The sequence below is a fragment of the Nocardiopsis synnemataformans genome, assembly GCF_965343085.1.
GTDB lineage: Bacteria > Actinomycetota > Actinomycetes > Streptosporangiales > Streptosporangiaceae > Nocardiopsis > Nocardiopsis alborubida.
On record NZ_CBDRFA010000058.1, the window covers coordinates 1 to 55,320 of the forward strand.

Here is a 55,320-nt window from a genome sequence, read left to right on the forward strand (position 1 = left end):
ACCTTTTTGTTGGATTTCGTGCCCTGTTCCGTTATTAGTGCGCTCTGAAGTGATGTGTGGCTTTTATGCGCCTTTGCGGGAATGTCGTGCCGTATTCCCCGTGCCTGTCGGGTTTTTGGTCAGGCGCTTCCCGGTCGTCTTCCCGGCTCCTCCCTCGACACGCCCGGCACGCCCGGGCCGTTCCCGGTCGTGACCGACTCGGAATGATTTTTCTCCCGGCTCCGGATGCCGTTTCGTGTGGTTACCTGGGGTAGTCGTGCCTGGTGGCTTCGGTTGGCGGAGGCTAGGGTAACCGCCCATGCGGTGGATCTTCGTGCGTCCACGGGTCAGGGGGTGTGGTTACGTAGGGTGATCGGAGTGCATCACTAATTGAATTCGTAATTCCATATTCCGGAACTTGGTGCCAGCGAGAAGGGGTGTGGTGGCGGTAGTTCGGGTTGGGGGTAATCAGGGCGCTGTCGTTGCCCGTTAAACTGGACGCCATATCCAACGAATGGGGTAATTTACGCGGCGTGCCCGGGAAAAACGGCGGTGCGCGCGTCGGGGGAGAGGGGACAACGATGTTCGTCGGCATGCTCCACGCGGTGATGGGCGTTCTTTGGGTGGTAACCGCCTTCAGTGGATGGTCCTGGTGGTAGAACAGAACCGGTGAAACCATGACAGTCCGGTCGTCGTCGGCGGGGGGTGAACGGGGGTGCGGGCTCTTCCTGGGGGCGCGCGTGTCTACGTCGGAATCATCGTTGTCAGTGCTGTCACCATCATGCTCATCGGTCCCTACGCGGGCCTGGATCTGCACACACTGATCCTGATCGCGATTCTCTTCGTGGTCGCGGAGTCGATCAGTACGGCGGTCCTGACGGGCGTCAAGGCGGGGATCTCGCCGAGTTCGGCGGTCTCACTGGCCGCCGTCGTCCTGGTCGGACCGGTCGGGGCGGCGGTGGTCGGTTTCGCCTCCTGCTTCGCCATCCGCAGGCAGAACCTCGTCAAGAGGGCGTTCAACGGAGCACAGTTCGCACTGGCGGCCTACGCGGCCGGACACGTCTACCTTCTGCTCGGCGGAACGGTGGGAGAACCTGGCCGGGAGGACTTCCCGGCCATCGTCCTCCCCTACGTCGCCGCCGTCCTGACCCACTCCCTGGTCAACTCGGCGCTCGTGGCCGTCCTGATGTGGACCCTGGGCGTCGTGCGCCCCGGCGGTTCGCGGGGCCGGTTCGACTGGCGACCGCTGGTGGGGGTGGAGCTGTCCTCCATGGGCTACCAGATGCTCGGCCTGGCCGTCGCCGCGGTCTGGGGCGGTGTCGGCCTCATCGCACCGCTGCTGGTGCTGCTCCCGCTGTTCATCGCGCGCTGGACCTTCGCCCAGCAGCTGGACGAGGCCCGCGCGCACGAGGCCACCCTGGCCACCCTGTGCCAGGCGGTGGAGACCAAGGACTACTACACCCGGGGCCACTGCATGCGCGTGGCGGAGGGCGCCGCCATGATCGCCCGGGAGCTGGGTATGCCCGCTGACCGGGTGCAGAAGATCCGCTACGCCGGGATGCTGCACGACATCGGCAAGCTCGGAGTGCCCACCAAGGTGTTGCAGAAGACCGGCAAGCTCACCGACGACGAGTACGCGGCCATCAAGCTGCATCCCACGCGCGGCTACGAGATCGTGCGGGAGATCAGCTTCCTGGACGAGGCGCTGGCCGGGATCCGGCACCACCACGAGCGCCTGGACGGGCGCGGGTACCCCATGGGTCTGGTCGGGATGGAGATCCCCGAGTCCGCGCGCGTCATCAGCGTCGCCGACGTCTTCGACTGCCTGACCTCCACGCGCTCCTACCGCAGGGCGTGGTCGGTGGAGGACGCCATCGCCGAGCTGCGCGCCTGCGCCGGAACCCAGTTCGACCCCAGGATGGTCGAGGCGCTCGTGCGCGCCGTCGAACGCGAGGGCTGGGAGACACCCGACATCGCCGAGCCGCCGGGCGGCTGTTACGGGTCGGAGGCGGCCGAGCGCTCCGTGGAGGAGTCCGGCCGCGCCGGTGGACCGGAGGAGGTGTCCGCCGAGGAGTGCGCCGCCGAGGAGCCGTCCTCCGCGGGGGCGGCGGCCGACGAGGCCGCCTCGGCGGACGCCGCGGCCTCCGCCGAGGCAGTGACGGGCGGGCGTGAACGATGATGACGCAGAGACAGTCGGACGGGGCCCGGTCGTCCGGACCCGTACTGAGCGGCCCCGAGGGCGGGGCCCTCAACCACCAGCGCCCGCGCGGGTCGATCTGGCGGACCTCCCGTCCGGTGCGCGCGGTGCTGGTCGGCTCGGTGGGCTCAGGCGCCCTGGCCGCGCTGGTGTGGACGGCCTCGACCGGGGTCGTGGAACCGCACGTGGCGCTGGCGTTCTGCCTGGTCGTCGCGGCCGGTGAGCTGGCACGGATTACCCTGCCGGGCCACCGGGAGGTGGCTCCCATCGCCTCGGCCGGCGCGATCAGCTACGCGTTCCTGCTGTCGCTGGGTTCCGGGCCGCTGCACCACTCCGCCTGGCAGGTGGTGGCGGTGGTCGCCCTGGGCGTGGCGCTGGGCGAGCTGCCGCACATCGCCGTGGGCCGCAGCCCCCGGGTGGAGGACGTGGCCCGCAGGGTGCTCTTCGCGGCGGCGCTCGCGATCGCCTTCCGGCCGCTGGCCGACCAGCTCCACCTGTCGGGCCCGTCGGTGACGGCCACACTGCTGATGGCGGCGCTGGTCATGCTCGTCTGGGCGGTGGACTCCCTGCTGGCGGCGGTGCTGCGGGCCGAGCGTCTGCGCACCAGCCCCTCCGTCGCGGTCCGCGACGAGCTGCGCGCCCAGTTCGCCACCGGTGCCGCGATCGGCTCCAGCGGCGTGTTGATCGCGCTGGCCTGCACGGTGACCGGCCTGGGCGGGCTGCTGGTGTTCATCGCCCCGCTGCTGGTGTCGCAGGTGGCCTTCCGCCGCCACGCGGAGGTGCGTCGGACCTACCTGGAGACGGTCCGGGCGCTGTCACGGGTCACCGAGGTGGGCGGCTACGTGGAGAACGGGCACTCGCGCCGGGTCAGCCACCTGGCGCACGGGATCGCCTGCGAGCTGGGCCTGTCCGAGGCCGAGCTGCTGGAGCTGGAGTACGCCGCCCTGATGCACGACATCGGCCAGCTGTCCCTGCGCGAGCCCATCGCGGGCGGCGCCACCGTGCTCGCCTCGCCGAGGGAGCAGCGGCGCATCGCCGAGCTGGGTTCGGCGATCATCCGGGAGACCGGCGTCCTGGACAACGTGGCCGAGACGGTCCGCCGCCAGTGCGAGCCCCTCGCCGGGGACGGCGACGAGGGGGTCCCGCCGCTGGGCAGCCGGATCATCAAGGTGGCCAACGCCTTCGACGACCTCGTCGGCGACAACGGCGACGCCGAGCGCCGCACGGCGGTCCTGGAGCGCCTGCGCATGGACACCGACAGCGAGTACGACCCCCGCGTGGTGGACGCGCTGGCCACGGTGCTCTCCCGGCTCTGACCCCCGGGTCGTCCGGCGGGGCGTCACCGGCCCGGCTTCGGCCGAAGCCGAGCCGGGCACGGGGGCGTGTCCCGGCCGCCTGGCGGCCGGTCAGTCCCGGGGCGGGCGCAGGCGTGTGACGAACTTGTACCTGTCGCCCCGGTAGAGCGAGCGCACCCACTCCACCGGATGCCCGTCGCCGTCGAAGCTGTGCTGGCAGTGCAGCACCAGCGGCAGGCCCACGTCCACGCCCAGCAGCCGCGCCTCGTTGGGCGTGGCCAGGACGGTCTCGATCGAGGCCTCCGCCTCGGCCAGGGAGACGTCGTAGGCGCTCGCCAGAGCCTCGTAGAGCGACGCGTAGCGGTCCAGCTGCCGACGCAGGCCCGGGAAGCGCCGCGCGGCCAGGTGGGCCGTCTCCACGGCCATCGGCTCGCCGTTGGCCAGCCGCAGTCGCTCGATGCGCAGCACGCGCCCGCCGGAGCGGATGGCCAGCAGCTCGGCGAGCTGGTCGTCGGCGTTGATGTAGCTCACGTCCAGGATCCGCGTGGCGGGGTGCAGGCCGTGCGCGCGCATCTCCTGGGTGTAGCTGGTCAGTTGCAGGACCTGTGCCACCTTCGGCTTGGCCACGAAGGTGCCCTTGCCCTGGATGCGCAGCAGGCGGCCCTCGACCACCATCTCGGTGAGCGCCTGGCGCACGGTGGTCCGCGAGGTGCCGAACTGGGTCGCCAGGGCGCGCTCCGGGGGGACCGGGTTGCCCGCGGGCATCGCCTCGATCAGTTCCAGGAGCTGCTTCTTCACCTGGTAGTACTTCGGCACCCGGGGGTTGCCGTCCAGTGTGCGCTGACCAGTCATCAGTCTCCTTCGCCGAGTCCCGCGCTTGCCGCACAACCCTCCCGGTGTGGTCGGCACGGCGGGGATCGCGGCCGCCGATTGGTGTGGACCACTGGTCGAGTGCGTACCTCTTGAGTATGCACGCCTTCATGGGATGATTTGTGAGTGCCTCACCTCAGTGATCTCATCTGGCGACACACGTCACTCAAGCAGGCCGATCTGGAGTGGTTCCACTCCCTGGTCTCGGACTGGCAGCTCCTGGCGGACCTGTCCTTCGCGGATCTCGTGCTGTGGGTGCGTCTGCGCGAGGACGACGGCTGGGTGGCCATCGCCCAGATGCGTCCCACCACCGGACCCACCGCCTTCCAGGACGACCTGGTCGAGACCGTCCTGCGCGACGACATGACCGATGTCACGTCCCGCTCGGCGCCGCGCGTGATCGGGCGCAGGGCCCTCATCGACCGCGCCTGGGAGGAGGGGCGCATCTGCCGCGACGGCGACCCGGACTGGTCGGGCGGCGTCCCGGTGCGCGAGGAGACCATTCCGGTGCGCCGCCAGGGCAACCTCATCGGGGTCATCCAGCGCAGCACCAACCTCAGCTCGGCGCGCACGCCCAGCCGCCTGGAGCTGACCTACCTCCAGAGCGCGGGCGACCTGGCCCAGATGATCGCCGAGGGCGCGTTCCCGTTCAGCGACCAGGGCCCCCTGATGGTGCGCTCGCCCAGGGTCGGCGACGGGCTGCTGCGCCTGGACCAGAACGGAGAGGTGGTCTACGCCAGCCCCAACGCGCTGTCGGCCTACCGCAGGCTCGGCCTGACCGCCGACCTGGTGGGTGCGCGCCTGGACCGCACCACGCTGGAGCTGGCGGCCCCGGGGGAGGCGCGCGACGAGGCACTGACCTACACGGCGAGCGGTCGGGCGCCGCAGGAGGCCGAGGTGGACGCGCGCGGGGTCACCGTGCAGCTGCGCGCCATCCCGCTGGTCATCGACGGGGTGCGCATCGGCGCCCTGGTGATGGTGCGCGACGTCACCGAGCTGCGCCGCCGCGAGCGCGAGCTGATGACCAAGGACGCCACCATCCGGGAGATCCACCACCGGGTGAAGAACAACCTCCAGACGGTGGCGGCCCTACTGCGCCTCCAGGCGCGGCGCCTGGACGTGCCCGAGGCGCGGGCGGCGCTGGACGAGGCGGTGGGCCGGGTCGGATCCATCGCGATCGTGCACGAGATGCTCTCGCACACCCCCGACGAGGTGGTGGACTTCGACGACATCGCCGACCGGGTGATCCAGATGGCGGCGGAGGTCTCCTCCACGGGCACCGCGGTGGTGCCGCGCCGGATCGGCGGGTTCGGCCTGTTGAACGCGCTGGTGGCGACGCCGCTGTCGATGGTCCTGGCGGAACTGGTGCAAAACGCCGTGGAGCACGGCCTGGGGCAGGGGCCGGGGCGGATCGAGGTGCGGGTGCGCCGGTTCGACGCGGAGCCGGGCTACCCGGGGCCGAGCAGTCTGGAGCTGGCCGTCTCCGACGACGGCGGAGGGCTGCCCGAGGACTTCGACCTGGAGGGCACCACGAGCCTGGGCCTCCAGATCGTGCGGACCCTCATCGTGGGCGAGCTGGGGGGGACCCTGGCGATCAAGCCCAAGGAGAGCGGCGGAACCGAGGTGGCGATCACCCTGTCGCTGGAGCACGAGGAGGGGGAGCTGCCCTGAGGCGGGGGCTCGCGCGGATCACGCGCGGGGGCCGCCCCGGGGGTCCTGGAGGGATGCCGGCCGCGACGGCCCCGGGCGCCCGTCCCCGCCGCGCCGAGCGGGGACTCCCCGATGTCTTCCGGGAACCCTCAGGGCCTCCCGGGAATCCTTGGGACCTTCCGTGCGGGGGACCTCAGCTGCGGACCATGGTGCGGTACGCGCTGCCGCGGCGCTTCTTGAGCGCGCGGCGCTCGTCCTCACTGGTACCGCCCCAGACGCCGCCGTCCTGGCCGCTCTCCAGGGCCCAGCGCAGACAGGCCGAGCTGACCGGACAGCGGTTGCAGACCGCCTTGGCCTCCTCGATCTGGATCAGTGCGGGGCCGAAGTTCCCGATGGGGAAGAAGAGTTCGGGGTCTTCGTCACGGCAGGCTGCGTCATGGCGCCAGTCCATGCGGTCCACTCCTCACGGTGAGGCGATCGGGGGCTTGTGAAGCTTTTCACGATCTTGTGCGCGTCCGTAACGGGCGAAGGGCGCCCGATGGATGGGTTCCATCGGAAGGGTGTTCGGGCCGAGGGCCGTCAAGGTTTCATCCCACGGCCATGTGGGAAGCGCCCCAATTAACTCGCCTGTAACTCGCGGCGATATCTTGAGCGTGACAGGATCGATCGGCCCATGCAAGAGCTGCCGAGGCCAAAGGTCCTGCTCGGCGTGTCGGGTGCGTCACAGTGGCTCGGAATGGCGTCTTTCGGCGTAATTAACAGACGATTCGTAATGCCTTCGGTACAGAGTGGAAGTTGACCTGTTCGCGGTCTCCCAGGTATTCACCATCGATTTGGAAGGCCCTGGGGTGGGATGACGTGATCTGGAGAGAGTCCTGGTCGTGCCACGTCACGTAGCCGTCCCCACGTGCGGGAAGGCCTTTGGGGAAGAACATTTGGGAAAGGATCCACCCCGTGAGCGCGTGCGAGGAGTGCGTCAGCGCGAAAGCGTCCAGGCCCAGATCGAAACGCGAGGACGGGGTCGGCTGAAGCGGCAGCGCCCCCGCGTAGGTCCAGGGCGTGGTGTTGGTGACGAGCGCGAAATACGCCCCCACAAGGGACCTTCCGTGGCTGACCACGCTTAGTGACGGATCGCGGATATCCCCCTGGAAGAACAGCTTTACCGCCACTTCCGCGTACAGCGCCGGAGTGGCCCTGCGGCCGTTGGCGCGCTCGTTCTCCACCTGCTGGACCACGTCGGCGTCCCAGCCGAAACCAGCACAGAAAGTGAAGTAGCGGTCGTCCTGATCGCTGGTGATCCGGCCGAGGTTGATCTCGCGCTCGCGGCCCTCGCGGACCGCCTCCAGCACCAGACCGGTGGCCTCCACCGGGTCGCCGGGCACGCCCAGGGCGCGGATGAAGACGTTGGCGCTGCCGCCGGGGATCACCGCGTAGCGGGGGCGTCTGAGCTCCTCGGGGGTGGCCAGGAGGCCGTTGACCACCTCGTTGACGGTGCCGTCGCCGCCCAGGCTCAGCACCAGCTCGTACCCGTTCTCGGCCGCCTCGCGGGCCAGCTCGCCCGCGTGGTCGCGGTACTCGGTCTCGGACACGGTGACGTCCAGCTCCGACGTCAGGGCGCCCATGATCACCTCACGCGTGCGTGACGTGGTCGTGGTGGCCTGGGGGTTCATGATGAGAAGGGCGCGCACCACACCAGTCTAGGGTGTGGCGCCGGGGCCTCCGCTTCGCCGCGAGTGCGAAGCCGGGGCCGAGGGGAGGGAGTCCCGGAGCGCGTATAGGCTCGTCAGGTGTCTTCGCGTCCCGTCACCATCGTCATCGCCGCCGCCCTGGAGGCCCTGATCGGGCTGGCCGCCGCGGTCAGCGGGGTCTACAGCCTCTTCACCGCGGTCACCGGCCGGGCCAGCGACCTGACCAGCGCGATTCCCCTGACCGCCCTGGGACTGGGCACGGGCGCGCTGCTGGTCTTCGTCGCGCGCGGACTCTGGCAGCTGCGGGACTGGGCGCGCACGCCGGTGTTCGTCACCCAGCTCTTCCTGGCCGTGGTGGCCTACTACATGTTCACCAGCGATCAGTACGCGTTGGGCGCGGTGCTCGCGGTCGTGGCGGTGTGCGCCTCCGCGGCGGTGCTCTCGCCGCCGACGACCGCGGCGCTCTTCCCCGACGAGCGGGGGAAGTAGCGCCGCGGCCGCCCGCGGCGAGAGCTCGCGTGTCAGTCGTCGGTGGTCAGCGCCTGACGCAGCTGCGCCAGGGTGCGGGCCAGCAGACGGGACACGTGCATCTGCGAGATCCCCAGCTCCTGGGCGATCTGCGACTGCGTCATGTTGCCGAAGAAGCGCAACAGCAGGATGCGCTTCTCCCGCGGCGGAAGCTGTTCCAGGAGCGGCTTGAGCGACTCCCGGTACTCCACGCCCTCCAGGGACTCGTCCACGATGCCCAGTGAGTCGGCCACCGCGGGCGCGTCCTCGTCCCCGCTGTCGGGCGCGTCCAGCGACACCGTCGAGTAGGCGTTGGCGGACTCCAGGCCCTCCAGCACCTCCTCCTCGGTCATCTGGAGGTGCGCCGCGAGCTCGGCGACGGTCGGGGAGCGCCCCTCCCGCTGCGACAGGTCGCTGACCGCCTTGGTGAGCGAGAGCTTCAGCTCCTGGAGGCGACGGGGGACCCGCACCGCCCAGCCCTTGTCGCGGAAGTGCCGCTTGATCTCACCGACGATGGTGGGGGTGGCGTAGGTGGAGAACTCCACCCCACGCTCCAGGTCGAACCGGTCGATGGACTTGATCAGCCCGATCGTGGCCACCTGGGTGAGGTCGTCCAGCCACTCGCCGCGGTTGCGGAAGCGGCGGGCCAGGTACTCCACCAAGGGAAGGTGGAGCTCCACCAGCTCGTCGCGGATCCGCCGACGCTCCTCGGAGTCCGCCTCGAGTTCGCCGAGGCGCTCGAACAACTCTCTCGCGCGAGCCCTGTCGGGCACCGCGTGCTCGGTCTTCGCTGTCAGAGCGGGCCCCCTCTCGCTCACGCCGACTCCAGTGTTCCGCGGCGTTTGTACAGGACGATGTGGACACGGTCGTCCGGTCCGACCCCCGCGTCGACCTCTCCCGCGAGGGCGGACAGGACGGTCCAGGCGAAGGTGTCGCGGGCGGGAAGGCGCCCGTCCGCGGTGAGCACCGAGACGGAGATGCGCATCCCGTCGGGGGTGAGTTCGAATTCCGTGGTCAGTTCCGTGCCCGGCAGCGCCTGAGAGAGGAGCATGGCGCAGGCCTCGTCGACACCGATCCTCAGGTCCTCGATCTCGTCGAGGGTGAAGTCCAGTCGCGCGGCCAGACCCGCCGTCGCCGTCCGCAGAACGGACAAGTAGGCGCTGTCCGCGGGCATGTTGACGGTGACAGCGTCCCGGACGCCGATGGCGTCGGCCGTGGGCACAGCGGTTTCTTCGGTCACGTCCCTCCTTCGGGGGGCGGGGTTGCCGCTTGAGAGCAATGTATCTGGTTTACCCTGCCACTGACGCAGGGCGAACGGATCGTGTCCACACGATCCGGGGCGAAAAGCGGGACGGGCGGCCGGTCTCAGGGGCCCTCCGAGCCCAGTGCGTCCAGCGCGCCGCCGTCCAGGCGGCGGACCGTCCACTCGTCCATGGGGCGCGAGCCCAGGGACTCGTAGAACCGTATCGAGGGCTCGTTCCAGTCCAGCACCGACCACTCCAGCCGGGTGTAGCCGCGTTCGACGCAGATCCGCGCCAGGGTCCGCAGCAGGGCCAGGCCGTGGCCCCGTCCGCGCGCCTGTGGGCGCACGTACAGGTCCTCCAGGTACACGCCGTGCCTGCCGGTCCAGGTGGAGTAGTTGCGAAACCACAGCGCGAACCCGACGACCGGGCCGTCCCCCTCCTCCTGGGCGACGTGCGCGAACACCGCCGCGTCCGGGCCGAAGAGGGCGGTGCGCAGGTCCTGCTCGGTGGCGACGACCGCGTCCGGCTCCTTCTCGTACTCGGCGAGCTCGCGGACCAGGGCGTGGATGACGGGAACGTCGTCGGGACGTGCGGGACGGATCATCGGACCACCTCGGGCGCGCGGCGGGGACACGGTCGCCTCCAGGGTATGCGCTGCGGCGGGGCGTCCCCGCGCTCCGGGACCGCTCAGGGCCGGTGGGCGACCACCCGCTCCACCAGTCCGAGGAACAGCCGGTCGTGGTGGCCGACCTCGAACCCGGCCTCGACCGCGACCTCCCGGGGCAGGCGGCGCGGGTTCTCCCTGCGCCGCTCCACGAGCCGCCCGGGCATGCGCGCGTACTCGATGTGGTCGACCATCAGGAGCCTGCCGCCCGGCGCCAGCACGCGGTACATCTCCGCCAGGGCGCGCCGCTGGTCGGGGACGGCGCACATCGCCAGCGTGCACAGGACGGTGTCGAAGGCCCGGTCGGGGAAGTCCAGCTCCTGGGCGTCGCCCTCCACGAAGCGCACGGCCCTGCCCAGCTCCTCGGCCCTCTCGCGGGCGCGGTCGAGCATCCGCGGGCTGAGGTCGACGGCGGTGAGGCGCACCTGCGGCGGGTAGTAGGCGAGGTTGCGGCCCGTTCCGACCGCCACCTCCAGCGTCTCGCCGCGCGCCCCGGCGCACAGGATCTCGCGGGTGCGGCGCATGGCGGGGCTCTGGAGGCGCTCGCTGTGCTCGCAGTAGGCGGCCATGCGGTCCCAGCGCCTGCGTGTGTGGTCCGTGCGAGCGTCCATGTGCCTCTCCCGAGCGGGGCGCGTACACCACGACTCTGGCGACGCGCCGCCGCGCGGTCAAGGGATCCGGGGGTGTTTCCCCGGCCGGTACCGGCCGCCGCGCCCGGGGGACGGGGCGGCGGCCCTTCCGGAGCGCTCAGAGCACCTTGGACAGGAACGCCCGGGTGCGCTCGTGGCGCGGGTTGGAGAGCACCTCGGCGGGCGTGCCCGACTCCACGACCAGGCCGTCGTCCATGAAGACCAGGGAGTCGCCGACCTCGCGGGCGAACCCCATCTCGTGGGTGACGACCACCATGGTCATCCCGCCCCGGGCCAGGTCGCGCATGACGTCCAGGACCTCGCCGACCAGCTCCGGGTCCAGGGCGCTCGTGGGCTCGTCGAACAGCATCAGCGACGGCTCCATGGCCAGCGCGCGGGCGATGGCCACGCGCTGCTGCTGGCCGCCGGAGAGCTGGTCGGGGTAGGCGTCGGCCTTGTCCGGCAGGCCCACCCGCTCCAGCAGCTCCATGGCCCTGGCGGTGGCCTCGCCCCGGGGGACCCGCTTGACCTGCACGGGCGCCTCGGTGACGTTGCCCAGGACGCTCAGGTGCGGGAACAGGTTGAAGCGCTGGAAGACCATGCCGATGTCGCTGCGCTGGGCGGCGATCTCGTTGTCGCGCAGCTCGTAGAGCCGCCCGCGCCTTTGCCGGTAGCCCATCAGCTCGCCGTTGACCCACAGCCGTCCGGCGGTGAGCTTCTCCAGGTGGTTGACGCAGCGCAGGAACGTGGACTTGCCCGACCCGGACGGGCCGATCACGCACATGACCTCGCCGCGCCCGACCTGGAGGTCGATGCCCCTGAGCACCTCCAGGCGGCCGAAGCTCTTGCGCACGTTCTCCGCCACGACGAGCGCGTCGGCGGGCAGGGTGGCGCCCTCGGCGGTCTCCAGGACGCCCGGGTCCTCGGTCTTGTCGCTCACCTGTGCGCCCCTCCGACGATGCGGTCGCGGATACTGCCGTACTGGCCGGGGTTGAACCTGCGTTCGAGGAAGTACTGGCCCACCATCAGGACGCTGGTGATGGCCAGGTACCACAGGCACGCGGCGACCAGCATCGGGAAGATCTGGTAGGTCCGGGAGCCGATGGCCTGGAGCTGGTAGAACAGCTCGATGGTCACGGGCACGTAGGCCAGCAGCGCCGTGTCCTTGAGCATGGCGATGGTCTCGTTGCCCGTGGGCGGGACGACCACCCGCATCGCCTGCGGCAGGGTGATCCGGCGCAGCACTTTGCCCTTGCTCATGCCCAGCGCCTGCGCGGCCTCGGTCTGGCCCCTGTTGACCGACTGCAGGCCCGCGCGGATGATCTCGGCCATGTAGGCGCCCTCGGACAGCGACAGCGCCAGCAGGCCCGCGGTGTAGCCGCTCAGCACGGTGCGGGTGTCGATCTCGAAGAAGCGGGCGTCGCCCTCCAGGCCCAGCCACGACATCCAGTAGTTGTCGAAGGGCAGGCCGAACTCGATGGTCTGGTACAGGATGGCGATGTTGCCGAAGAGCACCGCCAGCACCAGGCGGGGCACGCCCCGGAAGAACCAGGTGTACAGCCAGGAGACGGACACCAGGACGGGGTTGCCCGACAGCCGCATCACCGCCAGGACGACGCCCAGGGCGACGCCGATGATCATCGACAGCACGGTGGCGCTGAGGGTGATCCACACGCCGCGTACGACCGGTTCGGAGAACATGTGGTCGAACATGAACGGCCAGTTGAAGGCGTCGTTCGTGAAGAGCATGTGCACGAACATGGCCGCGAGGACCAGGATGACCCCGGCGGCGACCCACCGCTCGGGGTAGCGCACGGGGACGGCGGTGACGTGGTCGGCCGGACGGCCCGGTGTCGAGGTCTTCGACACCGGGCCGTCCGTCGGTTCGGTCAGTGAGGACAAGGGTCGGTCTTTCGCTCAGTGGGTGTCGGTCGGCCTGCTTACTCGGCGAGGTCGGGGTTCACCTCGGCGGACTCCATGCCGCCGGCGTCCACGCCCCACTCGCCCAGGACCTCGGTGTAGGTGCCGTCCTCGATGAGCGCGTTGAAGGCGGCGGCCATGGCCTCGGCCAGCTCCGCGTCCTCCTTGTTGGTGAGGATGCCGTAGGGGGCGGCGTTGTACTGCTCGCCGATGAACTCCAGGACGCCCTCGCCGGTCTGCTCCAGCGCGTAGGCGGAGGTCGGCATGTCGGCGAGCGAGGCGTCGTTGACGCCGGAGACGACCGTCTCGGTGGCCAGCGGCTGGCTCTCGAACTTCTGGATGGTGATGGCCTCTTCACCGGCGTCGACGCAGGCCGCGCTGCGCTCCTCGATGTCGGTGTCGTGCGTGGTGTTGGACTGCACCGCGATCCGCATGCCGCAGGCGTTGTCGGGGTCCACGTCCTGGGGGTTGCCCGCCTGGGCGAACCACTGGGTGCCCGAGGAGAAGTAGCTGACCATGTTGACCTGCTCCATGCGCTCCTCGGTGACGGTGAAGGAGGAGGAGCCCAGGTCGTAGGTGCCGGTGTCCACGCCGATGATGATGGAGTCGAAGGCCGTGGGCTCCCACGTCGCCTCCAGGCCGAGCTTGGCCAGGGCGGCGTTGACGAGGTCCACGTTGAAGCCGAGGACGGTCTCCCCGTCGGCGTCCAGGTACTCGCCGGGCGGGTAGGAGGCCTCGACGCCGATCGTGACGGTCCCGGCCTCGGCGACGTCGGCGGGGACGAGCGCGGCGAGCTCCTCGTCGACCTCGACGGAGGGCGCCTCGGGGGCGGCCGACTCCTCCGTGCCTCCGCCGCCGTCCCCGCCGCCGCAGGCGGTCAGCGCCAGGACGCCGGCGAGGGACAGGGCGCCGAGGGCGAACGGCGTCGGCAGGGGCTTGTGCAGGGCCATCACGGGTCTCCTTCAGGGGCGCGGAACGCCTGGCGGGAGGCGGGTTCGTGACCCGACCGCCCGAACCGGAACGACATTCGGGACATTCTTCTTTTAAAGCTCATGAGCCGGTGCCGTCCCATGGTGCCCACCCGCGATGTTCCTGTGGTCACCGTTGTGAGAGGATTGCGTAACGGGTCATCCCCGTGAGAGGCGGCCGCGCAGCAACTCGTATAGGAGTCCGGCGAAGAACGACTCTCCCCGGCGACACCACCGGTCATGGCCGACCGGCGCCGAGGAGGGCCCCCTAGCAATCGTCACGTCTTCGCGCGCGGTCCGCACCACCGCCGGGTCCGCCCCCGTCATGGCCGACGGTCGGGTGGAACACGCAAGACCTGAGGGGTTTTCAGCAGTGACCACCGTTTCGCGTTCCCAGAATCCGCGTCGTGACGACGATCCCGCCTTCGCCATGCACCGCGGCGGCAAGCTCCACGTGACCTCGTCCGTGGACGTCCGCGACCAGGAGGGGCTCTCCCTCGCCTACACCCCCGGCGTCGCCCGCGTCTGCGACGCCATCGCCGAGTCCCCCGAGCTCGTCGACACCTACACCTGGAAGAGCAACCTGGTCGCCGTCGTCACCGACGGCACCGCGGTCCTGGGCCTGGGCGACATCGGCGCCGAGGCCTCCCTGCCGGTCATGGAGGGCAAGTCGCTGCTGTTCAAGCAGTTCGCCGACGTCGACTCCGTGCCGATCGCGCTGGGCTGCACCGGGGTCGACGAGATCGTCGAGACCGTCGTGCGTATGGCGCCCTCCTTCGGCGGGGTCAACCTGGAGGACATCTCCGCGCCCCGCTGCTTCGAGATCGAGCGCCAGCTGCGCGAGCGCCTGGACATCCCGGTCTTCCACGACGACCAGCACGGCACCGCCATCGTCACCGTGGCCGCGCTGCACAACGCCGCCCGGCTGACCGGGCGCACCCTGGCCGACCTGCGCGCCGTGGTCTCCGGCGCGGGCGCCGCGGGCGTGGCCGTCACCAAGATGCTCATCGACGGCGGGATCGGCGACATCGCCGTGGCCGACTCCAAGGGCATGATCTACGACGGTCGCGAGGGCCTGACCCCCGTCAAGCAGGAGTTGGCCTCCATCAGCAACAGGGCGGGGCTGCGCGGGTCCATCGAGAGCGCGCTGGAGGGGGCCGACGTGTTCATCGGCCTGTCCGCGGGCGAGGTCCCCGAGTCCGTGGTCGCCACCATGGCCGACGACGCGATCATCTTCGCGATGGCCAACCCCAACCCGGAGGTGCACCCGGACGTCGCCCGCAGGCACGCGAGCGTGGTCGCCACCGGGCGCAGCGACTTCCCGAACCAGATCAACAACGTCCTGGCCTTCCCGGGCGTGTTCCGGGGCGCGTTCGACGCCGGGGCCACGGACATCACCGAGAACATGAAGCTGGCCGCCGCCACCGCGCTGGCCGGTCTGGTCGGCGACGACCTGTCCGCCGACTACATCATCCCCAGCCCCTTCGACGAGAGGGTGGCCAAGGCGGTCGCCGCCGCGGTCGCCGCCCAGGCCCGTGAGGACGGCGTCGTCCGCGGTTAGACATACCGGACACGACGGGGCCCGGAGGGCGCGCCCCCGCGCCGCCCTCCGGGCCCCTCGGCCTACCGCCTACCTGCCGTCGCCGGGGTCGTCGACCGCCTCGCTCCAGGGGTCGGCTGACGGCTTCGGACGCGTCCCGTCCTCCGGGGCGGGTTCGTCCTCGGAAGGCCCGGGCCGCTCCGGAGCGGTGGGTCCCTCCTTCCCCGCCTCGGGGGCGGCGGCCCCCTCCTCGGTGGGAGCGGCCCCGCCGGTGTCGCCGCCGGCCTCCTCCGCGCGGTCGGCGGGCGGGCCCCAGTGCCGCATGTCCCGGCGGATCACCTCGACCGTGTCGTCCAGGATGCGCCGCAGGTCGACGGCGGCGGCCTCCCCGACGTGGCCCGCCTCGCGGACCACGTCGCGCACGCGGTCGCCGAAGTCGTGCAGCGCGCGCTCGAACTCCGGGCCCTGAGACGGGCGCTCGGAATCGCGCCTGCCGCCCCAGGCGGCGCCGAACGCGCCGAAGCCCTGTGTGAAGCGCTCCCACTCGCGGGACCACCGAGAGCCGTCATCGCAGCCCGGTCCGGTCTGCTCGCGTCGCTCACCGGAGTCCCCGGACGCGTCCGTCCCCTCCCCGCCGCGACCGGCCTCCTCCGAGGCGGTGGAGTCGCCGGGCTCCGCGGTCCCAGCTGTCCCAGTGGTCCCGGCGGGTTCACCCGAGGCCTCGGTCCCGGAGCGGCGCGTCCCGCCGGAGGCGAACTTGAGCTCGTCGCGCAGCGAGCTGATCGTCGCGCGCACGTCCTGCTTGACCGCGCGGGCGATGTCGCGCACCGAGTCGGTGATCTCCCGCTCCAGGTCGTTCAGGTCGCTCTCGCGCTCGCGCAGCTCCTCACGGCCCTTGTCGGTGAGGCTGTAGACCTTGCGGCCGCCCTCCTCGGTGTGGGTGACCAGCCCCTCCTCCTCCAGCCGCGCCAGCCGGGGGTAGATCGTGCCGGGAGAGGGCGAGTACACGCCGAGGAAGCGGTCGCGGAGCAGGCTGATGATCTCGTAGCCGTGCCGCGGGTTCTCGTCCAGCAACTTGAGCAGGTACAGCCGTAGTCTGCCGTGGCCGAAGATGGTGCTCATTCAGGCCCCCTCGGGGATCGCGGCCGGGGCCTCGGGCGCGCGCCGCAGCAGCGCCGTCCGTCCGGACGCGGAGTTGATGGTGATGGACGCGGGGTCGACACCGCTGCCGATCCTCCCGCTCAGGACCGTCCTGGCCGGGGCGCTGCGGCGGTCCAGCCCGAAGTCGGACTTGGCGGGCGCGGCCGCGGTGCGCAGCTCCACGGTCGCCGAGGTCTCGGAGGGCACCCGCAGGGCGATCTCGCCCGAGATCGAGGTGAGCCGGACCCGCCCCGCCGGGGCGACGCCGGTGTCGGCCAGCAGCTGGCCGGAGACGGTCTTGGCGCTCAGCGCGGACAGCCGTCCGCCCGCCACCGCCAGTTGGCCGCTGACGCTGTTGAACTTGAGGCTGCCGTGGGGATCGCGCACGGCGGTGCTCCCCGAGACGGTGTTGATCTCGGTCTCGCCCGAGGTGTCGTCCAGGGTGATCTCCCCGGTCGCGGTCCGCAGCTGGCTGCGGGCGCTGAGCCCGGCGGCGACGATCGGCGCGCTGACCGTGCTGACCTCGACCGGGCAGTCCTTGGGCAGCCGCAGGTTCACGGTGGCCCTGCGGTGCTGCATGCTCTTGTAGCCGTTGAGCTGGACCGGTCGCAGCCGGTCCAGGAGTCCCTGGCTGGTGAGGTCCTCGTAGTGGATGGTGAGGATGCCCGCCTCCTGCGTGACCAGGAGGGGTTCGCCGACGATGTCGGTGACCTCGAAGGTGACCGGGTCGTCGGTGGGAAGAATGTTGACGTGGCCCCCAATGATCCGGACCCGCAACGCGACGATGCCGTCCAGGGTCTGGGTCATCGGCCTGTCGATGGTCCAACGTGCCATCGTGCTCGGCCCCTTTCGCTCGCTCCGTGTTCTCACGATATGTCGCGTCTGCGGCGAACTCAAGATATGTCGCGGATCGGCGAGGTGTTTCAGGGGGACCTCCGGGGAAACCCCGAGACCGTCGCGGGCAGGGCCTCGAACAGGCGAAGGGGCCCGGGTCGTGTGACCCGGGCCCCTCAGGCGGCCCCTACTCGTCGTCCTCGTCGTCCAGCCGCGCCAGCCACGTGGCCAGCCGGTCGACCGGAGTCTCGAACTCGGGGTTCATGTCGGTGAACGCCCGCAGCTGCTCGGCGAGCCAGGCGAAGCTGACCTCCTCGCCGCCGCGGCGGTTCTCCAACTCCTCGATTCCGCGATCGGTGTAGTACACGCTGTTCCCTCTACGTGCTCGCAGGCCCGACCGCTAGTCGGCGGGCGGGAAGACCGTGTCCACCAGGGCCCGCTGCTCGGCCTCGTGGCGCTTGGCCGAACCGGCCGCGGGCGCGGAGGAGGCCGGACGCGAGATCCGGGTGAACGGACGGTCGAGCTGCTCGGAGAAGACCAGCGCGACGAAGGGCCACGGGCCCATGTTCGCCGGCTCCTCCTGCACCCACAGGACCTCGCCCGCGTTGGGGTAGGCCTTGAGCTGCTCGCGGATCTCCTCGATCGGCAGCGGGTAGAGCCGCTCCGCCCGGATGATCGCGGTGTGCTTGTCACCGCTCTTGCGGCGCGCCGCGTCCAGGTCGTAGTAGATCTTGCCAGAGCACAGCACCACGCGCCGCACCTTGTCCGACGCGATCGAGTCGTCCTTGACCAACGGTTCGAAGTGGCCCGAGGTGAAGTCCGCGGTGGCCGAGGCGGCGGCCTTCAGACGCAGCAGCGACTTGGGCGTGAACACCACCAGCGGGCGCTCCAGCGGCGACTTGGCCTGCCAGCGCAGCAGGTGGAAGTAGCTCGCCGGGGTGCTCGGGTAGGCCACCGTCATGTTCTCCTGCGCGCACTGCTGCAGGAACCGCTCGATGCGGGCGGAGGAGTGGTCCGGCCCCTGGCCCTCGTAGCCGTGCGGCAGCAGCAGGGTCACGCTGGAGCGCTGCCCCCACTTCTGCTCGCCCGCGCTGATGTACTCGTCGATGATGGTCTGGGCGCCGTTGACGAAGTCGCCGAACTGCGCCTCCCACATCACCAGGGCGTCGGGACGGGTCAGCGAGTACCCGTACTCGAAGCCCAGGGCCGCGTACTCGCTCAGCAGGGAGTCGTGCACGTGGAACCGGGTGATGCCGTCGTCGAACTGCTTGAGCGGCGTGTGGGTCTCGCCGGTCTCGCGGTCCATCAGCGTGGCGTGGCGCTGGCCGAAGGTGCCGCGGCGGCTGTCCTGGCCCACCAGGCGGACCGGGTGGCCGTCCAGCAGCAGCGACCCGAAGGCCAGCAGCTCACCGGTGGCCCAGTCGATCGCGTCGGTCTCGACCATCGTCGCGCGGCGCGAGAGCTGGGGCGCCAGCCGCGGGTGCGGCGTGAAGCCCTCGGGCAGCGACACCTGGGTGTCGATGACCCGCTTGACCGTCTCGGCGCTGATCGCCGTCTCGACCGCGGAGTGCTCCAGGCGGCCCTCGGTGAACACCTCGGGCTTGACCACGGCGCCGGGCTCGATCGGCTTCTTCTCGACCTCGCGGGTCTCGGTGAAGGCCCGCTCCAGCTCGGACTGGTAGTCGCGCAGCGCCGACTCCGCCTCCTCCACCGTGATGTCGCCGCGTCCGATGAGGGACTCGGTGAACAGCTTGCGGGTGGAGCGCTTGGCGTCGATGACGTCGTACATCAGCGGCTGGGTGAAGGCGGGGTTGTCGCCCTCGTTGTGGCCGCGGCGCCGGTAGCAGACCAGGTCGATGACGACGTCCTTGTTGAACGCCTGGCGGTAGGCGAAGGCCAGGTGCGCGACCCGGACCACGGCCTCGGGGTCGTCCCCGTTGACGTGGAAGATCGGCGCCTGCACCATCCGCGCCACGTCCGTGGCGTAGACGCTGGAGCGACTGTCGGACGGCGAGGTGGTGAAGCCCACCTGGTTGTTCACGATGACGTGCACCGTGCCGCCGGTCCGGTAGCCGCGCAGCTGCGACAGGTTCAGCGTCTCGGCGACCACGCCCTGTCCGGCGAACGCGGCGTCGCCGTGGATGAGGATCGGCAGGACGGTGAAGCCCTGCGGGCCCTTGTTGAGCACGTCCTGCTTGGCGCGGACGATGCCCTCGGCCACCGGGTCGACCGTCTCCAGGTGGGACGGGTTGGCGGCCAGGGTGATCTGGATCTTGTCGCCGTCGTGGGTCTCGAAGGTGCCCTCGGTGCCCAGGTGGTACTTGACGTCGCCGGAGCCGTGCGCGCTGCGCGGGTCGAGGTTGCCCTCGAACTCACCGAAGATCTGCCCGTAGGACTTGCCGCAGATGTTGGCCAGCACGTTCAGGCGGCCGCGGTGGGCCATGCCGATGACGGCCTCGTCCAGCTCGGCCCTGGCGGCCTTGGAGATCACGCCGTCCAGCAGCGGGATCAGCGACTCGCCGCCCTCCAGGGAGAAGCGCTTCTGGCCCACGTACTTGGTCTGGAGGAAGGTCTCGAAGGCCTCGGCGCTGTTGAGCCGGTGCAGGATGTGCAGCTGCTCGTCGCGGTCGAGCTTCTCGTGCTCGCGCTCGACGTGCGCCTGGATCCACTCCCGCTCCTCCGGGCTCTGGATGTGCATGTACTCGATACCCACCGTGCGGCAGTAGGTGTCGCGCAGCACGCCCAGCACGTCGCGCAGCTTCATGACCTGCTTGCCGCCGAAACCCCCGGTGGGGAACTCGCGGTCCAGGTCCCACAGGGTGAGGCCGTGTTCGAGCACGTCCAGGTCGGGGTGCTTGCGCTGCTCGTGGTCGAGCGGGTTGGTGTCGGCCATCAGGTGGCCGCGCACGCGGTAGGCGTGGATCAGCTCCTGGACCCGGGTGGTCTTGTCGAGCTGGGTGGCCTTGTTGACGTGGATGTCCTGCACCCAGCGCACCGGCTCGTAGGGGATGCGCAGCGAGTTGAAGATCTCGTCGTAGAAACCGTCCTCGCCCAGCAGTAGCTGGTGGATCCGGCGCAGGAACTCGCCGGACTGCGCACCCTGGATGATGCGGTGGTCGTAGGTGGAGGTCAGCGTCATGACCTTGCTGATGCCCAGCTCGGCCAGGGTGTCGGAGGAGGCGCCCTGGAACTCGGCCGGGTACTCCATCGCGCCCACACCCAGGATGGTGCCCTGGCCCGGCATCAGGCGCGGGACCGAGTGCACGGTGCCGATGCCGCCGGGGTTGGTGAGGCTGATGGTGGTGCCCTGGAAGTCCGGCACGCCCAGCTTGTTGGTGCGGGCCTTGCGGACCAGGTCCTCGTAGCCGCTCCAGAACTCCGTGAAGTCCATCTCGTCGGACTTCTTGATGGAGGGCACGACCAGCTGCCGGGAGCCGTCGGGCTTTTGGAGGTCGATCGCCAGGCCGAAGTTCACGTGCTCGGGCTTGGCGACGCCGGGCTTGCCGTCCACCTCCGCGTAGGAGTGGTTCATCTCCGGCAGGGCCTTGAGGGCCTTGACCATGGCGTAGCCGATGAGGTGGGTGAAGGAGACCTTCCCGCCACGGCCGCGCCGGAGGTGGTTGTTGATGACGATGCGGTTGTCGAAGAGCAGCTTGACCGGCACCGCGCGCACGCTGGTGGCGGTGGGCAGGCCCAGGCTCGACTCCATGTTGGTCGCGGTCCGCGCGGGTGCGCCGCGCAGCCGTTCCTGCTTGACCTGGAGGGCCTCGTCCTTGCCCTCCTTGTCGTCCTTGCTCTTTGCCTTGGAGGCTGGGGCCGCGGGGACGGTCGGCTTCTTCTTCGGGGCGGAGGCCGCGGGGGCCTTCTCGCCCTGCGCCTTCGCGCCGCTCCCGCCCTTCGTGCCAGCAGTCTCCGCGGGCTTGTAGTCCGCGAAGAAGTTCCACCAGGCCTTGTCAACGGAGTTCGGGTCGTTCAAGTACTTCTGATAAAGCTCCTCGACCAACCACTCGTTGGGACCGAAATCTGTCAGGGGTTGAGACGCCTCAGACGACACGGCGGAGATCGCCCACTTCCGCAGCTCGCTTGTGAATGTGTAGGAAGACGGGTGGCTGCTGGCAAGGCGGGCTCAAGAAACGAACGCGGGAGCTGTTCCGCGCATACGGAGAAGCATCTGGCCTGGCCAGCACTCGTCGGGTACAAGGCTACTTGTACCGGCCTCCGCACGGGGAACGCTGACGTTGTGGAAACTAGGAGATAGGTAACATTCTTTCACATCAACGTTGGCGCTACGTGTGAGTAACAAAGCCCAGCGTCGCTTGAGTGCCTGACTTGCGGGGTTTTGCAGGGGTTTCGCGATGTGAAGATGTTGGCCGCGACCGGCCATGTCGGATGTGGCGTGTAACACGGTGCTTCTTGGGGAACCCGCCGGGGCGGGCCTCCGTCGGAGGGGTGCGAGCGGCCGGGCAGGACGGCCGGGCTCCCTCCGCCGGTCTTCCCAGCGGGCGGGAGGGGCCCGGGCCCGGCCGCGAACGCTCTTTCCCTCGTGTCTGGACGCGCGTTCGCTGGTGAAACGCCGGTGACCGGTGCCGAGGATGTACGGATCTGTGTGCTCTCCGGAGTTCTCCCACGCGGGAGGCCCCCTCGTGTCTACGATCCTCGGAACCGAGGACGCGACGGGCGGGGAGGCCATGAGGGGTCTGGGTGAACTGGAGGCGGCCATCATGGACGCGCTGTGGCGGTCCGAGGAGCCGCTGTCCGTGCGCCAGGTCCGCGAGAGCATGGTCTACGACCGCGACGTGGCCTACACGACCGTCATGACGGTGGCCAACATCCTCTTCAACAAGGGGCTGCTGGACCGGGAGAAGACCGGCCGCGCCTGGACGTACTGGCCACGCGAGTCGCACGCCGAGTACACCGCGCGGATGATGGACGAGGTCCTCAGCACCGGGCCCGACACCGGGGCCACCCTGCTGCGCTTCGTGGAGCGCTTCAGCGACGAGGACGTCGCGCGCCTCCACCGCGTGCTGGCCCAGGCCCGGGACCGCCGCGGCATCGCCAGCTAGGCGCGGGTCAGGGTGCGCACGCTGCGCGAGGAGACCGCGGCCAGGGTGGCCAGCAGCGTCAGCGAGGCCACCAGAACCAGGGCCGGGGCCGGGCCGAAGCGCTCGGCGAACGGGCCGATCGCGATCTGCCCCAGAGGCATCGCCACGAACGAGCCCAGCGCGTCGTAGGAGTACACCCGCGACAGCCTCTCCCGCGGCACGTTCTCCTGGACAGCGACCTCCCAGGCCACGTCGAACTGCTGCACGGCCACACCCGCCAGGAACATCGCGGCGAACAGCACCGGCAGCGGCGACGGCCCGGTCAGGGCCAGGAAGGGCACGGCGTGCGCCGTCATCAGGGCCGCGCCGTAGACCAGCGCCCGCCGCGGCTGCCAGCGGGCCGCCAGCACGCCGCCAGCCAGCAGCCCGACGCTGTTGGCCGCCATGAGCAGGCCCCACGCGGTCCGGCCGAAGGTCTCGTCGGCGATGCCCGGCCCCAGCACGGCCGTGGCCGCCGACCAGCCCGCGTTGACGACCATGAACTGGAGCACGATGATCCAGACCCAGGGCCGCGACACGAACTCGCTCCACCCCTCCCGCAGGTCGTGCAGCACGTTCGCGTCCCCGGTGTCCACGGGCTTCTCCGACCGGGCAGCCCGTACGGACAGGAAGGCCGCCCCGGCGCAGGCGAACAGCGCCGCGTCCGCCGTGATCGCCCAGCCCGCGTCCAGCAGGCCCACCACCACGCCGCCCGCCGACATCCCCAGGAACATCCCGCCCTGGACGCCCACGCCCATCGCCGCGTTGGCCTGGCGCAGCAGTTCCCGGGGCACGGTCTGCGGGGTCAGCGCCGCGGACGCGGGCAGGTTCACCGCCGCGGCGGCGCCGTTGACCAGGCTCAGCGCGATCATCAGCGACAGCGAGGCGGTGCCCGTCAGCAGGAGCGTCCCCAGGAGCGCCTGGGAGGCCGCGGCCAGGGCGCACCCGCCCTGGAGCACCAGCGCGCGCGGCAGCCGGTCGGCGATGACGCCGCCGAGCAGGAGCAGCGCCACGTTCGCGACCGAGCGCGCGCCCACCACCAGTCCCACGCCCGTCAGGGAGCCGGTCACGTCCAGCACGGCGAAGGCCAGCGCCACCGACGCCATGCCGTTGCCCAGGGCCATCAGGGCCCGGCCCAGCGCCAGTCCGCGGAAGGCCGGATGCGCGAGCGGTGCCGTCAGTCCCGCGCCTTCGCCGCCGGTGCGCACCATGGTCCCGTGACCCCGCCTTCGCTCGCCCGAACCGGAACGGCAGCGACGATCCCGCCCTCCCCGGGGAGTGTCAACGGGTTTTCGCGGGACACCCGGATCTCAGCCGGAGACTGTTTCTCGGACGGGCTCCAGCTTGTGGGGGGTGGTTCGGGCGCCCGGACACAAGAAGGACCGCGCCGTAGGCGTCCGTTGAGGGTGGTGGCGGGCGACGGGTGGGACGAAGCGAAGCGGAGGCCCAAAAAACACTGCCTAGCCGAGCACCCAGCTGCGGCCCTCGGCGGCCAGCTTCTCCACCAGGGTGGCGCTGTCGTGCTCCTTGGCGAACAGGTGCTCGGGGCGGGTGATCGGCACGATCCACAGCCACCGCACGGGGTCGCCCTGGAAGGACAGCCCGGCGGTGTCCGGCGGCCGGTGTTCGGGGCGGGTGACCAGGGCGGCGGGGTCCTCCAGGAGCAGCACGGCTCCCGCGCCGCCGCGCATGGCCCGGTCCTCGGGGTTGTCCAGCCATTTGACGGTGTGTCCGGTGCCGAACCAGGTCACCGCCCGCCAGGGGAAGGCGCCGATCCACCGGAAGACGCGGGCGGCGTGGTGCGCCGGCAGCGTCGTGGCCAGGGCCAGCTCCACCCGGGCGTGCTGGGAGGTGTTGGCCATGTAGCGGTCCAGGGTGGGCATGCGCTGGCCGCACATCCCGACCGTGGACAGCACCGTGTACGGGCGGTCCGCGGTGGGCGGGCGCTCCGAGACCCGCAGCAGCGGCGGGTGGCCGTCGGAGACGTCCCAGTAGTGCCCGGGCTCGCCCACGTTCCGGTTGAGGTGGCTGAGCACCGTGCGCTGCACGCTGCGCCAGGCGCCCGAGGCGCGCCGCCAGTCCCAGTAGGCCTCGGCGTGCACCACACGCGGCCACAGCTGCCCGCGCACCGAGTCCAGTTCCCAGGCGTAGGCGCTGCGGCCGATCGCCTCGCGCGCGTACCCCGGCAGCCCGCTGTCGGCCTCCGCCCAGCCGGGGATGACGGCCAGCAGCCCCTCCTCGTCCACCAGGGCGACCCCGTCGCCCTCCTCGAACCACACGGCGCGCAGACGGTCGGGGTCGAAGCGGGGACGGCCCTGCGGGTGCTTGGTGTAGGCCTCGGGCATGAGCGGGGCCCGGCCCTCGTACAGCCCGCCGGACTCGCTCGTGCGCGGCGCGATCTCGTGGTTGGCCAGCCACACCGGGACGCGGATGCGCCCGCGCGCGTCCAGCAGGTAGGCGGCCGTGGTGTGGGAGTCGCACTCGACGACGACACGTCGGCTCTGGTACGGGCTGATCTCGTCGAGCAGGACGTCGATCCCTGTCACCGGCCCTCCCACACACCGATCCCCGGTCGTCGTAGCCGGACGGGCCCGTCAGACCCGTCCGCGCAGTGCGTAGAATCGACGGTAGTGCCCTGACAGGCGGAGCTGCACCGCGGCGGCGTATAGGTCGTATAACGACACGTTCCGCCGCCGTCCGCGCCCGGGCGCCAGACCACCGACTTCCACTTCCTACGGACTGTCTATGCCCGCCGAGCTCACCTTTGTCGCACCCCGTCGTGCCAAACCTCCCCGGCACCTGGCCGACCTCAGCCCCGAGGAGCGGGCCGAGGCCGTCCGTGAACTGGGCGAGAAGCCCTTCCGGGCCAAGCAGCTCGCCCAGCACTACTTCGGCTCCCTGGTGTCGGACACCTCGGCCATGACCGACCTGCCCGCCTCCTCCCGGGAGCGGCTCGGCGAGGCGCTGCTGCCCACCCTGCTCACGCCCGTGCGCCACATCACCTGCGACAACGGCATGACTCGCAAGACCCTGTGGAAGGCGTTCGACGGGGTGCTGTTCGAGTCGGTGCTCATGCGCTACCCGGACCGCGTCACCCTGTGCATCTCCTCCCAGGCCGGGTGCGGCATGAACTGCCCGTTCTGCGCCACCGGCCAGGCGGGCCTGACCCGCAACCTCTCCACCGGGGAGATCGTCGACCAGGTGGTCGCCAGCGCCCGTGACCTGGCCAACGGCGAGGTCGCCGGGGGCCCGGGCCGCATCAGCAACATCGTGTTCATGGGCATGGGCGAGCCCATGGCCAACTACAAGCGCGTGCTCCAGACGGTGCGCCGCATCACCGACCCCGTCCCCAACGGCCTGGGTATCTCCCAGCGCGGGGTCACCGTGTCCACGGTCGGCCTGGTACCCGCGATCAACAAGCTCATCGACGAGAGGATGCAGGTCCGCCTCGCGATCTCCCTGCACGCCCCCGACGACGAGCTGCGCGACGAACTGGTGCCCATCAACACCCGCTGGAAGGTCGACGAGGTCCTGGACGCCGCCTGGCGCTACGCGGGCACCACCGGCCGCCGCGTCTCCATCGAGTACGCGCTGATCAAGGACATCAACGACCAGGCGTGGCGGGCCGACCTGCTCGGCAAGCTCCTCAGGGGCCACCTGGTGCACGTCAACCTCATCCCGCTCAACCCCACCCCGGGGTCCAAGTGGACGGCCTCGCGCCCCGAGGACGAGCGCGAGTTCGTGCGGAGGCTGGAGTCGCACGGGGTGTCGGTGACCGTCCGCGACACCCGCGGGCAGGAGATCGACGGCGCGTGCGGGCAGCTCGCGGCGGCCGAGAACTGACCGGACCACTCACGGCGCCGGGGAGCACGGGGTGATCGAGACGGCGCTGGCCTTCGTGGTCGCCCTCGTCTCCGGGCTCGTCCCGGTCATCAACATCGAGGTCTACCTGGTGGGCGCCGTGATCGCGATGGACGACGGCGCCCTGGTCGCCATGGCGGTGGCGGCCGGGGTCGGCCAGACCTTGGGCAAGCTGCCCTACTACTACGCCGGGCGCGGGTCGCTCTCCGCGCCGTGGATCCGCCGCAGGAGCGCCACGCCCGGCAAGTGGGCCGCGCGGACCGAGGGCTGGCGGCGCAGGGCCGAGGAACAGCCGCTCTGGGGCGCGGGCCTGGTGGCGGTGAGCTCCCTCGCCAGCGTTCCGCCGTTCATGGTGGTGTCGGTGCTGGCCGGGGTGGTGCGGATGAACGTCGTGCTGTTCGCCCTGATCACCTTCGTCACCCGCACCGCGCGCTTCATGGTCGTGGTGTTCGCGCCCGCCTGGGGCCTGTCCTTCCTGCCCTGACCGGGGCTCGGGCCCCTCCCGCGGTCCGGGCGCCGTCGAACCGGTCCCGGCCCGACGGCCCACCGGACCGCGCCCCGTCAGACGCTTGCCAGGTCCCTGCGGCGGAAACCCGCCAGGGCGATCGCGTTGGCCGCGGCCGCCGCCCCCAGCGCGAGGACCACCGGGACGGCCTCGAACTCGTCTCCCGGCAGCTTGGGCAGGAGTTCGAACGCGCTCAGGTCCAGGAGCCACTCGTCTAGGCCCAGGAGGGGACCCAGCGTCGACGCCAGCAGGCTGTAGCCCAGCCACGCCCACACCAGCGGGACCAGGCGCGGAACCACTCCCACCAGCGCCGCGGTCAGCGCGGCGAACAGCAGGGCCACCGGCAGCTGGGCCAGCGCCGCCTCGGTCATCGTCCACGTCCAGGAGGAGTCCTCCAGGGCGGCGGACGCGCTCAGGCCCATGCCGACACCGCCCGCCACCACGATCACCGCCGAGGACAGCACGCTGACCAGCAGGGCGCCGCCGAACCAGCGCACCTTGCCGACGGCCGCGGACAGGGTCAGCTCGGCGCGCCCGGAGGTCTCCTCGCTCCGTGCCCGCAGCACGGACATGACGGCGTAGGCCGACGCGGCCATCAGCACGTAACCGCTCATGGTGCCGAGGAAGCCTCCGGTGACGTCGTCGGCGGCGTCGCCGAGGACGGCCACCAGGTCGGGGTTCTCCTCCAGCATCCCCTCCACTTCCGTGACCAGCGAGCCGAACGCGAAGGCGAAGAGGAAGGCGGCGAAGGTCCAGGCGGCGACGGCCCCGCGCTGCTGGTGCAGGTGCAGCGCGAACACGCCGTTGAGCAGCCCGCCCGCGCCGGCCGGACCGGGCCGGGAGGCGACCAGCCCCGCGCCGAGGTCGCGCCGTCCCGCCAGGGCGTAGGTCAGGGCGAAGAGCACCACGATCAGGACCGCGTACAGCACCAGCGGCCACCAGCGCAGGTCGTGGAACACGCGGGTCTGCTGGACCCAGGCGAACGGTGACAGCCAGGACAGCGCGTTGCCTCCCTCCTCCGCCATGTCGCCGACGACCCGGAACAGGAACAGCACACCGACGGCCAGGAAGGCCAGCCCGGCGGCGGCGCGTCCGTGCTCGGTGACCTGCGCGCACACGGCGGCGACGGCGCCGAAGGAGATCCCGGCCAGGGCCAGCCCCAGCCCGTAGGCCGCGGAGTCGGCGACCGCCAGGCCGTTGCCCGCCAAGGCCAGCGCGGTCAGGCCGCCGACGAGCAGGTTGACGACCGAGATGGTCGCCAGCGCGGCGGTCATCTGGGCGCTGCGGCCGAGGACGCCGGCGCGCAGCAGTTCGGCGCGGCCGCTCTCCTCCTCGGCGCGGGTATGCCGGACCACGTGCAGGACGCTCATGACCGCCAGGGCGATGAGCACGCTCATGGTCAGCTCGTTGACCACCATGGGACCGAGCTGGTAGTCGTCCAGCCCGTATCCGGGACCGCCGAAGACGACACCGGTCGGGGTGTCCATGAGCGCGGCCCGGGCCTGACGCTGGGCGTCGGTGGAGAACATGTCGTCGAGCGTCGGAACGGTCGCGACGACGGTGCCGACCAGGGCGAGGGTCCAGACCGTCAGACGGACGCGGTCGCGGCGCAGGACGAACCGGACGAGGGTGCCGGTACCGGTGAACGCGCTCATGCCGCCGCGCTCCCGTCGCCGTCGCGGGCGCCCAGCTCGTCGCCGTAGTGGCGCATGAACAGCTCCTCCAACGAGGGCGGGTTGCTCACCAGGGAGCGGATCCCGAGGCCGGTGAGCGTGCCCATGACGGCGCCCATGCGGGTGTTGTCGACGTCGAGGGCGACGGTGTCGCCGTCGAGCCGCAGGTTGTGCACCCCGTCGGCGCCCTCCAGGACCCGGGCGTCCCCGGTGACGGTGGCGCGCACGGCGGAGCGGGTCAGGTGGCGCAGGTCGTCCAGGGTGCCCGACTCCACCGCCCGCCCCCTGCGGATGATGGTGACGGTGTCGCACAGCTTCTCCACCTCGGAGAGGATGTGGCTGGAGAGCAGCACGGTGCGGCCCTGGGCCTTGGCCTCCAGGACGCACTCGGTGAACACGGCCTCCATGAGCGGGTCCAGGCCGGAGGTGGGCTCGTCGAGGATGAGCAGTTCGGCGTCGGAGGCCAGCGCGGCGACCAGGGCGACCTTCTGCCGGTTGCCCTTGGAGTAGGTGCGGGCCTTCTTGGTGGGGTCCAGCTCGAAGCGGGCCAGCAGCTCCCGGCGGCGCGCGGGGTCGAGCCCGCCGCGCAGCCGTCCGAGCAGGTCGATCGCCTGTCCTCCGGTCAGGTTGGGCCACAGGGTGACGTCGCCGGGCACGTAGGCCAGGCGCCGGTGCAGGGTGACGGCGTCCCGCCAGGGGTCGCCGCCGAGCAGGCGGACCGTCCCGGCGTCGGCCCTGAGCAGACCGAGCAGGACGCGGATGGTGGTGGACTTCCCGGAGCCGTTGGGCCCGAGGAAGCCCGCGACCTGGCCCGTGCGGACGGTCAGGTCCAGCTTGTCCAGGGCCTGGAAGCGGCCGAAGCGCTTGTCGACGCCGCGGACCTCGATGGCGGTTGGTGTCATGGTCGGGGTTGCCTCCGTGTGTGGTGGGGATCGGGGACGGGGATTCGGGGCGGTCAGCGGGACTCCTCGGGGGGATCGCTGACGTACAGCAGATAGGCGTCGAGCAGCGTGCGCTCGGTGAGCAGGCCCTCGGTGTACAGCTCCAGGGTCGGGAGCATGTACTCCCGCGACCACTCGCGCGCGACCCGGCCGAAGTCGACCTCCCCCTCGAAGCGCCCCAGCGTGAGGAACATGAGCAGCGAACCGAGGGAGTTGGCGGCCAGGTAGCGGGCACGCCGGGCCGGGTCCCGGCTCGGGCGGATGGTGCCCTCGGCCTCGCCCGCGGCGAGGTAGACCTCGATGTCGGCCACCATGCGCTCGAAGAGCGAGGCCGCGAGCGGGCCCCCGGCCTGCATGGAGCGGACGACGTAGGCCAGGAGGGGGGCGTACTGCTCCATCGTCGTGAGCTGGTGGAGGAAGGTCTGTCCGTCGTGGCTGGTGACCGTGTCCGTCTTGACCTCGTTGACGACCGCGGTGACGTGGTCGTCGCAGGCCCGCCGGAGCCTGTCCTTGGAGCCGAAGTGGTGGATCACCAGTCCGGGGGAGACCTCGGCCTCTTCGGCGATCGCCCGCACGGTCACGCCGAACCCGCGCTGGCCGAAGCACGTGATCGCCGCGTCGCGGATCCTGGCGCGTGCCGTGAGGTCGGACTCCCTGTCGGGCCGATCCGGACGGTTGGCTGAACTCATGTTCAATACATTAAACGCTTGTTTAGCCCCTTGGCAAGGGGGCGGCTCCGGAGGCGGTCCGGTCCGCGCGGACGGGGCCGCGGGCTGGCCGTACACTCGGTGCACGGCGCCCCCGGGCGTCCCACGCCGACGAGGAGAGGTTCGATGGTGCAGGTCGCGGTCGCCCAGTTCGCCCCCGGTCAGGACAAGGCGCGCAACCAGCGCTCGGTGGCGGAGCTGACCGCCCGCGCGGCGGCGGACGGGGCCCGGGTGGTCCTGTTCCCCGAGTACACGATGTTCACCGCGGGCCGCGTCGACCAGCGCTACGTGGCGGCGGCCGAGCCCCTGGACGGCCCCTTCGTCTCCGAGGCTGCCGACACCGCCCGGCGGGAGGGCGTGCACCTGGTGCTGGGGGTCGGCGAGGCCGAGGGTGGCCAGGACGCCACCCACTTCACCAACACGCTGGTGGCGCTGTCGCCGGAGGGCGAGCGGGTCGCGCACTACCGCAAGATCCACCTGTACGACGCCTTCGGGGCCCGGGAGTCGGACGTGCTGCGCCCCGGCCCGATCGAGGAGCCCGAGACCTTCACCGTCGACGGCGTGGTGTTCGGTCTACAGACCTGCTATGACCTGCGTTTTCCCGAGGTGACGCGGCGCATCGCCGAGGCCGGGGCGCACGTGGTGCTGCTGGCCGCGCAGTGGGTGCCCGGCCCGCTGAAGGAGGAGCACTGGCGGACCCTGGCCCGGGCGCGCGCCATCGAGAACACCGTGTACGTGGCCGCCTCCGGGCAGGCGGCGCCCACGGGCGCGGGCAACAGCATGGTGGTCGATCCCATGGGGACCCCGCTCGCGGCGCTGGGGGAGCAGACCTTCGCGGTTGCCTCGGCCGGGGTTTCGGCCTCCCGGGTCCAGGAGGTGAGGGACCTCAATCCGGCGCTCTCCCTGCGCCGTTTTTCGGTCTCTGTACGGGCCGAGGACTGAGGTCCCGGATCACTACCGCCCCGTAGCTAACCGGACAAAGCAGATGAAGCTTGTCCCGCCAGACAGGGTCTTCCCAGGTCACATCACTTAGGGTTATGATTCCCCTGCATGGTGTGATGTAGATCGGTCCGAACCATTCCAGGTGCCCAAAGCTTCTGATTCAATAAAGAGCCGGTAACTATCGGCCCGCCAGACTGTCCTAAACCACGGGGGGAGCAAGGACATTGCGCGGAACGAGCATGATGTGCGAACCAGACACGCGGCCCGCGATCGACGTCGACGTCTACGATCCGGACTCGCTGAGCTGGGCGCAGTGCATGGGGGATGCCTGCGTCGTCTGCCACACCAAGTGGCCCCGGCCACGCCGGGTGCTCGGCGAGCTCCCGGACGGGAGTGCGGTGTTCGGTTGTGAGGAGTGCGCCGACCTCGTCGGCGCGGAGCCCCGGGTCGCCGCCGAGGAGCGGCTGTTCGCGGTGCGCTAGCGGTGCGGAGACGGTCGCGCTCCGGGTCCAGGGGGAGAGGCGGACCCGGAGCGCTCCCGTCGGCGCGCCCGCTTCCATTGGGGAGGAGGGGAAATGAGCGCGCCCTTCCCGGATGGTTCGTGCGTCGGCTGTCGGCGCCGACCACGCCCCGTGGGGGGCGTCCGCTGACAACGATACTCCGTGTCGTTCACCGCCGACCGACAGTGAGACAGATCCGTCCGGTATTTTCGCGAACTCGGCGTTAACCGTTGGTGGGGAACCCCAGGTTGACGCCTCCTTCGGGCCGCTGGCCCGGGTCGGTCCAGCGGGCCGTGACCGCCTTGGTGCGGGTGTAGAAGTGGACACCCTCCGTGCCGTGCGCGTGTGAGTCGCCGAACAGGGACTGCTTCCAGCCACCGAAGGAGTAGTAGGCCATCGGCACCGGGATGGGGACGTTGATCCCCACCATGCCGACCTCGACCTCGTTCTGAAAGCGCCGGGCGGCGCCCCCGTCGTTGGTGAAGACCGCCGTGCCGTTGCCGTAGGGACTGGCGTTGACGAGCTTGACCGCCTCGTCGTAGTCGCCCACGCGCACCACGCTCAGCACAGGGCCGAAGATCTCGTCCCGGTAGCACGACATCTCCGGGCCCACGTGGTCCAGCAGCGACGGGCCCAGCCAGAACCCGTCCGGGTCCCCGCCCGACACCGGGTGCACGCGGCCGTCGACCGCCAGGGTCGCGCCCTCGCGCACCCCCGACTCCAGGTAGGAGGCCACCCTGTCGCGGTGCTCCCTGGTGACCAGCGGCCCCATCTCGCTGCGCTCGTCGTCGCCGGGGCCCACGCGCAGGCGCGCCACCCGCTCGCGGATCCGCTCCACCAGCTCGTCGGCCACCGAGTCCACCACGGCCACCGCGGAGATGGCCATGCACCGCTCGCCCGCCGAGCCGAACCCGGCCGAGACCGCCGCGTCCGCGGCCAGGTCCAGGTCGGCGTCGGGCAGCACCACCATGTGGTTCTTGGCCCCGCCCAGGGCCTGCACGCGCTTGCCGTGCTCGGCGGCGGTCCGGTAGACGTACCGCGCGACCGGGGTGGAGCCCACGAAGCTGACCGCCGCCACGTCCGGGTGCTCCAGAAGGGCGTCCACCGCCTCCTTGTCACCGTGCACCACGTTGAACACGCCCTCGGGCAGCCCCGCCTCGGCCCACAGCTCAGCCAGCAGCACCGACGCCGAGGGGTCCTTCTCGCTGGGCTTGAGCACGAACGCGTTGCCGCAGGCGACGGCCACCGGGAACATCCACATCGGCACCATCGCGGGGAAGTTGAACGGCGTGATCCCGGCGACCACGCCGAGCGGCTGGAGGATCGAGTAGGCGTCCACGCCCGTGGACACGTTCTCGGAGTAGCCGCCCTTGAGCAGGTGCGGGATGCCGCAGGCGAAGTCGACGACCTCCAGGCCGCGGGCCACCTCGCCCCGGGCGTCGGAGAGGACCTTGCCGTGCTCGGCGCCGATCAGCTCCGCCAACCGGTCGGCGTTGGCGCTGAGCAGCTCGCGGAAGCGGAACAGGACCTGCACCCGCCGGGACAGCGAGGTGTCGCGCCAGCCCGGGAAGGCCTCCCGCGCGGCCGTCACCGCCGCGTCGACCTCCTGCCGTCCGGCGAGGTGGACCGTGCCGGTGACCCGCCCGGACGCCGGATCGTAGATGTCCCCCGTGCGCCGGGCCGGTCCCTCGTGGGCGGCTCCGCCGATCCAGTGGGTGACGTGCTTGCTCATATCCGCTCTCTTCCTTGTCCACAGGCGTCCGGTCGGGGCTGGCGCGCGGTGCCCCGGCGCGGTTTGCTTGATACGGGGGGTCCCCAGGGGCCGCCAGCGTCGTGCTGCCCACCTGCGCACGGAAGACCGTGCGCGGCGGCCCCCTCCGGCCCCGGCCCCCTCAGGCCCCGGTCGTTCCTCCTCAGGCCCCGGCGTCCACGGTGCGCACCGCGTCCAGCAGCACGTCGCGGCCCTCCACGGCCTCCTCCTGCGACAGCGTCATCGGCGGCGCCATCCGCAGCACGTTGCCGTGCACACCGCCCTTGCCCACCAGCAGACCGCGCTCGCGGGTGGCCTCCAGCACCCTCCCGGCCAGGGGGGAGGACGGCGCGCCGGTGGCGGGGTCCACCATCTCCACGGCGAACATCAGTCCCTTGCCGCGCACGTCGCGCACGCTCGGCAGCGAGGTCAGCGCGCTGAGCCCCTCCAGGATCAGCGCGCCCTGCCGCCGCGCGTTGCCCTGGAGGTCGTGCTCCAGCACGTAGTCCAGGGTCGCCCCCGCCGCCGCCATCGACACCGGGTTGCCGCCGAACGTGGCCACGCCCAGCGCGCCCAGCCGGTCCATCAGGTCGCCGCGCGCCACCACGCCGCCCACCGCGAACCCGTTGCCCAGACCCTTGGCGAAGGTCATGGCGTCCGGGACCACCCCGTGGTTGCCGATGCCGAAGAAGCTCGTGCCGGTGCGCCCCCACCCGGTCTGCACCTCGTCGGACACGAACAGGATGCCGTGCTCGTCCAGCACCTCCTTGTAGGCGGCGTACAGGCCGTCCGGCGGCATCGCGAACCCGCCCACGCCCTGCACCGGCTCGGCGATCAGGCACGCCACGTTCGGCGCCGCGGTGTCCAGCACGTCGCGCAGGTCGGCCACGCACGCCTCGACGTACTCCCGGTCGGTCATCCCCCGGAAGGCCGGAGCCGCGTGGTCGGTGCCGTGCAGGTAGTGCACGTTCAGCGGCGACAGGGAGGAGTTCTTCCACGCCCGGTTGCCGGTCACGGCCACCGTGCCGAACGAGCGCCCGTGGTAGCTGCCGCGCATCGCCAGCACCTCGTCGCTTCCGCGCGCGTACGTGGCCAACAGCAGGGCGGTCTCGTTGGCCTCGGTGCCGGAGTTGGTGAAGAACACCTTCGCGTCCGGGATGCCCGACAGGCCGGCGATCTTCTCCGCCAGTTCGACCTGGCCGCGGATGAGGTAGAGGGTGGAGGTGTGCACGACCCCCCTGGCGATCTGGCGCTCGACGGCCTCGCGTACCTCGGCCACGTCGTAGCCGAGCATGTTGGTCACGATGCCGGTGAAGAAGTCCAGGTAGGTGTTGCCGTCGGCGTCCGTGACACGGGCGCCCTTGCCGCCGGTGATCTCCAGCGGGGACTCGTAGTACAGGGGCAGCCAGGAGGGCATGACCGCGCGGTGGCGTGAGAGAAGTTCCGACATGCCCCCAGTCTCGCCCCGCCCCCCGGACTTGGCCAGGATCAGCATGTTGACAACATGGCGGCCGGGCTTACGACGTGTAAGGACCTCCGCGCGCGCCCTCCCCTCAGGTCAGGCCCGGGCGGTGCGGTACACCGTGTAAGCCCGGGGGCCGGGAGTCTGACACCGCGTCCCGTGCGCGCCTCCTAGGATGGAGGCCGTGCTCCCCACCCTCGCCGAGGTCCTCCAGCTGCCCGCCCTCCAGCGCGCCCGTCCCCGGGTCGTGGCGTGCCCGGACCGGCTGGACGTGGCCGTGCGCTGGGTGCACATCGCCGAGGTCACCGACCTCGCCCACCTGCTCCGCGGCGGCGAGCTGGTGCTCAGCACCGGCATCGCCATGCCCGACGACCCCGAGGCGCTGCGCCGCTACATCGACGACCTCGCCGCGGCCGGGGTCAGCGGCATCGCGGTCGAGTTGGGCCGCAAGTACCACGCCGAGCTCCCGCCCGCCTTCCTCGACGCCGCGCGCGACGCGGGCGTGCCGGTGGTCCTGCTCGACCGCGAGGCCCGCTTCGTGGAGATCACCGAGGCCGTGCACATCCGGGTGGTCAACGAACAGCTGGAGGAGCTGCGCGAGTCGGAGAAGCTGCACTCGGTCTTCACCCAGCTCTCGGTGGAGGGCGCCGACACCGGGCGCATCCTGCACGAGGTCGCCCAGCTCTCCGGCTGCCCGGTGGTCCTGGAGAACCTCACCCACCAGGTGCTGGCCTGCGACCTCAACGGTGAGGAGCCCGGAACCCTGCTCACCTCCTGGGAGAGCCGCTCGCGCGCGGCGCGTTCGGGAACGCGCACCGTCCACACGCCCGCCAACGGCTGGCTGGTCACCACGGTCGGAGCGCGCGGCCAGGACTGGGGGCGGCTGATCCTCGTCGTCGGGGCCAATCCCACCCCGCGCCAGAGCATGCTCATCGAACGCGCCGCCACCACCCTGGCGCTGGGCAGGCTGTTGGAGCGCCACCAGGAGAGCCTGGAGCGCCAGACGCACCGAACGATCATCGCGGGCATCATCGACCGGGCCTACTCCGACCCGGAGGAGGCCCTGGTGCGGGCCCGTGCCGTGGGCGTGCCGCTCAACGGCCGCGAACTGGTGGGACTCGTGCTGCGCCTGCGCGAGAGCGGGACCGGGCTGGCCGCCCAGGCGCGCCTGTCCGACACCGCCGAGGGCGCCGCGCGCGCCTGCCGGGAGCTGCGCCTGCCCGCACTGGTGGGCTCGCTCGACGACCTGCGCGTGGGCATCCTGCTCGCGCTGCCGGGCCGCCAGCGCCTGGACCCGACCCTGCACATGCTCGCCGACCGCGTCCGCACCGCCGTGGGCGGCGCCGCGGTGCTGGCCGTGGGCTCCTCCGCGGACGGCGTCCGCGAGGTGCGGCGCTCCTTCCTGGAGGCGCGCCAGGTCGGCGACGTGGCCATCCGCCAGAGCGACCAGCGCCCCTTCTACCGGCTGCCCGACCTGCACCTGCGCGGCCTGCTCCACCTGTTCCGCGACGACGAGCGGCTCCAGACCTACGTCGAACGCGAGCTGGGGCCGCTGCTGGACCACGACGCGCGGCACGGCGGCGACCTGACCGACATGCTCCGCCACTACCTGGGCGCGGGCCGCAACAAGGCGCTCGCGGCCGGACGGGCACACCTGTCCCGCCCGGCGTTCTACGACCGGCTGCGGCGCGTCGCCCACGTCCTGGACGCGGACCTGGACTCGGTGGAGACCTGCCTGTCCCTGCACGTGGCGCTGCTGTCGCTGGACTCGGTCCGCGACGAGCGCTGACCCGGCGCCCACCTCATCCGCGGTCGCAGGTCAAAACCCGTGCGGCACACCAGCAGCGTTTCCGGTCAGTGCGCCTCGGGCGCTCCCTCCAGCTCCATCCCCAGCAGGACCGACGCCAGGCTCTTGCCGTGGGCGTCCAGGTACAGCGACGTGGTCACCGTGTCCTCGCCCGCGCGCGGGCACACCAGGACCAGCGCGCACACGTTGTCCATCCGGTGCACGGTGACCGGCCCCGACACGCGCCCGCCCAGCGCGCGGGCGACCCGGTCGGGGGTCAGCTCGGCGCACAGCACCGGGTACCACTCCGGTTCGTAGGCGATGACGGCGATCGTGTTGAGGTTGCCCTTGTCCCCGGCCCGGGCGTGGGCGACGTCGCGGAGCACGGTGCTCACCGCTCCCCCTCTCCGAAGAAGTCGACCCGGGTGCGCACGGCCTCCCGGTCGACGGTGGTCGACAGCACGCCCACGACCTCGTGGACGGAGGTCCTGACCCCACCCCCTCCGGAGGGCCCCGACGTGTAGAGGGCGCCCACCTCCTCGGCGACCTCCTCGGCGTCCGCACGGCCGGGGGCGAGGGCGGCCACCCGCAGCCGGCACTCGAAGGGTTCGTCCCCACCGTCCCCGCCCTCCAACGCGGGCGTCAGGGCGTCGGCGCCGACGTAGGCGTTGGCGGAGACGATCTCGCCGTGCGCCTCCAGCGGCAGGCCGTCCTCCCAGCAGGGCGCCGACGGGTCCAGCAGGTCCAGCACGTCGTCACCGGAGACCGCGGCGACCACGGTCGGCAGCCCCACCTCCAGCAGACCCTGCGCGACCTGGACGCCGCGTGCCGGGACCACGGCACGTTCGGTGTGCGGTGGCGTGCCAAGGGCCGGTGGAAGCCCTCCTTCCGCTTCCCCGATGGGTCACGGATGAGCATCGAACGCCTGGGCCGCAGATGGGGACGGGTCAAACTGCCCAAACTGGGATGGGTGCGCTTCCGCTGGTCACGCGTACCCCGGGGCACGGTCCGCTCGGCCACCGTCTCCCGCGACGGCGCCCACTGGTACGTGTCGCTGTTGTGCGAGGACGGCCAGACCACCCCCGAACACCACGAGCGCCCCGAGAGCGCGGTGGGCGTCGACCGGGGCGTGGCGGTGGCGGTGGCCACCAGCGATGGCGACCTGCTCGACCGCACCTTCCAAACCCCCAAAGAGGCCGAGCGCGAACGCCGTCTGCGTCAACCCTGGCCACCGGCGGCGACTCCAGCGTGCGCGCGGGCGCGGACGCCGCCTTCGAGCGCGCGGGCGCGGTGCCCGAGCGGATCGTGCGGGCAGGCAACGTCTCGACCATCGGCGGCCTGGTCTACGCGGGGATCGGCGTCACCGCGCTCCCGGCCCTGGTCGGGGTGCTGATGAGCTTCGCCGACCACGTGCGCGTGCCCCTGACCGACCCGGTCGTCGACCGCGGGCTGAGCGTGCTCACGCGCCGGGGCCGCAGACCGGGGCCGGCCGCGGCGGGGTTCCTCGCGCTGCTGGAGGAGATGCGCGCCGAGGACCACCCGCTGCCGCGGGACGTGGCCTGGACACACTGACGGCGGGCACGCCGACGGGACCGGGTGCGGTCCCCACGGGTACCCCGGTGGTGCGAGCGGTGGACGGCGCGCACGCGCCGCCCGCCGCACGGGGACTACAGCCGGGCGAAGGCCTCCTCCAGGATGTCCAGGCCCTCGTGCAGCAGCTCGTCGCCGATCACCAGCGGCGGCAGCATGCGGATCACGTTGCCGTAGGTACCCGCGCTCAGCAGGATCAGGCCGCGGGAGTGGCAGAAGGACAGCACCTTGGCCAGCGCCTCCGGGGCGGGCGTGCGGTCGGCGTCCTGGACCAGCTCGATCGCGATCATCGCGCCGCGTCCGCGCACGTCACCGATGACCTCGTGCTTGGCGGCCAGCTCGCGCAGGCGGCCCAGCATCAGCTCGCCGATCGCGCGGGCCCGCTCCACCAGGCCGTCGGCCTCGATCGCGGACAGGGCGGCCAGCGCCGCGGCGCACGCCGCCGGGTTGCCGCCGTAGGTGCCGCCCAGGCCGCCGCCGTGCACGGCGTCCATCAGCTCGGCGCGGCCGGTCACCGCGGCCAGCGGCAGGCCGCCCGCGATGCCCTTGGCGGTCGTGATCAGGTCCGGGACCACGCCCTCGTGCTCGCTGGCGAACATGTGGCCGGTACGGGCGAAACCGGTCTGCACCTCGTCGGCGACGAACACGATGCCGTTGGCGCGGCAGAACTCCACCACCGCGGGCAGGAAGCCGGGGGCGGGCTCGATGAAGCCGCCCTCGCCCTGGATCGGCTCGATCACCACGGCCGCCACGTTCTGGGCGCCGATCTGCTTGGTGATCTGCTCGATCACCATGGCCGCCGCCTCGGGGCCGCAGTTGTCCGGACCCGTCGGCCAGCGGTAGGGGTAGGCCATCGGCATCCGGTGGATCTCACCGGCGAACGGCCCGAAGCCCTGCTTGTAGGGCATGTTCTTCGCGGTCAGCCCCATGGTGAGGTTGGTGCGGCCGTGGTAGGCGTGGTCGAAGACCACCACCGCCTGGCGGCCGGTCGCGCTGCGGGCGATCTTCACCGCGTTCTCGACCGCCTCGGCGCCCGAGTTGAGCAGGATCGAACGCTTCTCGTGGTCGCCCGGCGTGATCCGGTTCAGCGCCTCGCACACGTCCACGTAAGCCTCGTACGGGTTGACCATGAAGCAGGTGTGCGTGAACCGGCCGAGCTGCTCGGCGGCGCGCTCCACCACGCGCGGGTCGGCGTTGCCGACGTTGGTCACGGCGATGCCGGAGCCGAAGTCGATCAGCGCGTTGCCGTCGACGTCCTCCACGATGCCGCCGCCCGCGCGCTCGACGTAGACGGGCAGGACGCTGCCCACGCCCTGGGCGACGGCCGAACGGCGGCGCTCCTGGATCGCGCGGGACTTGGGGCCGGGGATCTCGGTGACGATCCGGCGGGACTGGGCGACCTCGGTCGCTGCCATGCGGCTGCCTCCTTCTGCGGTGGACGGGAGCGGAGAGGGGCCGGGGGTGGGCTCCCCGACCTGGGATGACACTAGGGCGCACGGAACCTCCCCCACATGGACATCGTGGATAATCGGGACTGATCCTTGCGCCAACGCGTCAGGGTTCGCACGAAGCGGGTCCGCTGGCGCGGGGGAGAGGACGGTCCGCCCGCGTCCGGTCCCGCCGACCGCACCGGACCGCCTCGACCGGCGGACGAAGTGGAGGGGAAGCCGATGCCACCGACCCTGGGGGCCCTGATGCGCACGCCCCGCCTGCACATGAACCTGCTCACCGGCCAGGAGAACCTGGACCGGCGGGTGGAGTGGGTCGCGGTCAGCGAGCTGGAGGACCCCACGCCCTACCTGGCGGGCGGCGAACTCCTGCTCACCACCGGCGTGCGCTGGGCCACCGGCGTCCCCGACCTGCGCGACTACACGCGCCGCCTGGCCGAGCGCCGCGTCACCGCGCTGGGCTTCGCGGTCGGCGTGGTCCTGGACCGCACCCCCGAGCCGCTCCGCGAGGCCGCCGCCGAGTTCGGCCTCACACTGCTGGAGGTGGCCCGGGAGACCCCCTTCATCGCGATCGGCAAGGAGGTGTCCCGCCTCCTGGCCAAGGAGGAGTACGAGGGGCTGAGCCGGGCCTTCGCCGCCCAGCGCGACCTCACCCGCGCCGCCCTCACCGGGGAGTCGGCGATCGTGGACCGGCTGGCCCGCGAACTCGGCGCCTGGGTGCTGCTGCTGTCCGCCGACGGCGCCGCCCGGCACGCCGCCCCCGCCAGGGCCGCCCCCCGCGCCGCCGGGCTCGCCGTGGAGCTGGACCGGCTGCGCGAGGCGGGCGTGCGCGCCAGCGTCTCCCTGACCTCGGGCGGCGAACACGTCTCCGTGCAGCCCCTGGCCACCAGCCGCCGGGTCCGCGGGTTCCTCGCCGTGGGCACCGGCGGGCGCCTCGGCTCGGACGAGCGCACGCTGGTCAACGCGGCGGTGTCGCTGCTCTCCCTCGAACTGGAGCGCACCGCGCACAACGCCACGGCGCGGGTGCGCGAGGGGGTGCTCGCGGCGCTGCTCGCCGGGGCGCTGGACCCGCTCCACCCGGGGGCGGAGCGGCTGCGCGGGGTCCTTCCCGCCGAACCCGTCGTCGTGGCGGCAGCCGACGGGGTGGGGCCCGCGCAGCCGCCCGAGGGCGTCCTGGTCACCGAGCACGGCGGCCGCGCCCTGCTGCTGGCCCCCGCCGACACCGGCGCGGGGGTGCTCGGCGAGGTCCTGGAGGGGCCGGTCGGGGTGAGCGACCCGTCCCCCTACGCGGAACTGTCCGCGGCGCTGTCCCAGGCCGGGCGCGCGCTGGCCGCCGCGCGCGACGCGGGGGAGGGTCTGCTCCGGGTCGGCGACCTGCCCGGCGGGCTGCTCGGGCTGGCCGACACCCCCGCCGGGGCACGCATGGCCGGGGACCTGCTCGCCCCGCTGCTGCGCCAGCGCACCTCGGCCGAACTGCTCGCCTCGCTGCGCGCCTACCTCGCGGCCTCGGGGAGGTGGGACACGGCGTCGGAGGCCCTGGGGGTCCACCGGCACACGCTCCGCTACCGCATGCGGCGCATCCGCGACCTGCTGCCCGGCGACCTGGACGACCCCGACTACCGGACCGAGCTGTGGATCGCCCTGCGCGTCCACGGGACCGCGGGCTGACCTCCTCCCGGCTTCCGGACGCCGTCACCCAAGCGCGGTCACCCAAAGTGAAAGTGGCGACGGATTCCGGCGTTCGCGGGGTCCGGTGCCGGTCCATCCACCACAATGGCTTGCTGTCGGTGAGTAGTCAGCCGGTAACACGGCCGGGTGGGGGAGACGTTGAGGTCACTGCGGGACGACGAGCACGAGATCGGGCACCCGGGGGTGCCGGGAGCGCTGCCGGGAGGGCTCCCGGGAGCCGCCAGGCCCCTCCCCGCGGTGCTCGGCGGCCGGTCGGGCGTCGGCACGGCCTCGCTGCGCTGGAAGCCCCCGATCGACCGCTCCGAGGTGCGTTCCCTGCTGGCCTACCTGCGCGCCTGCCTGCGCCGCGAGGCCGTGCACACCCACGTCATCCCGGTCGGCGACCTCGGCTCCGACAACTGTGCCTGTCTGCCCCCGGGCCCCGAGGTGCTGTTCAGCGGGGTCAGGGAGACGCTTCCGCTGCACCCGGAGTCCGTCCGCGTCCTGCGCGCGGCCCAGAACCTCGGCCAGGCCCCGCGTTACGGCTACCCGCTCGTGATCCTGGGGGAGGGCGACGACAGGGTGGCCCTGCCCCTGCTCACCGTCGACGTGCGGGTCGTGGACGAGACCGTGGACGCCCGCACCGAGTCCGGGGACACGCTGGTCCGCGCGGTCGGCCCGCCCGACGTCAATCCCGCGCTCCTGGAACGCCTCGGCCTCACCGATTCCGAGGACCTGTTCGAACTGCGGACCCGGCTGCGCTCCGGGGCGCCCGACCCCCCGCGGCGCCCCGCGGCCGTCGCCGACCTCGCCGCCAGGATCCGCGCCCTGCTCGCCAGCCTGGAGATCGAGCGGGTGGACGACATCGCCCCCCTGGGCACCCGCGGCGCCCCGCGCACCGGGGTCGACGGCGCCCACAACGTCGCCGTGCTCTTCCGAGCCGGGCCCGGAGGACGCCACGAGGTCGACGAGCACGAACCCGTCGGCGTCGAGGGCGTCCTGGCCGACCTCGACCCCTCCGGCCGCGACGGCCTCGTCCCCGAGGACGTCAGCGGGACCGCGCTGGAGACCCTGCTCGGGCAGACCGCGCGGACGGCCGCGGCACCCGGCCCCGCGGCGTCCGGACGGCTCTTCCGCGGCTCCCGCGCCGGCTCCCGCGCCGGGACCCGCCGCGCGGGCCGCTCCGGTTGCGCCGACCCGGCCGGGGACACCGCCGAGCCTCCCGTCCCGATCTCGGCGACCGCCCTCGACCAGTCCCAGTACGCGGTCCTGTGCGCGGCCATGCGCGAGCAGCTCACCGTGGCCGCCGCCCCGCCCGGAAGCGGTGTGCACGACCTGGTCGACGCCCTCGTGCGCACCGCCGTCAGCAACGGCCAGCGCGTCCTGGTGTGCGGGTGCACCGAGGCCGACGTCGCCGCGGTGCGCCTGCGCGCGGACGCCTCCCCCGGGCACCCCGTCGTGCGCGTCGGCGGGGACGGTCAGCGCACGGCCGAGACCGTGCTGCTCACCCGGCTCCTCACCGAGCACTCCCGGAGTCTGCCCGCCGCCCCCTCCGGCCCCGGCGGGGAGGACCCCACCGTCCACTGGGCGAACCTGGCCGCGGACTGGGCGGCGGTCCGCGAGGCGTGGCGGGCCATGGACACCATGGCCTCCGGCGGCCACGCGCTCGCCCGCCTGGCGGAGGAGCGCGGCCGGGTCGTCGCCCAGGGGTGGGACCCCGACTCCCTCTTCACGCCGGAGCGGGGCGGCCCCGAGTACTGGCTGCACCGGGCCGAGCGCGCGGGCGCCGGAGGCCTCGCCGGGCTGGCGCACCGCGGCGCCGTCCGCCGTGAACTGGGCGTGGGCACCGACCCCGACAGCCTCGCCCGCCTGTGCGCGGTCGCCCGTCTGGAGGGCGAGTGGCGCTCTGCCGTGGACCGGCGGACCCGCTGCGCGCCGCTGAACGCGCTCACCGCCGACCTGGCCGACGCCCTCGACCGGCACCGCAGGTCCAGCTCCGCCTGCCTGCGCGCGGTCGGCGACCCCCGGCTGTGGCGGGGCCGCGCCGCCATCGAGAACCGGCTGGAGAGCCTCAACTGGCACCGCGGCCACGGCTGGCCCGGCCTGGGCGGTCTGCTCGACACCCTGCCCGCGTGGGTGTGCCGCACCGACCAGGTCCGGGCGCTGCAACCGCAGGCGGGCCTGTTCGACCTGGTCGTCGTGGTCGGTGCCGAGCGCACCCGGCTGGCCGAACTGCTGCCGGCGCTCTACCGCGCCAACCGCGCCGTGGTGTTCGGTGACCCAGCGCACCCGGGGCCGGCGAGCGTACTGGAACCGGAGGAGGAGCGCCGTGCGCTGGCCGCGGCGGGCTTGGCCGCCGACCAGTTGGACGATCGGGGCCTGCGCTACGGCGGCGGTTCGGCGATGCGCGCCCTGTACCGGGCGGCGCCGCCCATGCGGTGGCTGGACGAGCACGACGGGGCGCCGCCCCAGCTCGCCGGGGCCGCGTCGCGGCACTGTTACGGGGGCAGGCTCGCGGTGCGCACCGTTCCCGACCCCTCCGGCGGCCCCGCGTTCGAATGGCGCGACGTGGCCGGGGCCTGCGAGGCCGCGCCCGGAGTGTCCTACGTCAACCGGGACGAGGCCTACCGGGTGGCGGTGGTGGTGGACGAGCTCGACGAGCACCTGCCCCGGGGCCGGGTGGTCGCGGTGGTCGCGCCGACCCAGCCCCAGGCGGCCCTGGTGCGCCGCCTGCTGCGCAAGCGCGTCCTGCGCCACGAGGTGCGGGTGGGCGGGCCGGACCTGCTGGCGGACGACCACGACCCGGCGGACGTCACCGTCCTGACGCCGACGCTCGCCTCGGGGGCGCCCGCCATCGCCGAGCGGCGGGTCCGCCGGATGGGCCACCTGTGGTCGTCGGTGCTCACCCGCACCCGCCAGCGACTCGTGGTGGTGGGAGACCGCGGGTACTGGTCGGGCGACGACGGCCCGCTGGGCGAGCTGGAGGCGGCGGCGCAGGGAGGCAGGACGGAGCGGACCGACGCGGCCGCCTCAGCACTGGTCAGGGAGCTGCGCGGGGTGGGGACGGAGGTGACCCTCCAACAGACGGTCGAGGGCTGGACCGCCGACATGGTGGTCCGGTTCGGCTCCCGCCGCCTGCTGCTCCTGCTCGACCGGGAGCCCGACGGTCGGTCCCTGCGCTGGCTGCTCGCCCGGGGGGAGGCGCTCAACCGCACCACGGGGGACCCCGTGGTCGTGGTGCCCGCCTGGCGCTGCCTGGCCGATCCGCGCACCCTCGTGGAGGAGATCCTCACCGCCCACTGACCCGCCGGGAGGCCCCTCCGGAGCCGACCGCTGATCGGACCGGCGGCCGGGACGGGCGCACTACCCTGGACCCGGATGTCCGGAAAGCGGCGGTCGCGTCGCCGTCCCGGGCGGACGGGAGAGGGGAGGACCGGTGCCTGAGGGCCACACGCTGCACCGCCTGGCGGCGCACTTCGACAAGACCTTCGGCGGCGGCACGGTACGCGCCAGCAGCCCGCAGGGGCGCTTCGCCGACGGCGCCGCCCGGATCGACGGCCGGGTCCTCACCGAGAGCGAGGCCCACGGCAAGCACCTCTTCCTCGGATTCGACTCGGGGGAGTGGCTGCGGGTCCACCTGGGCCTGTACGGCGCCTGGTCCTTCGGCGACGCCGACGGCGAACGCCACCTGGGCGCGCCGCGGGCCGCGGGCGGCGCCCGCCCGGAGCTGCTCCGCGACGCGGAGGGCTTCGTCGTGGCGCCCGAACCCGTCGGCGCGGTACGCGCCCGGCTGGTCAACTCCTCCGGCTGGGCCGACCTGCGCGGCCCCTCGGCCTGCGAGGTCGTCACCGAGGACGAGAAGCGTGCCGTCCAGGACAGGCTGGGCCCCGACCCCCTGCGCGACGACGCCGACCCCGCACGCGCCTGGCGCGTGGTCAGCCGCTCCCGGACCAGCGTCGCCGCGCTCCTCATGCGCCAGGACGTCGTGGCGGGAATCGGCAACATCTACCGCGCGGAGTCGCTGTTCCGGGCGGGCCTGGACCCGATGACCCCGGGCCGCGACCTCACGGCCGACCAGTGGTCGCGGCTGTGGGACGACCTGTCGGGCCTGCTCCGCGACGGCGTGCGGGACGGCTACATCATCACCACCCTCCCCGAGCACCGCCCCGACCCGGACGCGCGTCCCGTGCCCCGGGCCGACAGCCTCTACGTGTGCTACCGGACCGGCGACCCCTGCCGGGTGTGCTCCTCGCCGGTCGCCTCCGCGGAACTGGCCGGGCGCACCCTCTACTGGTGCCCCGGATGCCAGGGGGTTTGATGGGATTAGTGAGTTAAGTACCCTTTTGTCTGATTAGATCCCAAGGCCATGCAGTACAATCCCCAACCGTCTGCTTAACCGGTTCAGCGTTGTGTGATCAGGGGGACGAATGGGGGGTTTGATGCGGCGTCCGACCATCATGGACATCGCCAAGGCCGCAGGGGTGTCCAAGGGTGCCGTGTCCTACGCGCTCAACGGGCGTCCGGGGGTCTCGGAGGAGACCCGAAGACGCATCCTGGCGATCGCCAGCGACCTCGGCTGGGCTCCCAGCAGCCCGGCGCGCGCACTCGCTCCCGGCGGCCGGATCGGGGCGGTCGGCCTGGTGGTCGACCGGCCCGCCCACTCGCTCGGGCTGGAGCCCTTCTTCATGCAGCTGGTCTCGGGGATCGAGACCGAGCTGGCCTCCTCGGGGGTGGATCTGCTGTTACAGGTCACCGAGGACATGGGCGCCGAGATCGCGGCCTACCGGCGCTGGTCGTCCGAACGCCGGGTGGACGGCGTGATCATGGTCGACCTGCGCGTGGGCGACCCGCGCGTCCAGGTCGTCGAGGACCTCCCGCTGCCCGCCGTCGTCCTCGGCGGACCCGAGGGCGTGGGCTCCCTGCCCCACCTGCACACCGACGACGCCACCGCCATGCGCGAGGTCGTCCACTACCTGGCGGCCCTCGGCCACCGGCGCATCGTCCAGGTGGCGGGCCCGGAGAAGTTCGTGCACACCCGCGTGCGCACCCAGGCCTTCCTGGACGCCGCGTCGCAGGCCGGGCTGAGCGAGGCCCGTTGGGTGCACGCCGACTACACGGGCGAGGGGGGCACGAGGACCACGCGCAAGCTGCTGGCCGCCACCGACCGGCCGACCGCCCTGATCTACGACAACGACCTCATGGCCGTGGCCGGGCTGGGCGTGGCCCACGAGATGGGCGTCGACGTGCCCTCGCAGCTGTCCATCGTGGCCTGGGACGACTCGGTGCTGTGCCGCCTGGTCCGCCCCTCGCTGACCGCCATAGTGCGCGACATCGTGTCCTACGGCCGCCAGGCCGCGCTGATGCTGGCCAGGACGATCGAGGGCAAGCCGGTGGAGAACAGGGAGACCTCCCGGGGGGAGCTTCTCCCCCGGGGGAGCACCGGCCCCCTGGGCGCGTGATCCGGCGTCCCCGCCCGGTCGCCCGCGGCCGGGTGCGGTCGCGGCTCCCGGACACGTGCTCCGGCGGGCCGCGCGTCCCGTCCGGCGCGTGCACCGCGTGAGGTCCCGGAAGCCCCGCGTGGCGCGGACACCGGGGTTCGCGGCGTGCGCCGCGACGGATGTTAACGATGTGAAAACTGAGCCGTGGGTTGCCTCGGTGGTCTCTGTGGCTTCGGTGTCCAAAAGGTGACCGTGAGGGTACTGCCCCCTTCTCGCGGGCTGTGGAAGGCTACGGCGCGTAACGCCCCACGCCGACAGGCCCCCCAGGGAGCGAGAACACCCGTGCAGAACCGGTTCAGCGCCGCCGAACTTACTGACATACCCGCATCTGTGCTGTTACAAGCGAATAACAGCGAAGTGTCGGGCATTGACGCCCTTCCTGCGGACGTGTTGTTGTTAACGTCACTTACCCGGTTCAGCAACGGTCTCGCGCGCTCACCACTGGGAGCGCTCCCAACCCTTCCGGTCTCTCGGAGGGGACTCCCCCCATAGGCCGGCCGGGTGACAAGGAGGAGTCGAGATGAGAATGCTGCGGCTTCCGGCGGCACTCGCGGCCCTGGCCCTCGTGGTCAGCGCCTGCGCGGGTGACGACGGGAACAGCGAGGGCGGTTCGGGGCAGTACCCCCGGAACGAGACCCTGTACACCACGGGCACGGCGTGGGAGGCACCCACCAGCTGGAACCCGATGATGAGGGGCAACTTCGCGGTCGGCACCAACGGCCTGGTCTACGAGTCGCTCTTCCACTACGACCCGGAGGCGGGCGAGTACGTTCACTGGCTCGCCGAGAGCGACGAGTGGACCTCGGAGACCGTCCACGAGATCACCCTGCGCGAGGGCGTCACGTGGAACGACGGTGAGCCCCTGGTCGCCCAGGACGTGGTCACCACGCTGGAGCTCGGCCAGGTCGCCGGAGTCCCCTACGGCAACGTCTGGGACTACGTCGAGAGCGTCGAGGCCACCGACGAGCGCACGGTCACCGTCACCTTCTCGGAGAGCCGTCCGCAGGAGTGGATGAACTGGGCCTACTCCAACCCCATCGTCCCGGACCACATCTGGGCCGACATGGAGGAGGCCCAGGTCGCCGACAGCCCCAACGAGAACCCGGTCGGCACCGGCCCCTACGTCTACGAGTCGCACACCGACGACCGCATGGTCTGGGAGCGCAACGACGAGTGGTGGGCCGTCGAGGCCCTCGACATGACGATGGACGCCCGCTACATCGTCGACATCGTCAACGCCTCCAACGAGGTGACGATGGGCATGCTGAACCAGGGCGAGGTCGACCTCTCCAACAACTTCCTGCCCGGCATCGACCAGGTCCTCAACAGCAACGAGAACATCACCAGCTTCCACGAGGGCCCCCCGTACATGAAGAGCGCCAACACGGCGTGGCTCATCCCGAACCACACCCGTGAGCCGCTCAACGACACGGCGTTCCGCCAGGCCCTGGCCCACTCCATCGACATCACCCAGATCGTCGAGGGCCCGTACGCCAACCTGGTCCAGCCGGCCAACCCCACGGGCATGCTGCCCGAGTGGGACGCCTACATCGACCACGAGCTGGTCGAGCGCGAGGGCTTCACCTTCGACGCGGACGAGGCCGTGGCCATCCTCGAAGAGGCCGACTACATGGACGAGGACGGCGACGGCTTCGTCGAGACCCCCGACGGCGAGCCCATCGCGCTGACCCTCGCGGTCCCCTCCGGCTGGACCGACTGGATGGAGGCCGCCCGCATCATCGAGCAGAACGCCCAGGACGTCGGCATCAACATCACGGCCGAGTTCCCCGACGCGGGCCTGCTCGACGACAACCGCAACTCGGGTGAGTTCGACCTGGTCATCAACAACGCCCGGCAGCTGAGCAACTCGCCGTGGACCTACTACGACTACCTCTACCAGCTCCCCGTCCAGGAGCAGCAGACCACGGTGAACTTCCACCGCTACGAGAGCGACGAGGCCTGGGCCCTCACCGAGGAGCTCGCCCGGGTCCCCGCCGACGACGTCGAGGCCGCCGCCGAGGTCACCTCGCAGCTCCAGGAGCACTTCCTGGCCGAGCTGCCGACCATCCCGCTCTGGTACAACGGCCAGTGGTCGCAGGTCAACAACTCCGCCTGGACCAACTGGCCCAGTGAGGCGGAGGGCACGCCCAACAGCGCCGCGGTGATGTGGGAGGGCTGGTACGAGCTCGGCGGGGTCGAGACCCTCGCCTCGATCGAACCGGTCGAGTAGGGGCGGGGGAGCGACCTCTCCCCGTCCACCCCGCTGACCACTCCCCGCCCCCGGCCGAGGCACGGCGCGAAAGAGCCCGGCCGGGGGACGCCCCGGGAGAGCGGGCGCGGCACGGAACAGCCCCCACAGGGTCCGTGCCGCGCCCCCTCCGGGGCCACTCGACTGTCCGCCGCCATCACCTGGAGGAATGTGTGTGGCGCTATATCGGTCGTAAGCTCTTCGTCTACCTGCTTACGTTCATCGCCGCGGTCACCATCAACTGGATGATTCCGCGCTTCATGCCCGGCGACCCCATCCGCAGCATGCTCTCCCGTGCCTCGGCGGGCGACCCCGAGGCCCTGGCCGCCATGACCACCTACTACGAGGAGGTCTTCGGCCTCGACAGGCCGCTCCACGAGCAGTACCTGAGCTTCTGGGCCGGTCTGTTCCGCGGGGACCTGGGCATCAGCGTGATGCTCTACCCCGAGCCGGTCACCGACGTCATCATGAGGGCGGTCCCCTTCACCCTGGGACTGCTGCTCCCCGCGATCCTGCTCAGCTGGATCATCGGCAACCGCTTCGGCGCCTTCGCCGCCCGCAGCAAGGCCCTGGACAACACGCTCCTGCCGGTCGGGTACATCCTCACCGCCACGCCGTACATGTGGCTGGCCCTGCTGCTGGCCTGGAGCCTGGGCATCGTCGCCGGGATCTTCCCGGCCTCGGGCGGCTACAGCTTCTCCCTGCGCCCCGAGTTCAGCTGGCTGTTCATCTCCAACCTGATCACCCACTGGTTCCTGCCGTTCCTGTCCATGTTCCTGGTGGCGCTCGGCGGCTGGGCGATCGGCATGCGCAACATGATCATCTACGAACTGGACGCGGACTACTCCAACTACCTCCAGGCCCTCGGCGCCCCGCGCAAGCTGGTCCGGCGCTACGCGTTCCGCAACGCCATGCTGCCGCAGATCACCGGCCTGGCCGTCCAGCTGGGCACGATCATCGCGGGCTCCCTGCTCACCGAGATCGTGTTCAACTACCCCGGCCTCGGCAAGCTCATCCTGGACTCCCTGGACAGCCGCGACTTCTTCCTGCTCCAGGGTGTCTTCCTGTTCGTGATCGTCGGCGTGCTGATCGCCAACTTCATCATCGACATCGTCTACGTGCTGATCGACCCGCGCACCCGGGTCCAGATGACGGGAGGCTCCTCATGACGAACGTCGCCGGAGCTCCGGGAACCGCCGAGAAGGCGGCCGCCCCCGAACCGGCCGAGCGCAAGGGCTCCGAGGCCCTCTACTACGCCCGGCGCAACCCCAAGCTGCTCATCGGCTCGGGCATCGTCCTGGCCTTCCTGCTGCTCGGGATCATCGGCCCCTTCTTCGTCAGCGACAGCCCCAACGAGTACGTCGGCCCGCAGATGCAGCCGCCCAACGGCGAGTACTGGCTGGGCACCACCACGTTCGGCCAGGACATCTGGGCCCAGTTCGTGCACGGCGTACGCGCCACGTTCATCATCGGCCTGTTCGGCGGCGGCGTCGCCTTCGTCATCGGCACGGCGGTCGGCTTCGTCGCCGGGTACAAGGGCGGGATCGTCGACGAGATCCTCAACATGATCACGAACGTGGTCCTGGTATTGCCCGCGATGGTCGTGCTCATCGTCGCGATCGCCTACCTCGACGCGCGCGGCCTGTTCGTACAGGGCCTGTTCATCGGCCTGACCGCCTGGCCGTGGGCGGCCCGCGCGGTCCGTTCGCAGGCGCTGTCCCTGGCCACCCGCGACTACGTGGACCTGGCCCGGCTGAGCGGTCGGCGCACGTGGAAGATCATCACCACCGAGATCGCGCCCAACATGAGCTCGTACCTGGTGATGTCCTTCATCCTGCTCTTCGGCGGCGCGGTCCTCACCGCGGCCGGCCTGGACTTCATCGGCCTCGGCCCCTCCAACGGCGTGTCCCTCGGCCTGATGCTGGAGAGCGCCGTCTCCTGGAGCGCGCTCACCCTCGGCATGTGGTGGTGGTTCATCCCGCCGGGCTTCGGCATCACGGTGATCGTGGGTTCGCTGTACATCCTCAACGTCGGGTTGGACGAGGTCTTCAACCCCAAGCTGCGGGAGCTGTGATGACCCTGCGCGTCAAGGACCTGAAGGTCTACTACCAGACCCTGCGCGGGGACGTCCACGCCCTCGACGGCGTCACGTTCGACCTCGCCGACGGGGAGATCATGGGCCTGGCCGGGGAGTCCGGCTGCGGCAAGACCACCCTGGGCAAGAGCCTGATCCGCCTGGACTCGCGGATGCGCCACGTCGGCGGCACGATCGAGCTGGACGGCAAGGACGTGCCCATCGCCGACGACCACGCGATGGTACCCCTGCGGTACCACGAGATCTCGCTCATCCCGCAGTACGCGATGAGCGCGCTCAACCCGACCCGCAAGATCGGGAAGATGATCAACGAGCTGCTGCGCGCCCGCGGCGTGCGGCCCGCCGACATCACCGAGGAGCTCCACCGCCGCCTGGAACTGGTCGGCCTGGACACCGACGTGCTCGACCGGTTCCCGATCGAGCTGTCCGGCGGCATGAAGCAGCGCGTCGTCATGGTCATCTCGACCCTGCTCAACCCGTCGCTGCTGATCGCCGACGAGGTCACCTCGGCCCTGGACGTGTCCACCCAGCGCTCCGTCGCGGAGTCGATGGTGGAGTTCCGCGACCGGGGCTACATCAAGAGCATGGTCTTCGTGACCCACGACATCTCGCTCGTGTACCAGATGGCGGACACGATCATGGTGATGTACGCGGGCCACATCGTGGAGAAGGCGCCCGCGGGCACCATCATCAACGAGCCCAAGCACCCCTACACCCAGATGCTCATCGGGGCGCTGCCCGAGGTCGGCTCCACCTCCACCGTGCAGGGGGGCCGCCTGGAGGGCATCCCCGGCACCCCGCCGGGGCTGCTCAACCCGCCCACCGGCTGCCGGTTCAAGGACCGCTGCCCGATGGCGTTCTCCAAGTGCTCCGAACAGCCGCCGCTGGTGGAGATCGAACCCGGCCACTGGGCCGCCTGCTGGAAGACGGGGTGAGGTAGACCGTGCTGGAACTCAGCCACGTACACAAGGTGTACAAGGTGGGCGCGTTCGGCGGTGGCCGCCTGCGCGCCGTCCGCGACGTGAGCCTCACGGTGGGTGCGGGCGAGGTCGTCTCGCTGATCGGTGAGAGCGGCAGCGGCAAGAGCACCCTCGGCAAGATGGTGCTGGGCCTGTCGAGTCCGACCTCGGGGAGCATCACCTTCGAGGGCACCGACATCACCACCATCAAGGGCCACACCGCGCGCAAGGAGTACTACCGCCGCGTGCAGGGGGTCTTCCAGGACCCGTTCAGCTGCTTCAACCCCATCTTCAAGGCCGACCGCGTCTTCGAGATGATCCGCACCTCCTACTTCCCGCAGACCCCGGAGACGGAGTGGCGGGACAAGGTGCTGGACGCGATCGCCACGGTGCGCCTGGACCCGGGCAACGTCCTCAACAAGTACCCGCACCAGCTCAGCGGCGGCCAGTTGCAGCGCCTGCTGATCGCGCGGGCGCTGCTGCTGGACATCAAGCTGCTGGTCGCCGACGAGATCATCAGCATGCTCGACGCCTCCACGCGCATCGACGTGCTCAACCTGCTCGCCGACCTCAAGGAGCGCGGCCTGGGCATCCTGTTCGTCACCCACGACCTGTCGCTGGGCAACTACGTCAGCGACAAGTCGGTGATCCTGCGCAAGGGCGCGATCGCCGAGATGGGGCCGACGGCCAGGGTCTTCGACAACCCGCTGCACCCCTACAGCCGTCACCTGCTGTCCTGCGTGCCGCAGCTGCACCGCACCTGGGCCGAGGTCGACGCCGAACTGGCGGCCAACCCCCCCGAGGACGTCGTCCTGCCGACGGCGCCCGACGAGGACTCGGCACCGCTGCTCGAGGCCGAGGAGGGCCACTTCGTGGGGATCGACCAGGGCTGAGCCCCCCGCTTCCCCTCATCCCGGCGCCCGTCCACCCCCCGCGGGCGCCTCGGTCTTTTCCGGACCTCCCCGCGCTTCGCCGGGGGAGGCGCCCCGGGCCCGGGGCGGCCACGAGCGCACCCGCCCTGAGGTGCGTCGACGACATGCCGGCGACGTCCGTCTGAACGGGAGGGGACATCCCGGTGTGCGGTCACACGCGGCACACGGGTACCCTGGAAGGTCCATCGGTATTCCCCGGCGGGCCGTGCGGGTTGCCACACCGGAATCCTCTGCCAGCTGGCCCGTCTGTGGTAGGTTCGAAGTGATTGTTAGTCGTTGAATTTCGCAGTTGGTGTCTTGCCCGCGGAGTTTGTGACCGGCGGGCGGTTTCCAAGGGAGTCCGGCTCGCGGCAATTCGCGGACGTGAGGTTGCGTCCGTGTACACCGAGCTGAAGGAGAGAACATGGCTCAGGGAACTGTGAAGTGGTTCAACGGCGAGAAGGGCTTCGGCTTCATCTCCCCCGACGGCGGCGGCCCCGACGCCTTCGTTCACTACAGCGCCATCCAGGGTTCGGGCTTCCGTAACCTGGAGGAGAACCAGCGCGTGGAGTTCGAGATCGTTGAGGGCACCCGTGGCCCGCAGGCCGAGAACGTCGTCGCGCTCTAGCACGCGATAACTTCGCGCAACGCCCCGGAAGGCACCGCCTTCCGGGGCGTTCGCGTGTCCGGCACCCGGAGGGGCCGGGAGCTCACTCCTCCAACAGGGCCTCGGTGCGCTGACGCACCTCGGGGGTGTCCAGTCCCCGCACGGTCACCGTGGTGCGGCGGCGCAGCGCGTCGTCCGCGGTCACCGCCCACTCGCGGTCGCGGGCGAAGACCACCTGCGCCCAGATGTCGGGGCCGTCGGGGTGGATGCGCTCGCCCAGCCGCGGCTCCTCGCGCACCATCGCCGCGATGTCCATGGCCAGGCTCCCGTAGTGCGACGCCAGGTGGCGGGCCACCAGCGGGTCCAGCGGGGCGCCGGGCGCGCGGTCGGTGATGAGCCGCTGGGCCACCGCGTCCGGGCTGGCCAGCCCAGGCAGCGGCACCGTGCGCAGCGGGTCGGCCATGTCCTCGGACAGCGGCACGGCGCTGACCTTGCGCAGCTCCTTCAGGACGGCGCGGCCGATGTGGCGGTAGGTCGTCCACTTGCCGCCCGCGACCGAGAGCATCCCGCCCCGGCCCTGGCTGACCACGGTCTCGCGCTTGGCCGCGCTGGTGCCGCCGGGCCCGCCGGGCAGCACCCGCAGCCCCGCGAAGGAGTAGTCGACGTGGGAGGCGTCCAGGTAGGGCGCGTCGATGCCCAGCGCCGCCTCGCCCAGGATCTGCTCCACGTCGGCGGGCACGACCGACACGTCGGCCGGGTCCCCGGTGTACTCCTCGTCGGTGGTGCCCAGCAGCAGCCTGCCCTCCCACGGGATCGCGAACGACACCCGGTACTTGTCCACGGGGATGGTCAGCGCGGCGCGCCAGGGCTCGGGGGTCCGCAGCACCAGGTGCGCGCCCTTGGACAGGCGGACGCTGGGCGACGCGGAGGGGTCCTCCATGCTCCGCAGCCGGTCCACCCACGGGCCGGTCGCGTTGAGGACCAGCCGCGCGTCGATGCCGAACTCCCCGCCGTCGACGCGGTCGCGCAGGTCGGCGCCGGTGACCCGGCCCCGGGTGGTGCGCAGCCCCACGACCTCGGCGTGGTTGAGCACCACCGCTCCCGCGTCCACGGCGGCGCGCACGCTCATGACGGCCATGCGGCTGTCGTTCATCTGGTGGTCGCTGTAGGCGGCCACCGACCGCAGGCCGTCGGTGCGCAGGCCCGGGGCGAGCCGCCGCGCCTGGGCGGGGGAGAGCAGGCGGCCCATGCCGTCGCCGAAGGCCGACAGGGCCGAGTACAGGAACACCCCGGCGCCCATCTTCGCGGCTCCGTGCGGGCCGCCGGAGTAGATCGGGACCAGGAACGGCATGTGGTTGACCAGGTGCGGTGCCACGTCGGAGGCCAGGGAACGGCGCTCGCGGTGGTTCTCGGCGACCAGGCGCACCTGGCCGCTCTGGAGGTAGCGCAGTCCGCCGTGCACCAGTTTGGAGGAGGCGCTGGAGGTGGCCCCGGCGAAGTCCCCCGAATCGACCATGGCCACGCGCAGACCCGCCTGGGTGGCGGTCCAGGCGACGGAGGTCCCGAGGATCCCGCCGCCGACGACCAGGAGGTCGAAGGTCCCCCGGGTGAGTTCGTCGCGTGTGCGCGAGCGCGACGAGGCGATGCGGTTCTGGCTGGCGCTGACGGTCATGGCTGTGCTCCTCGGAGGGATGGAGGGGGCCTCGCGTGCACCTGAACAGTCTCCACGTTTCAGGCGATGTATCACCTTCATAATACGACAATGCCGAACGCTGGTGAAGGAGAGGGGGTAGTCCAGCCGGGAAAACAGGCCCAGGGGCACCCCAGGGCGAAGGGAAGCTTGCCGAAAGTCGCGCAGGGGAACCGGGTGAGCACACGGGGCTCGGTAGATGCGGCATTGTCGAACTTCGGTGGCCGCACGCACGGCCGACCCGCGTGGAGGGCGCGCACGGCAAAGCCCCGG

At 71.5% G+C, this 55,320-nt stretch carries 47 protein-coding genes; 22 read left to right on the top strand and 25 right to left on the bottom strand.

The window, feature by feature from the left end; genetic code table 11:
- Positions 1-760: 760 nt before the first annotated feature.
- Together ACSIH6_RS27380 and ACSIH6_RS27385 are read left to right on the top strand one after the other, a co-directional pair.
- Positions 761-2,158 carry an HD-GYP domain-containing protein gene (locus ACSIH6_RS27380; RefSeq protein ID WP_435111224.1) on the top strand — a complete coding sequence of 466 codons (1,398 nt, stop codon included), beginning with the start codon at positions 761-763 and terminating at the stop codon, positions 2,156-2,158.
- Positions 2,158-3,492: an HD-GYP domain-containing protein gene (locus ACSIH6_RS27385; protein ID WP_435111260.1), complete on the top strand. Its 1,335-nt coding sequence runs from the start codon at positions 2,158-2,160 to the stop codon at positions 3,490-3,492. Before ACSIH6_RS27380 ends, ACSIH6_RS27385 begins: the two co-directional genes overlap by 1 nt.
- Positions 3,493-3,582: 90 nt before the next feature.
- Here the strand turns inward: ACSIH6_RS27385 and ACSIH6_RS27390 are convergent, their stop codons facing one another.
- Complete coding sequence (locus ACSIH6_RS27390; protein ID WP_013154702.1) at positions 3,583-4,323, bottom strand: GntR family transcriptional regulator; 741 nt, start codon at positions 4,321-4,323, stop codon at positions 3,583-3,585.
- Positions 4,324-4,467: 144 nt separating this feature from the next.
- Here ACSIH6_RS27390 and ACSIH6_RS27395 point away from each other — a divergent pair, with 144 nt between their 5' ends.
- Complete coding sequence (locus tag ACSIH6_RS27395) at positions 4,468-6,012, top strand: sensor histidine kinase (RefSeq protein ID WP_150252062.1); 1,545 nt, start codon at positions 4,468-4,470, stop codon at positions 6,010-6,012.
- A 172-nt stretch (positions 6,013-6,184) separates the two neighbouring features.
- On the opposite strand, the gene ACSIH6_RS27400 is transcribed toward ACSIH6_RS27395, so the two are convergent.
- Positions 6,185-6,442: a WhiB family transcriptional regulator gene (locus ACSIH6_RS27400; protein WP_013154700.1), complete on the bottom strand. Its 258-nt coding sequence runs from the start codon at positions 6,440-6,442 to the stop codon at positions 6,185-6,187.
- Between the two features lie 304 nt (positions 6,443-6,746).
- On the bottom strand, positions 6,747-7,679 hold the full coding sequence (locus ACSIH6_RS27405) for a diacylglycerol/lipid kinase family protein (RefSeq protein WP_435111225.1): 933 nt from the start codon (positions 7,677-7,679) through the stop codon (positions 6,747-6,749).
- A gap of 99 nt (positions 7,680-7,778) precedes the next feature.
- Here ACSIH6_RS27405 and ACSIH6_RS27410 point away from each other — a divergent pair, with 99 nt between their 5' ends.
- Positions 7,779-8,168 (top strand): hypothetical protein, encoded by a 390-nt coding sequence (locus tag ACSIH6_RS27410; protein WP_435111226.1) that lies wholly within the window; start codon positions 7,779-7,781, stop codon positions 8,166-8,168.
- Between the two features lie 32 nt (positions 8,169-8,200).
- Here ACSIH6_RS27410 and ACSIH6_RS27415 read toward each other — a convergent pair whose 3' ends face one another.
- The 7 genes from ACSIH6_RS27415 to ACSIH6_RS27445 all read right to left on the bottom strand — a co-directional run bounded on the left by ACSIH6_RS27415 (position 8,201) and on the right by ACSIH6_RS27445 (position 13,593).
- On the bottom strand, positions 8,201-8,959 hold the full coding sequence (locus tag ACSIH6_RS27415) for an RNA polymerase sigma factor SigF (RefSeq protein WP_061080583.1): 759 nt from the start codon (positions 8,957-8,959) through the stop codon (positions 8,201-8,203).
- Between the two features lie 41 nt (positions 8,960-9,000).
- Positions 9,001-9,426, bottom strand: a complete 426-nt coding sequence (locus ACSIH6_RS27420; protein WP_013154696.1) for an ATP-binding protein — start codon at positions 9,424-9,426, stop codon at positions 9,001-9,003.
- A gap of 125 nt (positions 9,427-9,551) precedes the next feature.
- The gene (locus ACSIH6_RS27425) at positions 9,552-10,034 is read right to left on the bottom strand and encodes a GNAT family N-acetyltransferase (RefSeq protein ID WP_435111227.1); all 483 of its coding nucleotides are present in this window, start codon (positions 10,032-10,034) and stop codon (positions 9,552-9,554) included.
- A gap of 83 nt (positions 10,035-10,117) precedes the next feature.
- Positions 10,118-10,705 carry a class I SAM-dependent methyltransferase gene (locus ACSIH6_RS27430; RefSeq protein WP_435111228.1) on the bottom strand — a complete coding sequence of 196 codons (588 nt, stop codon included), beginning with the start codon at positions 10,703-10,705 and terminating at the stop codon, positions 10,118-10,120.
- A 136-nt stretch (positions 10,706-10,841) separates the two neighbouring features.
- Complete coding sequence (locus ACSIH6_RS27435; protein WP_435111229.1) at positions 10,842-11,663, bottom strand: amino acid ABC transporter ATP-binding protein; 822 nt, start codon at positions 11,661-11,663, stop codon at positions 10,842-10,844.
- Positions 11,660-12,625, bottom strand: coding sequence for an amino acid ABC transporter permease (locus tag ACSIH6_RS27440; protein WP_435111230.1), 966 nt, complete (start codon positions 12,623-12,625; stop codon positions 11,660-11,662). Before ACSIH6_RS27440 ends, ACSIH6_RS27435 begins: the two co-directional genes overlap by 4 nt.
- 38 nt (positions 12,626-12,663) lie before the next feature.
- A complete protein-coding gene (locus ACSIH6_RS27445; protein WP_435111231.1) occupies positions 12,664-13,593 on the bottom strand; it encodes an ABC transporter substrate-binding protein in 930 nt (309 codons plus the stop codon).
- 448 nt (positions 13,594-14,041) lie between these two features.
- Here ACSIH6_RS27445 and ACSIH6_RS27450 point away from each other — a divergent pair, with 448 nt between their 5' ends.
- Positions 14,042-15,172 (top strand): NAD(P)-dependent malic enzyme, encoded by a 1,131-nt coding sequence (locus ACSIH6_RS27450; protein WP_435111261.1) that lies wholly within the window; start codon positions 14,042-14,044, stop codon positions 15,170-15,172.
- Between the two features lie 69 nt (positions 15,173-15,241).
- On the opposite strand, the gene ACSIH6_RS27455 is transcribed toward ACSIH6_RS27450, so the two are convergent.
- The 4 genes from ACSIH6_RS27455 to ACSIH6_RS27470 all read right to left on the bottom strand — a co-directional run bounded on the left by ACSIH6_RS27455 (position 15,242) and on the right by ACSIH6_RS27470 (position 21,179).
- Positions 15,242-16,273: a PadR family transcriptional regulator gene (locus ACSIH6_RS27455; protein WP_435111232.1), complete on the bottom strand. Its 1,032-nt coding sequence runs from the start codon at positions 16,271-16,273 to the stop codon at positions 15,242-15,244.
- On the bottom strand, positions 16,274-17,125 hold the full coding sequence (locus ACSIH6_RS27460; RefSeq protein WP_435111233.1) for a DUF4097 family beta strand repeat-containing protein: 852 nt from the start codon (positions 17,123-17,125) through the stop codon (positions 16,274-16,276).
- A 187-nt stretch (positions 17,126-17,312) separates the two neighbouring features.
- Positions 17,313-17,492, bottom strand: coding sequence for a DUF6104 family protein (locus ACSIH6_RS27465; protein WP_013154687.1), 180 nt, complete (start codon positions 17,490-17,492; stop codon positions 17,313-17,315).
- 33 nt (positions 17,493-17,525) lie between these two features.
- Positions 17,526-21,179: a multifunctional oxoglutarate decarboxylase/oxoglutarate dehydrogenase thiamine pyrophosphate-binding subunit/dihydrolipoyllysine-residue succinyltransferase subunit gene (locus tag ACSIH6_RS27470; protein ID WP_435111234.1), complete on the bottom strand. Its 3,654-nt coding sequence runs from the start codon at positions 21,177-21,179 to the stop codon at positions 17,526-17,528.
- A 634-nt stretch (positions 21,180-21,813) separates the two neighbouring features.
- On the opposite strand from ACSIH6_RS27470, the gene ACSIH6_RS27475 reads away from it, so the two are divergent.
- Positions 21,814-22,188 (top strand): BlaI/MecI/CopY family transcriptional regulator, encoded by a 375-nt coding sequence (locus ACSIH6_RS27475; RefSeq protein WP_435111262.1) that lies wholly within the window; start codon positions 21,814-21,816, stop codon positions 22,186-22,188.
- Here ACSIH6_RS27475 and ACSIH6_RS27480 read toward each other — a convergent pair.
- A complete protein-coding gene (locus ACSIH6_RS27480) occupies positions 22,185-23,417 on the bottom strand; it encodes an MFS transporter (protein WP_435111235.1) in 1,233 nt (410 codons plus the stop codon). The genes ACSIH6_RS27475 and ACSIH6_RS27480 overlap by 4 nt on opposite strands.
- A 249-nt stretch (positions 23,418-23,666) precedes the next feature.
- Complete coding sequence (locus tag ACSIH6_RS27485) at positions 23,667-24,752, bottom strand: suppressor of fused domain protein (protein ID WP_435111236.1); 1,086 nt, start codon at positions 24,750-24,752, stop codon at positions 23,667-23,669.
- 199 nt (positions 24,753-24,951) lie between these two features.
- Here ACSIH6_RS27485 and rlmN point away from each other — a divergent pair, with 199 nt between their 5' ends.
- Together rlmN and ACSIH6_RS27495 are read left to right on the top strand one after the other, a co-directional pair.
- Entirely contained in the window at positions 24,952-26,049 is a 1,098-nt protein-coding gene (rlmN, locus tag ACSIH6_RS27490) for a dual-specificity RNA methyltransferase RlmN (protein ID WP_435111237.1), read from the top strand.
- A 31-nt stretch (positions 26,050-26,080) separates the two neighbouring features.
- Positions 26,081-26,551, top strand: coding sequence for a hypothetical protein (locus ACSIH6_RS27495; protein WP_435111238.1), 471 nt, complete (start codon positions 26,081-26,083; stop codon positions 26,549-26,551).
- A 77-nt stretch (positions 26,552-26,628) separates the two neighbouring features.
- Here the strand turns inward: ACSIH6_RS27495 and ACSIH6_RS27500 are convergent, their stop codons facing one another.
- Genes ACSIH6_RS27500 through ACSIH6_RS27510 form a run of 3 tightly spaced genes read right to left on the bottom strand, consistent with a single transcriptional unit; the run spans position 26,629 to position 29,875 of the window.
- On the bottom strand, positions 26,629-28,227 hold the full coding sequence (locus ACSIH6_RS27500; RefSeq protein WP_435111239.1) for an ABC transporter permease: 1,599 nt from the start codon (positions 28,225-28,227) through the stop codon (positions 26,629-26,631).
- A complete protein-coding gene (locus ACSIH6_RS27505) occupies positions 28,224-29,147 on the bottom strand; it encodes an ABC transporter ATP-binding protein (protein ID WP_435111240.1) in 924 nt (307 codons plus the stop codon). Before ACSIH6_RS27505 ends, ACSIH6_RS27500 begins: the two co-directional genes overlap by 4 nt.
- Positions 29,148-29,200: 53 nt before the next feature.
- A complete protein-coding gene (locus ACSIH6_RS27510; RefSeq protein ID WP_435111241.1) occupies positions 29,201-29,875 on the bottom strand; it encodes a TetR/AcrR family transcriptional regulator in 675 nt (224 codons plus the stop codon).
- 144 nt (positions 29,876-30,019) lie between these two features.
- Between ACSIH6_RS27510 and ACSIH6_RS27515 the strand changes: the two genes are divergently transcribed.
- Together ACSIH6_RS27515 and ACSIH6_RS27520 are read left to right on the top strand one after the other, a co-directional pair.
- On the top strand, positions 30,020-30,835 hold the full coding sequence (locus tag ACSIH6_RS27515; protein ID WP_435111242.1) for a carbon-nitrogen hydrolase family protein: 816 nt from the start codon (positions 30,020-30,022) through the stop codon (positions 30,833-30,835).
- Between the two features lie 239 nt (positions 30,836-31,074).
- Complete coding sequence (locus tag ACSIH6_RS27520) at positions 31,075-31,317, top strand: hypothetical protein (RefSeq protein ID WP_435111243.1); 243 nt, start codon at positions 31,075-31,077, stop codon at positions 31,315-31,317.
- A 241-nt stretch (positions 31,318-31,558) separates the two neighbouring features.
- On the opposite strand, the gene ACSIH6_RS27525 is transcribed toward ACSIH6_RS27520, so the two are convergent.
- Together ACSIH6_RS27525 and ACSIH6_RS27530 are read right to left on the bottom strand one after the other, a co-directional pair.
- Complete coding sequence (locus ACSIH6_RS27525; protein ID WP_435111244.1) at positions 31,559-33,067, bottom strand: CoA-acylating methylmalonate-semialdehyde dehydrogenase; 1,509 nt, start codon at positions 33,065-33,067, stop codon at positions 31,559-31,561.
- A gap of 181 nt (positions 33,068-33,248) precedes the next feature.
- Positions 33,249-34,535 (bottom strand): aspartate aminotransferase family protein, encoded by a 1,287-nt coding sequence (locus tag ACSIH6_RS27530; RefSeq protein ID WP_435111245.1) that lies wholly within the window; start codon positions 34,533-34,535, stop codon positions 33,249-33,251.
- Between the two features lie 196 nt (positions 34,536-34,731).
- Here ACSIH6_RS27530 and ACSIH6_RS27535 point away from each other — a divergent pair, with 196 nt between their 5' ends.
- A complete protein-coding gene (locus ACSIH6_RS27535) occupies positions 34,732-36,336 on the top strand; it encodes a PucR family transcriptional regulator (protein ID WP_435111246.1) in 1,605 nt (534 codons plus the stop codon).
- 65 nt (positions 36,337-36,401) lie between these two features.
- On the opposite strand, the gene ACSIH6_RS27540 is transcribed toward ACSIH6_RS27535, so the two are convergent.
- Together ACSIH6_RS27540 and ACSIH6_RS27545 are read right to left on the bottom strand one after the other, a co-directional pair.
- Entirely contained in the window at positions 36,402-36,728 is a 327-nt protein-coding gene (locus ACSIH6_RS27540) for an AtuA-related protein (protein ID WP_435111247.1), read from the bottom strand.
- Complete coding sequence (locus ACSIH6_RS27545) at positions 36,725-37,171, bottom strand: acyclic terpene utilization AtuA family protein (RefSeq protein WP_435111248.1); 447 nt, start codon at positions 37,169-37,171, stop codon at positions 36,725-36,727. The genes ACSIH6_RS27540 and ACSIH6_RS27545 overlap by 4 nt, the downstream gene beginning before the upstream one ends.
- A 410-nt stretch (positions 37,172-37,581) precedes the next feature.
- Between ACSIH6_RS27545 and ACSIH6_RS27550 the strand changes: the two genes are divergently transcribed.
- The gene (locus tag ACSIH6_RS27550; protein ID WP_435111249.1) at positions 37,582-37,905 is read left to right on the top strand and encodes a LysR substrate-binding domain-containing protein; all 324 of its coding nucleotides are present in this window, start codon (positions 37,582-37,584) and stop codon (positions 37,903-37,905) included.
- Positions 37,906-38,000: 95 nt separating this feature from the next.
- Here the strand turns inward: ACSIH6_RS27550 and gabT are convergent, their stop codons facing one another.
- Positions 38,001-39,338 carry a 4-aminobutyrate--2-oxoglutarate transaminase gene (gabT, locus tag ACSIH6_RS27555; protein ID WP_435111250.1) on the bottom strand — a complete coding sequence of 446 codons (1,338 nt, stop codon included), beginning with the start codon at positions 39,336-39,338 and terminating at the stop codon, positions 38,001-38,003.
- Positions 39,339-39,593: 255 nt separating this feature from the next.
- Here gabT and ACSIH6_RS27560 point away from each other — a divergent pair, with 255 nt between their 5' ends.
- The 10 genes from ACSIH6_RS27560 to ACSIH6_RS27605 all read left to right on the top strand — a co-directional run bounded on the left by ACSIH6_RS27560 (position 39,594) and on the right by ACSIH6_RS27605 (position 53,378).
- Entirely contained in the window at positions 39,594-41,039 is a 1,446-nt protein-coding gene (locus tag ACSIH6_RS27560; RefSeq protein WP_435111251.1) for a PucR family transcriptional regulator, read from the top strand.
- 159 nt (positions 41,040-41,198) lie between these two features.
- Positions 41,199-44,342 (top strand): DNA helicase, encoded by a 3,144-nt coding sequence (locus ACSIH6_RS27565; protein ID WP_435111252.1) that lies wholly within the window; start codon positions 41,199-41,201, stop codon positions 44,340-44,342.
- A 133-nt stretch (positions 44,343-44,475) separates the two neighbouring features.
- Positions 44,476-45,357, top strand: coding sequence for an Fpg/Nei family DNA glycosylase (locus ACSIH6_RS27570; RefSeq protein ID WP_435111253.1), 882 nt, complete (start codon positions 44,476-44,478; stop codon positions 45,355-45,357).
- Between the two features lie 121 nt (positions 45,358-45,478).
- Positions 45,479-46,498: a LacI family DNA-binding transcriptional regulator gene (locus ACSIH6_RS27575; RefSeq protein WP_435111254.1), complete on the top strand. Its 1,020-nt coding sequence runs from the start codon at positions 45,479-45,481 to the stop codon at positions 46,496-46,498.
- Positions 46,499-47,063: 565 nt separating this feature from the next.
- Complete coding sequence (locus ACSIH6_RS27580; protein ID WP_435111263.1) at positions 47,064-48,767, top strand: ABC transporter substrate-binding protein; 1,704 nt, start codon at positions 47,064-47,066, stop codon at positions 48,765-48,767.
- Positions 48,768-48,958: 191 nt separating this feature from the next.
- Positions 48,959-49,954 carry an ABC transporter permease gene (locus tag ACSIH6_RS27585; protein WP_435111255.1) on the top strand — a complete coding sequence of 332 codons (996 nt, stop codon included), beginning with the start codon at positions 48,959-48,961 and terminating at the stop codon, positions 49,952-49,954.
- The gene (locus ACSIH6_RS27590) at positions 49,951-50,859 is read left to right on the top strand and encodes an ABC transporter permease (RefSeq protein WP_435111256.1); all 909 of its coding nucleotides are present in this window, start codon (positions 49,951-49,953) and stop codon (positions 50,857-50,859) included. The genes ACSIH6_RS27585 and ACSIH6_RS27590 overlap by 4 nt, the downstream gene beginning before the upstream one ends.
- Complete coding sequence (locus ACSIH6_RS27595; protein WP_435111257.1) at positions 50,859-51,815, top strand: ABC transporter ATP-binding protein; 957 nt, start codon at positions 50,859-50,861, stop codon at positions 51,813-51,815. The genes ACSIH6_RS27590 and ACSIH6_RS27595 overlap by 1 nt, the downstream gene beginning before the upstream one ends.
- Positions 51,816-51,823: 8 nt before the next feature.
- Positions 51,824-52,732, top strand: coding sequence for an ATP-binding cassette domain-containing protein (locus ACSIH6_RS27600; protein WP_435111258.1), 909 nt, complete (start codon positions 51,824-51,826; stop codon positions 52,730-52,732).
- A gap of 442 nt (positions 52,733-53,174) precedes the next feature.
- Positions 53,175-53,378: a cold-shock protein gene (locus tag ACSIH6_RS27605; RefSeq protein ID WP_061082122.1), complete on the top strand. Its 204-nt coding sequence runs from the start codon at positions 53,175-53,177 to the stop codon at positions 53,376-53,378.
- 82 nt (positions 53,379-53,460) lie between these two features.
- Here the strand turns inward: ACSIH6_RS27605 and ACSIH6_RS27610 are convergent, their stop codons facing one another.
- Positions 53,461-55,029, bottom strand: coding sequence for a glycerol-3-phosphate dehydrogenase/oxidase (locus tag ACSIH6_RS27610; RefSeq protein WP_435111259.1), 1,569 nt, complete (start codon positions 55,027-55,029; stop codon positions 53,461-53,463).
- Positions 55,030-55,320 lie beyond the last annotated feature (291 nt).

Bases quoted from the DNA above. Each gene is read 5' to 3' on its own strand.
- rlmN (WP_435111237.1), top strand. From the start codon at position 24,952: ATGCCCGCCGAGCTCACCTTTGTCGCACCCCGTCGTGCCAAACCTCCC.
- ACSIH6_RS27455 (WP_435111232.1), bottom strand. From the start codon at position 16,273: ATGAGCACCATCTTCGGCCACGGCAGACTACGGCTGTACCTGCTCAAG.
- ACSIH6_RS27385 (WP_435111260.1), top strand. From the start codon at position 2,158: ATGACGCAGAGACAGTCGGACGGGGCCCGGTCGTCCGGACCCGTACTG.
- ACSIH6_RS27390 (WP_013154702.1), bottom strand. From the start codon at position 4,323: ATGACTGGTCAGCGCACACTGGACGGCAACCCCCGGGTGCCGAAGTAC.
- gabT (WP_435111250.1), bottom strand. From the start codon at position 39,338: ATGGCAGCGACCGAGGTCGCCCAGTCCCGCCGGATCGTCACCGAGATC.
- ACSIH6_RS27450 (WP_435111261.1), top strand. From the start codon at position 14,042: ATGCACCGCGGCGGCAAGCTCCACGTGACCTCGTCCGTGGACGTCCGC.
- ACSIH6_RS27610 (WP_435111259.1), bottom strand. From the start codon at position 55,029: ATGACCGTCAGCGCCAGCCAGAACCGCATCGCCTCGTCGCGCTCGCGC.
- ACSIH6_RS27590 (WP_435111256.1), top strand. From the start codon at position 49,951: ATGACGAACGTCGCCGGAGCTCCGGGAACCGCCGAGAAGGCGGCCGCC.
- ACSIH6_RS27425 (WP_435111227.1), bottom strand. From the start codon at position 10,034: ATGATCCGTCCCGCACGTCCCGACGACGTTCCCGTCATCCACGCCCTG.
- ACSIH6_RS27480 (WP_435111235.1), bottom strand. From the start codon at position 23,417: ATGGTGCGCACCGGCGGCGAAGGCGCGGGACTGACGGCACCGCTCGCG.
- ACSIH6_RS27460 (WP_435111233.1), bottom strand. From the start codon at position 17,125: ATGGCACGTTGGACCATCGACAGGCCGATGACCCAGACCCTGGACGGC.
- ACSIH6_RS27560 (WP_435111251.1), top strand. From the start codon at position 39,594: ATGCCACCGACCCTGGGGGCCCTGATGCGCACGCCCCGCCTGCACATG.
- ACSIH6_RS27475 (WP_435111262.1), top strand. From the start codon at position 21,814: ATGAGGGGTCTGGGTGAACTGGAGGCGGCCATCATGGACGCGCTGTGG.
- ACSIH6_RS27515 (WP_435111242.1), top strand. From the start codon at position 30,020: ATGGTGCAGGTCGCGGTCGCCCAGTTCGCCCCCGGTCAGGACAAGGCG.
- ACSIH6_RS27380 (WP_435111224.1), top strand. From the start codon at position 761: ATGCTCATCGGTCCCTACGCGGGCCTGGATCTGCACACACTGATCCTG.
- ACSIH6_RS27400 (WP_013154700.1), bottom strand. From the start codon at position 6,442: ATGGACTGGCGCCATGACGCAGCCTGCCGTGACGAAGACCCCGAACTC.
- ACSIH6_RS27605 (WP_061082122.1), top strand. From the start codon at position 53,175: ATGGCTCAGGGAACTGTGAAGTGGTTCAACGGCGAGAAGGGCTTCGGC.
- ACSIH6_RS27525 (WP_435111244.1), bottom strand. From the start codon at position 33,067: ATGAGCAAGCACGTCACCCACTGGATCGGCGGAGCCGCCCACGAGGGA.
- ACSIH6_RS27595 (WP_435111257.1), top strand. From the start codon at position 50,859: ATGACCCTGCGCGTCAAGGACCTGAAGGTCTACTACCAGACCCTGCGC.
- ACSIH6_RS27510 (WP_435111241.1), bottom strand. From the start codon at position 29,875: ATGAGTTCAGCCAACCGTCCGGATCGGCCCGACAGGGAGTCCGACCTC.
- ACSIH6_RS27520 (WP_435111243.1), top strand. From the start codon at position 31,075: ATGATGTGCGAACCAGACACGCGGCCCGCGATCGACGTCGACGTCTAC.
- ACSIH6_RS27580 (WP_435111263.1), top strand. From the start codon at position 47,064: ATGCTGCGGCTTCCGGCGGCACTCGCGGCCCTGGCCCTCGTGGTCAGC.
- ACSIH6_RS27530 (WP_435111245.1), bottom strand. From the start codon at position 34,535: ATGTCGGAACTTCTCTCACGCCACCGCGCGGTCATGCCCTCCTGGCTG.
- ACSIH6_RS27575 (WP_435111254.1), top strand. From the start codon at position 45,479: ATGCGGCGTCCGACCATCATGGACATCGCCAAGGCCGCAGGGGTGTCC.
- ACSIH6_RS27445 (WP_435111231.1), bottom strand. From the start codon at position 13,593: ATGGCCCTGCACAAGCCCCTGCCGACGCCGTTCGCCCTCGGCGCCCTG.
- ACSIH6_RS27430 (WP_435111228.1), bottom strand. From the start codon at position 10,705: ATGGACGCTCGCACGGACCACACACGCAGGCGCTGGGACCGCATGGCC.
- ACSIH6_RS27505 (WP_435111240.1), bottom strand. From the start codon at position 29,147: ATGACACCAACCGCCATCGAGGTCCGCGGCGTCGACAAGCGCTTCGGC.
- ACSIH6_RS27500 (WP_435111239.1), bottom strand. From the start codon at position 28,227: ATGAGCGCGTTCACCGGTACCGGCACCCTCGTCCGGTTCGTCCTGCGC.